General features: G+C 60.1%; 44 protein-coding genes (1 of these 44 running past the window's edge). 23 read left to right on the top strand and 21 right to left on the bottom strand.

Annotation, left to right across the window (positions count from 1 at the left end):
* From ACR9ZJ_RS00745 to ACR9ZJ_RS00725, 5 genes are all read left to right on the top strand, one after another.
* Positions 1 to 2,700, top strand: partial view of an RHS repeat-associated core domain-containing protein gene (locus tag ACR9ZJ_RS00745; protein ID WP_481286521.1) — the 3' portion only. The gene continues 2,046 nt to the left of window position 1, outside the view; the window shows 2,700 of its 4,746 coding nt (coding positions 2,047–4,746); the start codon falls outside the window, past its left edge; its stop codon occupies positions 2,698 to 2,700.
* A complete protein-coding gene (locus tag ACR9ZJ_RS00740) occupies positions 2,697 to 2,888 on the top strand; it encodes a hypothetical protein (RefSeq protein WP_481286520.1) in 192 nt (63 codons plus the stop codon). Before ACR9ZJ_RS00745 ends, ACR9ZJ_RS00740 begins: the two co-directional genes overlap by 4 nt.
* Before the next feature lie 295 nt (positions 2,889 to 3,183).
* Positions 3,184 to 3,759 (top strand): hypothetical protein, encoded by a 576-nt coding sequence (locus tag ACR9ZJ_RS00735; RefSeq protein WP_481286519.1) that lies wholly within the window; start codon positions 3,184 to 3,186, stop codon positions 3,757 to 3,759.
* 1,275 nt (positions 3,760 to 5,034) lie between these two features.
* Positions 5,035 to 5,454: a DUF4288 domain-containing protein gene (locus ACR9ZJ_RS00730; RefSeq protein WP_481286518.1), complete on the top strand. Its 420-nt coding sequence runs from the start codon at positions 5,035 to 5,037 to the stop codon at positions 5,452 to 5,454.
* Positions 5,455 to 6,842: 1,388 nt separating this feature from the next.
* On the top strand, positions 6,843 to 7,052 hold the full coding sequence (locus ACR9ZJ_RS00725) for a hypothetical protein (protein WP_481286517.1): 210 nt from the start codon (positions 6,843 to 6,845) through the stop codon (positions 7,050 to 7,052).
* A 97-nt stretch (positions 7,053 to 7,149) separates the two neighbouring features.
* On the opposite strand, the gene ACR9ZJ_RS00720 is transcribed toward ACR9ZJ_RS00725, so the two are convergent.
* Both ACR9ZJ_RS00720 and ACR9ZJ_RS00715 read right to left on the bottom strand, forming a co-directional pair.
* Positions 7,150 to 7,749 carry an NADPH-dependent F420 reductase gene (locus ACR9ZJ_RS00720; RefSeq protein ID WP_481286516.1) on the bottom strand — a complete coding sequence of 200 codons (600 nt, stop codon included), beginning with the start codon at positions 7,747 to 7,749 and terminating at the stop codon, positions 7,150 to 7,152.
* 72 nt (positions 7,750 to 7,821) lie between these two features.
* The gene (locus ACR9ZJ_RS00715) at positions 7,822 to 8,556 is read right to left on the bottom strand and encodes an SDR family NAD(P)-dependent oxidoreductase (RefSeq protein ID WP_481282186.1); all 735 of its coding nucleotides are present in this window, start codon (positions 8,554 to 8,556) and stop codon (positions 7,822 to 7,824) included.
* Between the two features lie 111 nt (positions 8,557 to 8,667).
* Between ACR9ZJ_RS00715 and ACR9ZJ_RS00710 the strand changes: the two genes are divergently transcribed.
* Positions 8,668 to 9,030: a winged helix-turn-helix transcriptional regulator gene (locus ACR9ZJ_RS00710; protein ID WP_481282187.1), complete on the top strand. Its 363-nt coding sequence runs from the start codon at positions 8,668 to 8,670 to the stop codon at positions 9,028 to 9,030.
* Between the two features lie 80 nt (positions 9,031 to 9,110).
* On the opposite strand, the gene ACR9ZJ_RS00705 is transcribed toward ACR9ZJ_RS00710, so the two are convergent.
* The 4 genes from ACR9ZJ_RS00705 to ACR9ZJ_RS00690 all read right to left on the bottom strand — a co-directional run bounded on the left by ACR9ZJ_RS00705 (position 9,111) and on the right by ACR9ZJ_RS00690 (position 12,663).
* The gene (locus ACR9ZJ_RS00705; protein ID WP_481286515.1) at positions 9,111 to 9,329 is read right to left on the bottom strand and encodes a hypothetical protein; all 219 of its coding nucleotides are present in this window, start codon (positions 9,327 to 9,329) and stop codon (positions 9,111 to 9,113) included.
* Entirely contained in the window at positions 9,326 to 11,242 is a 1,917-nt protein-coding gene (locus ACR9ZJ_RS00700; protein WP_481286514.1) for a M61 family metallopeptidase, read from the bottom strand. The genes ACR9ZJ_RS00705 and ACR9ZJ_RS00700 overlap by 4 nt, the downstream gene beginning before the upstream one ends.
* A gap of 127 nt (positions 11,243 to 11,369) precedes the next feature.
* Positions 11,370 to 11,747 carry a DoxX family protein gene (locus ACR9ZJ_RS00695; protein WP_481286513.1) on the bottom strand — a complete coding sequence of 126 codons (378 nt, stop codon included), beginning with the start codon at positions 11,745 to 11,747 and terminating at the stop codon, positions 11,370 to 11,372.
* Between the two features lie 43 nt (positions 11,748 to 11,790).
* A complete protein-coding gene (locus ACR9ZJ_RS00690) occupies positions 11,791 to 12,663 on the bottom strand; it encodes an NmrA family NAD(P)-binding protein (protein ID WP_481286512.1) in 873 nt (290 codons plus the stop codon).
* Positions 12,664 to 12,792: 129 nt separating this feature from the next.
* Between ACR9ZJ_RS00690 and ACR9ZJ_RS00685 the strand changes: the two genes are divergently transcribed.
* Positions 12,793 to 13,698 carry a LysR family transcriptional regulator gene (locus ACR9ZJ_RS00685; RefSeq protein ID WP_481286511.1) on the top strand — a complete coding sequence of 302 codons (906 nt, stop codon included), beginning with the start codon at positions 12,793 to 12,795 and terminating at the stop codon, positions 13,696 to 13,698.
* A gap of 557 nt (positions 13,699 to 14,255) precedes the next feature.
* Here ACR9ZJ_RS00685 and ACR9ZJ_RS00680 read toward each other — a convergent pair.
* Together ACR9ZJ_RS00680 and ACR9ZJ_RS00675 are read right to left on the bottom strand one after the other, a co-directional pair.
* Positions 14,256 to 16,799, bottom strand: a complete 2,544-nt coding sequence (locus tag ACR9ZJ_RS00680; protein WP_481286510.1) for a S8 family peptidase — start codon at positions 16,797 to 16,799, stop codon at positions 14,256 to 14,258.
* Between the two features lie 46 nt (positions 16,800 to 16,845).
* Positions 16,846 to 17,856: an AAA family ATPase gene (locus ACR9ZJ_RS00675; RefSeq protein WP_481286509.1), complete on the bottom strand. Its 1,011-nt coding sequence runs from the start codon at positions 17,854 to 17,856 to the stop codon at positions 16,846 to 16,848.
* Between the two features lie 553 nt (positions 17,857 to 18,409).
* Here ACR9ZJ_RS00675 and ACR9ZJ_RS00670 point away from each other — a divergent pair.
* On the top strand, positions 18,410 to 20,152 hold the full coding sequence (locus ACR9ZJ_RS00670; RefSeq protein ID WP_481286508.1) for a hypothetical protein: 1,743 nt from the start codon (positions 18,410 to 18,412) through the stop codon (positions 20,150 to 20,152).
* 1,480 nt (positions 20,153 to 21,632) lie between these two features.
* Here the strand turns inward: ACR9ZJ_RS00670 and ACR9ZJ_RS00665 are convergent.
* A complete protein-coding gene (locus tag ACR9ZJ_RS00665; protein WP_481286507.1) occupies positions 21,633 to 22,556 on the bottom strand; it encodes a hypothetical protein in 924 nt (307 codons plus the stop codon).
* An 887-nt stretch (positions 22,557 to 23,443) separates the two neighbouring features.
* Between ACR9ZJ_RS00665 and ACR9ZJ_RS00660 the strand changes: the two genes are divergently transcribed.
* Positions 23,444 to 24,586 carry a radical SAM/SPASM domain-containing protein gene (locus tag ACR9ZJ_RS00660; protein WP_481286506.1) on the top strand — a complete coding sequence of 381 codons (1,143 nt, stop codon included), beginning with the start codon at positions 23,444 to 23,446 and terminating at the stop codon, positions 24,584 to 24,586.
* Positions 24,558 to 24,776, top strand: a complete 219-nt coding sequence (locus tag ACR9ZJ_RS00655; RefSeq protein ID WP_481286505.1) for a hypothetical protein — start codon at positions 24,558 to 24,560, stop codon at positions 24,774 to 24,776. Before ACR9ZJ_RS00660 ends, ACR9ZJ_RS00655 begins: the two co-directional genes overlap by 29 nt.
* 700 nt (positions 24,777 to 25,476) lie before the next feature.
* Here ACR9ZJ_RS00655 and ACR9ZJ_RS00650 read toward each other — a convergent pair.
* Positions 25,477 to 26,994: a recombinase family protein gene (locus ACR9ZJ_RS00650; protein WP_481286504.1), complete on the bottom strand. Its 1,518-nt coding sequence runs from the start codon at positions 26,992 to 26,994 to the stop codon at positions 25,477 to 25,479.
* 108 nt (positions 26,995 to 27,102) lie between these two features.
* A complete protein-coding gene (locus ACR9ZJ_RS00645; RefSeq protein WP_481286503.1) occupies positions 27,103 to 28,995 on the bottom strand; it encodes a recombinase family protein in 1,893 nt (630 codons plus the stop codon).
* Positions 28,996 to 29,154: 159 nt separating this feature from the next.
* Here ACR9ZJ_RS00645 and ACR9ZJ_RS00640 point away from each other — a divergent pair, with 159 nt between their 5' ends.
* On the top strand, positions 29,155 to 29,376 hold the full coding sequence (locus ACR9ZJ_RS00640; RefSeq protein ID WP_481286502.1) for a hypothetical protein: 222 nt from the start codon (positions 29,155 to 29,157) through the stop codon (positions 29,374 to 29,376).
* Between the two features lie 39 nt (positions 29,377 to 29,415).
* Here ACR9ZJ_RS00640 and ACR9ZJ_RS00635 read toward each other — a convergent pair whose 3' ends face one another.
* A complete protein-coding gene (locus ACR9ZJ_RS00635) occupies positions 29,416 to 29,856 on the bottom strand; it encodes an HIRAN domain-containing protein (RefSeq protein WP_481286501.1) in 441 nt (146 codons plus the stop codon).
* Positions 29,857 to 29,991: 135 nt separating this feature from the next.
* Here ACR9ZJ_RS00635 and ACR9ZJ_RS00630 point away from each other — a divergent pair, with 135 nt between their 5' ends.
* Together ACR9ZJ_RS00630 and ACR9ZJ_RS00625 are read left to right on the top strand one after the other, a co-directional pair.
* Entirely contained in the window at positions 29,992 to 30,462 is a 471-nt protein-coding gene (locus tag ACR9ZJ_RS00630; protein ID WP_481286500.1) for a hypothetical protein, read from the top strand.
* A 94-nt stretch (positions 30,463 to 30,556) separates the two neighbouring features.
* Positions 30,557 to 31,261 carry a hypothetical protein gene (locus tag ACR9ZJ_RS00625; RefSeq protein WP_481286499.1) on the top strand — a complete coding sequence of 235 codons (705 nt, stop codon included), beginning with the start codon at positions 30,557 to 30,559 and terminating at the stop codon, positions 31,259 to 31,261.
* A 111-nt stretch (positions 31,262 to 31,372) separates the two neighbouring features.
* On the opposite strand, the gene ACR9ZJ_RS00620 is transcribed toward ACR9ZJ_RS00625, so the two are convergent.
* A complete protein-coding gene (locus ACR9ZJ_RS00620) occupies positions 31,373 to 32,839 on the bottom strand; it encodes a hypothetical protein (RefSeq protein ID WP_481286498.1) in 1,467 nt (488 codons plus the stop codon).
* Between the two features lie 1,351 nt (positions 32,840 to 34,190).
* Between ACR9ZJ_RS00620 and ACR9ZJ_RS00615 the strand changes: the two genes are divergently transcribed.
* The 4 genes from ACR9ZJ_RS00615 to ACR9ZJ_RS00600 all read left to right on the top strand — a co-directional run bounded on the left by ACR9ZJ_RS00615 (position 34,191) and on the right by ACR9ZJ_RS00600 (position 40,334).
* Positions 34,191 to 36,623 (top strand): hypothetical protein, encoded by a 2,433-nt coding sequence (locus tag ACR9ZJ_RS00615; protein WP_481286497.1) that lies wholly within the window; start codon positions 34,191 to 34,193, stop codon positions 36,621 to 36,623.
* On the top strand, positions 36,610 to 37,617 hold the full coding sequence (locus ACR9ZJ_RS00610) for an AAA family ATPase (protein ID WP_481286496.1): 1,008 nt from the start codon (positions 36,610 to 36,612) through the stop codon (positions 37,615 to 37,617). Before ACR9ZJ_RS00615 ends, ACR9ZJ_RS00610 begins: the two co-directional genes overlap by 14 nt.
* Positions 37,614 to 39,029: a TniQ family protein gene (locus ACR9ZJ_RS00605; RefSeq protein ID WP_481286495.1), complete on the top strand. Its 1,416-nt coding sequence runs from the start codon at positions 37,614 to 37,616 to the stop codon at positions 39,027 to 39,029. The genes ACR9ZJ_RS00610 and ACR9ZJ_RS00605 overlap by 4 nt, the downstream gene beginning before the upstream one ends.
* A 153-nt stretch (positions 39,030 to 39,182) precedes the next feature.
* Complete coding sequence (locus ACR9ZJ_RS00600; protein WP_481286494.1) at positions 39,183 to 40,334, top strand: DUF4238 domain-containing protein; 1,152 nt, start codon at positions 39,183 to 39,185, stop codon at positions 40,332 to 40,334.
* Between the two features lie 91 nt (positions 40,335 to 40,425).
* Here ACR9ZJ_RS00600 and ACR9ZJ_RS00595 read toward each other — a convergent pair whose 3' ends face one another.
* Entirely contained in the window at positions 40,426 to 42,777 is a 2,352-nt protein-coding gene (locus ACR9ZJ_RS00595) for a tetratricopeptide repeat protein (protein WP_481286493.1), read from the bottom strand.
* A gap of 760 nt (positions 42,778 to 43,537) precedes the next feature.
* Here ACR9ZJ_RS00595 and ACR9ZJ_RS00590 point away from each other — a divergent pair.
* Genes ACR9ZJ_RS00590 through ACR9ZJ_RS00580 form a run of 3 tightly spaced genes read left to right on the top strand, consistent with a single transcriptional unit; the run spans position 43,538 to position 46,389 of the window.
* Positions 43,538 to 44,551 carry a two-component system sensor histidine kinase NtrB gene (locus ACR9ZJ_RS00590; protein WP_481286492.1) on the top strand — a complete coding sequence of 338 codons (1,014 nt, stop codon included), beginning with the start codon at positions 43,538 to 43,540 and terminating at the stop codon, positions 44,549 to 44,551.
* On the top strand, positions 44,544 to 45,929 hold the full coding sequence (ntrC, locus tag ACR9ZJ_RS00585) for a nitrogen regulation protein NR(I) (RefSeq protein WP_448099212.1): 1,386 nt from the start codon (positions 44,544 to 44,546) through the stop codon (positions 45,927 to 45,929). Before ACR9ZJ_RS00590 ends, ntrC begins: the two co-directional genes overlap by 8 nt.
* Before the next feature lie 4 nt (positions 45,930 to 45,933).
* Positions 45,934 to 46,389, top strand: coding sequence for an N-acetyltransferase family protein (locus ACR9ZJ_RS00580; protein WP_481286491.1), 456 nt, complete (start codon positions 45,934 to 45,936; stop codon positions 46,387 to 46,389).
* Between the two features lie 126 nt (positions 46,390 to 46,515).
* Here the strand turns inward: ACR9ZJ_RS00580 and ACR9ZJ_RS00575 are convergent, their stop codons facing one another.
* Entirely contained in the window at positions 46,516 to 49,005 is a 2,490-nt protein-coding gene (locus tag ACR9ZJ_RS00575; RefSeq protein ID WP_481286490.1) for a sensor domain-containing protein, read from the bottom strand.
* Between the two features lie 81 nt (positions 49,006 to 49,086).
* Complete coding sequence (locus ACR9ZJ_RS00570) at positions 49,087 to 50,214, bottom strand: hypothetical protein (RefSeq protein WP_481286489.1); 1,128 nt, start codon at positions 50,212 to 50,214, stop codon at positions 49,087 to 49,089.
* A 191-nt stretch (positions 50,215 to 50,405) separates the two neighbouring features.
* On the opposite strand from ACR9ZJ_RS00570, the gene ACR9ZJ_RS00565 reads away from it, so the two are divergent.
* Both ACR9ZJ_RS00565 and ACR9ZJ_RS00560 read left to right on the top strand, forming a co-directional pair.
* A complete protein-coding gene (locus ACR9ZJ_RS00565; RefSeq protein WP_481282195.1) occupies positions 50,406 to 51,692 on the top strand; it encodes an acetyl-CoA C-acetyltransferase in 1,287 nt (428 codons plus the stop codon).
* Positions 51,693 to 51,711: 19 nt separating this feature from the next.
* Positions 51,712 to 52,266: an energy transducer TonB gene (locus ACR9ZJ_RS00560; protein WP_481286488.1), complete on the top strand. Its 555-nt coding sequence runs from the start codon at positions 51,712 to 51,714 to the stop codon at positions 52,264 to 52,266.
* A gap of 25 nt (positions 52,267 to 52,291) precedes the next feature.
* Here ACR9ZJ_RS00560 and ACR9ZJ_RS00555 read toward each other — a convergent pair whose 3' ends face one another.
* The 5 genes from ACR9ZJ_RS00555 to ACR9ZJ_RS00535 all read right to left on the bottom strand — a co-directional run bounded on the left by ACR9ZJ_RS00555 (position 52,292) and on the right by ACR9ZJ_RS00535 (position 56,289).
* Positions 52,292 to 54,232, bottom strand: coding sequence for a phospholipase D family protein (locus ACR9ZJ_RS00555; protein ID WP_481286487.1), 1,941 nt, complete (start codon positions 54,230 to 54,232; stop codon positions 52,292 to 52,294).
* A 61-nt stretch (positions 54,233 to 54,293) separates the two neighbouring features.
* Positions 54,294 to 54,848, bottom strand: coding sequence for a YceI family protein (locus tag ACR9ZJ_RS00550; protein WP_481282198.1), 555 nt, complete (start codon positions 54,846 to 54,848; stop codon positions 54,294 to 54,296).
* Positions 54,849 to 54,857: 9 nt separating this feature from the next.
* Positions 54,858 to 55,322: a SixA phosphatase family protein gene (locus ACR9ZJ_RS00545; protein WP_481282199.1), complete on the bottom strand. Its 465-nt coding sequence runs from the start codon at positions 55,320 to 55,322 to the stop codon at positions 54,858 to 54,860.
* A 62-nt stretch (positions 55,323 to 55,384) separates the two neighbouring features.
* Complete coding sequence (locus tag ACR9ZJ_RS00540; RefSeq protein ID WP_306848853.1) at positions 55,385 to 56,017, bottom strand: ParA family protein; 633 nt, start codon at positions 56,015 to 56,017, stop codon at positions 55,385 to 55,387.
* Between the two features lie 74 nt (positions 56,018 to 56,091).
* Entirely contained in the window at positions 56,092 to 56,289 is a 198-nt protein-coding gene (locus ACR9ZJ_RS00535; RefSeq protein WP_426285972.1) for an antitermination protein NusB, read from the bottom strand.
* A 176-nt stretch (positions 56,290 to 56,465) separates the two neighbouring features.
* Between ACR9ZJ_RS00535 and ACR9ZJ_RS00530 the strand changes: the two genes are divergently transcribed.
* Positions 56,466 to 57,500, top strand: a complete 1,035-nt coding sequence (locus ACR9ZJ_RS00530) for a hypothetical protein (RefSeq protein WP_481286486.1) — start codon at positions 56,466 to 56,468, stop codon at positions 57,498 to 57,500.
* Positions 57,501 to 57,671 lie beyond the last annotated feature (171 nt).

Here is a 57,671-nt window from a genome sequence, read left to right as displayed (position 1 = left end):
TACTACATGGACGATACCGCTCAGTGGCGACACGGCGACCTGAAGTCCGTCACCGATGCATTGGGCCACGTCACCCGCATTGCGAAGTACGACGGCGCCGGCCGTCCGACTCGCACCATCGATGCCAATGGTGTCATCACCGACCTCACGTACACCTCGCGCGGCTGGCTACAAAATCGGACCGTACGGGCCAATGCCGATGGTTCGGATGCATCGGGCGATGTCTTGACGAAAATTGCCTACACGACGTACGGCAACGTCGAGAGCATCACCGATCCAAGCGGTGTCGTCACGAATTTCATCTACGACAGCGCCCATCGCCTGACGGACATCAAGGACACCGCGGGAAACCGTATTCACTATGTTCTCGACGCGGCGGGCAATCGCGTGCAAGAGCAGGTGCTCAATCCGTCCGGTGTTGTGGTCAAGGGTGTAACGCGAACATACAACACCTTGGGACGCCTGACCCGACTCGTCGACGGCCTGAACAACGTGATCATGGATGCCAGCGCCCCCGCCGCATACGACGGCAATGGCCATCTCGTACAAAACGTTGACGGCCTAGGCGTACAGACGAAGGCAACGTACGACGGCCTGGATCGACTGATCGTGGCGATTCAGGATGCCAGCGGGAAGACGACTGCTACTCAAAACACGCAGACCGTGACGCAATACGATGCGCTCGATCACATCGAGGGCATCAGCGACCCCGAGGGCCTGGCGACCACGTACGTTCGCAACGCCTTTGGCGATGTCGTGAACCAGGTAAGTCCGGATACGGGGCAATCGTCGGCAGGTTTCGACGAGGCTGGCAACGCCACGGCCAGCACGGATGCCCGTGGCACGACCGTCAGCTACACCTACGACGCATTGAACCGTCGTACCTCGGCGACTTACCCGACGACCGCCGACAACGTGTCGTGGCGTTACGACGAGCCGGACAGTACGACCGGATGCGCGGGCTCCTTCCCGATCGGCCGGCTCACCCGCATCGTGGAATCGGCCATGACAACGACCTATTGCTACGACCGGCGCGGGAACGTTACCCGGAAGAGCCAGACGCTTGGAACACAGACCGACACGACCAGTTACACCTATACCCGCGCGGATCGGCTGGACACCGTGACGTATCCAAATGGTGGCAAGGTGACCTATTCGCGGGACTACCGGGGTCGCACGGTATCGATACTCTTCACGGCCCCTGGGGTGGGCCAGACCGTGGTCAGTAGCGTCACCTATCTGCCATTCGGACCGGTGGCAAGTTACCGCCTGGGGAGCGGGCAGACCGTCACGCGAACTTACGATGCGAACTTTGCGGTCACCGACGTCTCCAGCCCGGCGCTCGATCTGCACTTCGCACGCGACGTCATGGGCAACCTCGTGTCGCTCGGTGCCACCCCTGGCGCCATTCCGGCAACGGAAACCTACACTTATGATCCGCTCTACCGCCTGACCTCGGTGAATGACGCGGGTGGCACGGCGATCGAGGCCTATACGTACAACAGGACCGGCGATCGACTGAGCAAGGCGGCGCCAGGACAAGCCACCGGCGCTTACGGCTATCAGACAGGCACCCATTGGCTCACGAGCGTAGGAACCGATTCCCGTACCTACGATGCCAATGGAAACACGACCGGAAGCACGATCGCCGGCGAGGCACTCGGCTACGGTTACAACGGCCGCAATCGCATGACGGCGGTCCAGCGCAATGGCGCTACGGTAGGCACGTACGTCTACAATGCGCTCGGACAGCGAGTGTCCAAGACGGTAACAACGCCTGCCGCTAGTACCACGCGGTTCGTCTATGACGAAAATAGTCAGCTATTGGCCGAGTATGGGGCCACGAACCGGAATATTGTCTGGCTGGACAACTTGCCTATTGCAACGGTCGACATCGCCGGCGGAATTGCGACTTTCGGATATATCCACGCGGATGCACTAGGTACGCCCCGTGTAGTCAGCGATGCAAAAGGCGTGGCGATCTGGACGTTGGCGTTTCAGGGAAATCCGTTTGGCGAGATGTTGCCGGCGTCTCTGGCGGGTTACACGTTGAATCTTCGTTTTCCCGGTCAGTACTTCGATGCCGAAAGCGGGCTGAATTACAATGTCAACAGAAATTACGAGCCTGCGACGGGTCGGTATACACAGAGCGATCCGCTGGGGCTCGACGGTGGTACTTCAACCTACCTTTACGCAGCCGGATCGCCACTGACGTCGTCCGATCCAAGCGGCCTGGTTACATGGCACGGCAAGGCGTTCAATGCTAACGCATCCGCAGGAGTGGGAGCAGGCGTATTGCTATACGACCTCGCGTCAGACTGTATCGGGGGGACGAAGGGTCATGCTCTGGTCCGTGTAGTGGGCCCAGCAGTCGGTCTGAATATAAAGGGTACGTTGCCAGTCGGGGTTACGAGCTCTGACGTATCGTTTGATGATCGACTTTCGTACGTCGATCCGGGTGTGCTTGCCGGGTGGTTCAGCACTTGGAGCGTCGGCGGAGCGCTGGGTCGCGGATTCAGCTGCAGCATGACCCAACTGGGTGGCAACGGTAGATACTTAACTCGGCCGGAGAACGCAGGAGCCTGGTCCGAACCATCTTGCTCAGCCGAGCGAGGACTTGAATTAGGCGCTGGCGGAATGGCGGGTTCTGCTACCTTGGTTCAAAGCTCAATTATTAACTGCGCATGCGACGACAAATGAAATTTCTGAGAATACTGAAGGTTTTTTTTGCGGCAAATGCCATCGTGCTTATCGCGATGGTCGTGCTGTATATGATGGCGTCCATTGCGTGGGACATGGAGCGTGCCGAGGCGCTTTGGCAAATGTGGCTTCCTTACGTGCTGCTGTGGCCGGCCTCTCTATACGTGAGCATGAGATATCTGCGTTAGGCCATTTTGGCGATACGAAAGGAATTAATTTATATGATCACATGGTCTTTCGAAAACATGTGAAGGATCGGATGGGCTGCGAAACGGGAGCTTCTTTGCAGCAAAACGCGGGCGTGTGATTTATAAAGGAAGCTACGAGCAGGAAAGAATCATGGCTCGTGAGGTGGCTAGACAGCAATGGAACTGTGGTGAAGCATGGACAAAGCACACATCCGAAGCCCGATAGCGCCTATCCCATATGCTCAGAACCTTGCTCCCCACACCCAGTCAACAGCGTTCTATCATCAGTGCCGTGATGGAGGATATCGAACGCCGTCCGTTCGGACACCCGTTATCGATTACGGAAGAGTTCCAGTCATCAGTCGAGCTTTTGGTCCATGAAGCAATAAGTCGCCCCGTCAACGAAGATATTTCCCGTGGAATACCGGAATCCCCCGCTGTGCCGTCGCTTGACGGTCGGGTTACGCTTATGGAGGGAGCCATGGCCGTGGGCAGCGCGCTTGCCGCAAGCCTAGGTATGGCGATCGAAAAAAGTGACTGCTTGAGGTTTCTTGTTCCCCATGCCTACGCCCTTCCGAGCGAGGTTGCATCGTTACAGGACCGTTATGGTGAGAATGTGGTTACGTTCTCCGACAATGTTTATGTAATGTTTGATCCCAGGTGCGCCGACCCTGAGATCATTCGACGCGCCTTGACACGCATGATCGGTGGCTACTCTGTGGCATGGCTTTTCGACGACGGAGGAGTGCTCGTCCACCCTGTCGTTGCTGTAGTTCCAATCTTTGATGGGGATGGCTTTGCATTGATCGCACGATCGCGAACATCCATCAGAGCGTTCCTCCCCGACATCCCGATTCCCTTGTCGCACTGACGGGATCAACTCTCGAGACTAAGAGTCTTCATTGGGTGGTTTCTTGGTTCCCGCACGCGGCCATGACTATCCCGAACTCCTATTTGAGTGATCCATTGAAATGAAAACTCTGATCTCGGTTGCTGCAACTGGATTTTTGCTTGTTGTCGGATGAACGAACTCGCAGGATGACAAAATTGCACTTGATGGCCAGCAGGGCTTCTTTTGCTGCTCTCCCGGCAAGGTTGTCTATGAGGCGTGGGGGTCACATGGTGTTTCGAAACATGTGAAGGACCGGATGGACTGCGAAACGGGAGCTTCTTTGCGGCAGAACGTGGGCATGTAATTTATGTAGGAAGCTACGAGGCAGGAAAAAATCATGGCTCGTGGGAGTGGCTAGACAGCAATGGAAATGTGGTGAAACGTGGACAAGACAACGCGTCCGATGAGTCTCAGCAGCAGTCGGCCCCAGATTAAATCCGCCGATCGGTACCTGAGGAGATGTGCTTGGAGGCAGTTGGTGAAGCGGTACAAGATGGACAAGTGCGGGAAGCTCCCGATCATTCCGAAGCCAGAAGAAGGCGATGGGTCTTGGAGTGTTCGGTCGGTTTTTCTGTTTTCGATTCCAATCGTGGTGCTGATCGTTTTCATCTATAGCGTTTTCCGCTATGACTAACGAATAGCAATGGTAGGTTTCTGTGTGTCGACTGCGGTAGGAAGGGTGGTGATCGAGTGTTCTGTGCATCAGGACAATGGGTGGAAGCCAATAGTCATAACACCCACTCGGACTTCTGCGATCGCAGAAAAATGGTGATGATCAGCTTTCCTGAGAGATGCATTGATGCTCTCAACAAGGAGGTCGCTTCGCGTAGGTTGAAGACCGCCGAGCTTGAGTTGGTGCATGGAAGGCATGAAGCTTATGAGTACGCTAAGATCGTCCAACGAGAGTTGTTATTCGAGCTCTACGTGTACGCAGACGAAGCCGGTTGCAAGTTTTAACGAACGCGACTGGATGATATTTGAGAAGTGGGACTACTCAGACGATAAAGAGCTGATCCGCGACTTTGTCGTCTACGTGATAAAGGTTCTTACTGCTGGTCCGGGCATCAAAGAGGAACATCACGGATGGATTGGTCCTTTGATGAAGCCTCAAACCGATTAGGTGCTAGTGTTTGTCCGGGATTTGGACGGCTCTGCTGTTGCAGCATGTATTCCGCGTTCCTGCATAAGTAGGCGACGCCGCTGCACGATCGTGTAAACGGACATCTCTTGACATGTGTATCGTGTGCAATGTGAATGCCGATGAATATGGGTGGACCAAAAGGATTGATCGCTGTGCGCCATTCGCCTGAACTAAGGTTTGCCGCGAAGCTCTTGTTTCAGTTTCGGTATGAAGATGACGCGCCTGGCGGATTCCGAAACGTCGAGGAACGCATCGTCCTGTTTCTCGGGCGAGACGCCGCAACGGTCTATGCAGCGGCACAGCGCAGAGGAAAGCGTGCTAGCTACAGTTATCTCAACGATGGCGGAGGACGTGTTTACTTTGAGTTCGTGGGAATTACAGATCTCATGAACCTCGGTCCAGAAACGGAGGATGATGAGGTCTGGTATGACATCCGACGTATGAAGGACCCGATGCAACGGAGGCGAGATTTGATTCCTGACAAGCAATCCCTTGATGCCTTCAAGCTTGAGCGTGCCTCCGAAATTCAGTGAACCTCAGTAGGGGGCAGTCGTGAAGATTGAAATTCACGCTTGAACCAGGCCGTAAGTGAGATTGCGCATGAAGAATATCGATTGGCTAGCGATTAGAAATGAGCGTCGATTCCTGGGCTTTCGCATGGGGATGACAGGCGTAGCAGTCGGCGCAATTGCTTTCCTCATCGGACTGTGTGGGTTTGTGTGGCTTGGCGCGTCAGTGTTCGCGGTGGGTTTCTCGATAGCATTGACGGGCTTTGTGATTCATATGTCTCATGTGGGTCGCCGCCGATAGGTGGAATCGCTCATGTGCGGCGTGCTTCGACATCAATGGTTTCGGCTGTGTGAAGAATGAAAGTTTTTGCATTTCTCCTGATTGGTGTGCTCATTCATTTCGGTCTGACTTTCGCAATCGTCGTCAGTAGACTGAGTTGTGGTGTACAAGCGCAATGCGTTGGTTTTTTCAATGAGGTAGCGGGAGCCATTCTGTCCTTTCCCTTGGGTCTGATAGTTTGGGGGATGAGATACATAGGTATCGATTCTGCCGTTGTGACGGATTCTTTTTTGGGTGGCAACATTTTTGCGCTTTGCTTATTGAATTCGATTATGGCGGTTGTCTTCGTTTGGTATGTGCTTATCAAGCCAGTTATTCGGATGCGCAAATACGCACGCAGTCGCTGACTCAGTCGGACTTCGTAGTTCATATGTCTCGTGTGGGTCGCCGCTGATAGTTGGAGTCGTTCATGCGATGAGCGGCGTGGGATTGGATGGTCGGCCGGCATTGAGGTTGTAGACCGCTGGACATGAATGACCTTGTCGCTAATTTTAGAAGAATGCCTTTGCTTCTAAGGATACTGACACTACTTGCGTTGATGTCAGTAGTGCTTGTAGCGGCGACGGTCGTTCCAGGCGGTGCCGTTGTCGGTCAGAAGAAGATTGGAGCAGGGGACTGGTGGGCCAATGGCAGCGGACTAGTATTCGCCGTAGCCGCGTGCCTTTTCTTCAGCGCAGGAATCTTGCTACTTAAAGCTCGGCGGCCTGGGCGACCGGCCTACATATCAGGTGTCGCGGGATTCTACGTTGCAGGCTATCTTATCGAGCGAATCAACGGCGTGAGCTACTCTCGCGACGACTATTTCTATGATGTTCTCTCTGCGGCTTTGCAAATTGCAGCCTTGAGCGCCTATCTCTTCCTGAGCCGACGGGTGAAGAACTTCTTGGCTACGTCCTACGATGCCGAGTCGGGGACGCAGAGCGCCGGGAGTCCTGCGTCGCGGCAAGCTATCGATAGAGATTCGCGCTGTCGCTAACATGCCCGCTTTCGAGAACCGTCTGCTCGACACAGGGGTTTATTGCGCCAGGGACAACAAGTCTGACCCGAAGGCAATGTGCAAGTGAGGTTAACGGTGAAAAAAATCGACTGGACGAGCATCTTGCATGAGCCTCAGTACATCGGCTTTCGTATCACCATGATTGGAGTGGCTGTGGGGTTCATCGCGTTTGCTATTGCGATCTGTGGATTCATGAATCTGGGCATCTCGGTGTTAGTCGTTGGTTTTTCGACGGCGCTTACCGGCATTGTGGTCAACTTCTCTCACATAAATCGCCGAAGGTAAGTCTTGAACCGGATAGCATTCGGCTATCCGAACCAATGTGTCATGCCGATGGCGCGCTTTGGTGACAGGATCACATCGAGCCGGCGATCACGACTCATCAGTCGAACTTGACCAAGTCCTTGAAGATCAGTTGACCCCAGCTATTTCCGCGCGCCTGCACAAGCAGGCCACCTTTCGAAAGCCCACCAAGTTTGATCGGCGAGAAACCGAGGTTTTCCGCCAGCGCAGCGATCTCGGCTGCTGCACCGTCATCGTCGCTCGCCAGGAACACGACTCTTCTCCCGCCATGTACGGCCGGACCTTGGGCTAGGACGGCGGCGCCCAAATGATTGAAGCCCTTGACCAGTCTTCCACCAGTGAAAGCCCGAGCGACGAACTTGGAAGAAGGCTGTCCTCGGAGTTCCTCGGGTGGCACGCCGTAGGCATTGGTCACATCGACGATGGTCTTCCCCTGCCAGTTGGGCAGCGCTTTTGCGACATCCTGGTGCGCCTCGAAACGAACGGCCAAGAAGACAATGTCCGCCTCGACCGCTTCCGACAGCTTCTTGGGGATGATCGTCGGCCCGATCGCGGCCGCATCGGCCGCGAAGCTTTTGGGATCGCGCGTGGTTGCAACGGATACGTGGATGCCGTTACGGGCAAACGCCTTGGCAAGAGCCTGGCCGATCTTGCCGAAGCCGATAATTGCGTAGCTCATATGGTTTCCCTTGGTTCAGCACGCCCGGCGGACTCCAGATGTCGAGCGGAGTGTCCGGCCGGACGTCGCGCGTCAGAGTTGCGCCAAGCCGCCGTCGACGGCGACCTCGCTGGCGGTCATGAAGCTGCTGTCCGATGACGCGAGAAACGCGGCCACCGCGCCGATCTCCGCTGGATCGGCCATGCGTTGGAGCGGAGTCATCGAGGCGAAGACCTTCTGGCCCTCCTCGCCCAGCGCTTCCTTCGCGAGGTCGGTCGCCGTCGCTCCGGGCGACAGCACGTTGACCCGTATGCCGGTGCCCTTGAGGTCTTCCGCCCAGGTCCGCGCGAGGTTGCGCACGGCCGCCTTGCTCGCACTGTAGGCGCTCATGCCCGGCGCGCCCGTGGTGCCGGCACTCGATCCGGTCAGGATGATCGAACCACCTTCGCCCATCAGCGGCAGCGCCTTCTGGACCGTGAAGATCGTGCCCTTCACGTTGGTGTCGAAGGTTTCATCGATGTGCTCGGCGGTGATCTTGCCCAGCGGAAGCTGGCTCCCCGCCCCGGCATTGGCGACGACGATGTCGAGGGTTCCGCGCTCGGCCTTCACCGCCGCGTAGAGTCGGTCGAGATCGGCAAGGTCGGAGACCGAGCCCATGACCGCGCGGGCGTTGGGCCCGAGATCGGCCACGGCGGCGTCGAGTGCTTCCTGTCGGCGGCCGAAGATGAAGACGAAGGCGCCTTCTTCGATGAAGCGCTTTGCCGCGGCGCGGCCGATGCCTGTAGCGCCGCCGGTGATCACGGCGGTCTTTCCTTTCAGTCGGGTCATGAGGTGCATCCTTCATTGGGTGTCTGGGGAAGCAGGGAACTGCTTGCTTGAGACAAAAGATGCAGGCCTGATAACCTGACGACAAGTATGCACTTTTTGGTAAGTATCAAAATGACGACGCCTTCGGAAATCTGCGACACCGGCTGCGGGCTCAACGCCACGCTTCGCATCCTCTCGGGGAAGTGGAAACCGCTGGCTCTGTTTTTCCTGCGCGACGGCCCGAAGCGCTACGGCGAACTCAAGCGGCTGATCCAGGGCGTCAGCGACAAGGTGCTGATCCAGCAATTGAAGGATCTGGAGGCCGACCAGGTGCTGGTGCGCACCGACTACAAGGAAGTACCACCACGGGTGGATTACGCGCTGACTCCGCTCGGTCGTAGCCTGGCCGAGGCGATCGTTCCGTTGTGCACCTGGGGAACCGAGAATGCGGCGGAAATGGCGCGCATCTTCGCCAAGCAGGATGCTTTGCCATGACCAGACCCCCATCGAGTTGATGTCGGTGACCAGGTCGGTCGTGGCGCCAGGTGTCGCGCAGCCGGTGGCCGAAGGCAAGATCAAGTCATTCGACCGACCGTTGGCGGATTTCCATCCGGCGTCAGGGTCGAAAGAAGAACATCACCATTCGCATGCGGAACCATACGCTCGGCATGCAAAACGTCGCGAATAGCACCATTGAAATCTATCCCGCGCCCGACGCCATCCAACTCGCGCTTGCGGCGAAGATCGTCGCTGTGCGACGGCTCGATGCCGAGGGTTCCCATCACTTGCGTCATCGAGCGCCGAGCAACGCGGACAATCGGTCGGGTATGCCTGTGATGCGCTCGAGATGGGGATAGCGCAGGTGCCCTTGATAGTCGAGGTCGACGACGCGCTTGTTTCCACCGATGTCGACACGGATGCTTAATGATTTCGATGAGGCCGATTCGACTGCGGCCAAGAGGAGGCCAGTCGAAAAGGGTTGCCCACCTATCTCGAGCACTCGTGCGCCAGGGGATAAACCTGCCCGGAATGCCGGACTGTCCCACCGAACCGCCTGAACCGTTCCATCCGGCCTGATTTGCAGGCCGATCGAATAATCGAGATTGATGGCGCCAGCTTCTTCCTCACCCTGGCGAAACGTTTCAGTGGGGGTGTCTTTATAGACAAGCTTCCAGCCCGCACGAGCCAGGCCGGCGACCGCTTCGTCCGCGCTGTGGCTGTGAAGATGCTGATCGAGGAATGCCGCCCAATCATTCGGCGCAATCTTGTCCAGCGCGGCGCAGACATCCTGGTAGGTGTACGTTCGCGTGGATTGCGTGCTGTCCTTGACGAAAAAGATGCGCGCGAAGTCGTCGATGCCTCGTTCCTCATGGCTCAGTTGGCGTAAACGTGCATCCACGTCCAGCCACAGCAATACGCCTTCGGTGTAATAGTCCTCGCGGCGCTGCCAGTCAGGCAACGAGATACGGTGCTTTGCCATGAAGATCGCGTCATTCGTGCTGTCTTGCAGGTCTTTCCAGCGCCGGCCGGTGCGGTTGGCGACAATGGCCGCGTCCATGGCGAGCTTGTCCAGGGTCTGCTGTCGATCACGCAAGCCGGCGCGCGCAGCCAGCACGCGTCCCCAGAATTCGCTTTGCCCTTCATACACCCATAGCAGCGACCCACCCACTGGTTGGTTGAAGGTGGGCGACCACAAGTCAGCCGGTTGACGCCACCGGCCGTTCCACGCATGGACGAACTCGTGCGCGATCAGGTCGAGGTTATTCAGCTGCTCCGCCGTATGGGTGAAGTATGCGGCGGGGAGATTGTTTTCTCCTTCTTCGAGATGTTCGACGCCACCACCGCCGCCGTCGGGTGACAAGACATCGCTCAGGGTGACGATGGCGTCATAGTGACGGTACGGCGCGGTGCCGAAGGTCTTGATGCCCTGGCCGACGAGTGCCCTGATGCGGTCGACTTCAGGTCGAGTGACAGCGAGGTCTTCCTTTGCATCCGCCAGAAGGTCCAGCGCCACCGGCTGGGCCGCGCTCCCGCCCACCATGATCCGGCGCGTGTAGCGCCCGGCATAGACGGGCGCGTCGACCAACTGCTCCAGCGTTACGGGTTGGAAGCCAAGCGTTCTGTCGTCGATGGCGTGGAAAGCCAATGCCGTGAAAGCCGTCAGTCCAGGGGGCATTGCCAGCTTCGCGACCACGGGGATATCCCGCACGTACCAACCGGCGGGATAAAGCAGCACGCGGTGCCAGGGAATCATCACCATGTCCGGCCGTAACAGGTGGGCCTGGGCCGGAGCAAGGAATTGGAAGTCCAGCGTGATCGATCTCGCACCCTTGGGCACGTCGACGTGGAAGGCGTGCATGTTCACGGTATCGCGCCGCCACTCCACCGCCTCCCCATCGAGAAATACGGCAAGGCCCGCCAACTCCGCAACGGTGGCGGTGGGCGCATGACTGGCCGTTTCCCATTCGGGGTAGAGCAACACGGTATCGCCCGGTGCCTGGACGGGAATCGTCTCGTGAACGGAGAAGACCTGGTGATCGGTATCGGTGGCGTCGACGGCCAATTCGATCGTGCCGAGGAACGGCTTGTCCACCGGGAAGGGTAGTGCTGGCGGGCCCGGTGCGGTGGTCGGCCCCGATCCGACCTGCGCGACCGCGACTCCCGTTGCCAAGGCAGACAGCGCCAGGAGCGCCAGGCCAGCGAACAAGGGAAGCGGCCTCATTTGCTTGAGAAGATCATGAGGTTGGACCGTATCAGCAGGATGATATCGACATGTGTTCTTCTTCCATTCGCCGCATGGGTCCATTGTCGCCGCTCTACCGATCCGACGTGGATCAACGATCGCGCTCGATGACCGGGGGGGTCGCGGTCCGCATACGCCAGCTTGTCCAGCCAACCACGAGTGACAATGTCGCCACGACAAGTGGCGGCACGGCGTGCCCATATTCGCCGTGGCTAATGACAGTCGCGAGGGCGGCAAGCATGACGGCGCAGCCGAGAGCCGAGCCCCACAGGCGGCTCCGCTCGCGAAAAAGCAGGATGGCGGCACCAAGTTCCAGCGACCCGGTCACGAAGTGGAACCAGCGTGGGTATCCCCATTTCAGGTATTCCTCGTAGATGGATCCCGGGGCCAGGAGGTTGCTGAGTGAACCCACGACGAAGAATGCGGCGAGAGCGAGGGGTAAGACGTTGCGCCAGGAGATCTTGGACATTTACCTAACCTATGAAAGTCGCGTCGATGCCGTATCCGTCGCCCTATGCCGCCGTGGCCGTCCGGGCCGCAGCGAAGACATCGCGGGCTGAGGTCACGCCCGGGACGTGCTCCGTACCCTCGACTCCGAGGTCCGTTCCCCCGGCGTTGACGAAGTCATACATGGTCTCGGCCAGGCCAGACTGGCCCTTCGGAATGCCGAACTGCTCGAATGTATCTGCCCAGCCGGCCCGCGGTACGGAAACGGCCTCGACGGCGATGTTCATCACGTCACCCAACTGCGCCGCGACCTCGTCCGCGCTCACCATCGAGCCGAGTTCGACGATCCGATGCCCGGACCAGGCCGGCCCGCTCAGGAGCGTCGCGATTTCGGCGCCGATATCGTTGGTCGCGACCATGGCTGACTTCCTGTTCGTCGGATGGTGGAAGACGGGCAGCGTGCCGCCCTGGGCGACGTGCAAGCCGTAAAGGAAGTTTTCGAGGAACTCGCCGGCCCGGACATAGGCGATCGGCAATTTCAGATCGCTGAAGCCCCGTTCCAGAAGCGATAGAGCCGTGATCAGCCCCATCCCGCTGGTTGCGTTCGCGCCCATCGACGAAAGGGCGACAACTCGCGGCACCGGCGCCCTGGTGAGCGCGTCGACATAGTTCGCGATGACGGCCTTGGCTTCCTTGAAGTCCAGCGAGGGAGTCCAGATGGGAGGCAGCATGACGAACGCGCCCTCGACACCTTCGAGTGCCCGCTCGATGGAGGCCGCGTCATTCCAGTCGCCATCGACCAATTCGACGCCTTGGTCAACCCAGTTCGCCGCCTTTGCGCGGTCGCGGACAAGCGCACGTACTTTCTTGCCCTGCGCCAGCAGATGCCTTGCCGTGGCGCCGCCGACCTTTCCCGTGATTCCCATTACCAAAAACATGTGCGTACTCCGATATTGGTTCGATAACCCACGGTATCTCGTGCGCTATCATTCGGATATGAGGTACATTCGGAACGGGCCGTGTAGATGAGCTTAACAATCGCTCGAACCCATCTGGACGGGCTTGTCATGTTCTTGACCGTGGCGGAATGCCGTGGCTTCCGTGCCGCGGCACGGCACCTCGGGGTCACGCCGTCCGCGGTCAGTCAGGCGATACGCGGTCTGGAGGAGCGGATTGGCGCGCCTCTCTTCTTCCGCACGACACGAAGCGTCAGGCTGACCGAAGCGGGCGAACGCCTGCTTGCCCACGCACGTCCCGCGGTCGACATGCTCACGGCAGGATTGGACGCCGCGAGTGGGTTGGGTGGCGAGATCACCGGCCGGCTACGCATCAATATGCCGAGACCGATCTTGCCGCTGCTGGTGAATCGCTTGCTGCCCGACTTTCTCGACGCCCATCCGAACGTCGAACTCGAACTGGTGGGTGAGGATCGTCCGATAGACATCGTCGAGGAAGGTTTCGACGCGGGAATACGTCTTGGAAACTTCGTCCAGATCGATATGGTCGCGGTCTGGCTGACGCCACCGGAGCGGTTCGTCGTCGTTGGCGCCCCGGCGTTATTCCGCAAGCATGGCCGACCGGCGTCTCCGTACGATTTGCAGAACTTCCCTTGCATACTGCTCCGTCAGTCCGTCCGCGCCCTCGATCACTGGCAATTCGTCGTCGATGGCGAGCGCATCACGGTGGGGATTGAGGGGCCTTTCGTGAGCAACGACATCGAAGCCTGCATTCGCTCGGCAACGAGAGGCGTCGGGCTCTTCCAATTGCCGCGTTCGCTGGTGATGTCGCATCTTGAAAGGGGAGATCTTCAGGCCGTGCTCGAACCGTATTGCGAAGAGGTTCCCGGTTTTTCCCTTTACTACCCAAGCCGGCATCAGTCACTGCCGAAACTTCGCGCCTTCGTGGATTTCGCCACCGCTCGCATGCGCAGGGAGTTCAGGTCGAGCGATTACCTGCCGAATCCGGTGTCCTAGTCGTGTTGTCTGATCGACATGTAGTGGGCCGGGCTTTCGAACCGCTTTGTTGGTCCACTTTTAGACGGGAGCTACGAGTGAATACCATACATATGACGGATTCTCATAGTCGGTACAGGCAAATTCCCATAGTCGATGCATGCCCATGCGGAAGCGGATCGGCTGGTACGCTGCAGATGTCACCAACAGGACCCGACAGGCTGATGGTGCAGCGAGGTCAAGGGAGGGCGCAGCCACGGCCGAGGCCGGTGGCGCGGCATGGGGCGACGCGACTGAGACGGAGGCCGAAGCGGTCGTTGACCTAGCCAGCAGCAGGAGGCAGGACCTGGGAGCCGGCGCCGGGACGAGGTGACAGGGGAGGGGCGCCTCCCCCGGAGGCGACGTCGCGTAGGTGCGTTGCACCGGAGGAAAGAGGGCGCAAGGTCCCTCCTCAGAATCCGTCATTGACGATCTATGAGAATCCGGACGAGATCACCCCGGAAGCGCTCACTGTAGACGGCGTAGCTACTGTCTCCATGATCGGTCCTAATGCGGACGGCTAGCATGTTACGCACGACTCAACCAAGGCCGATTTCAATCTCCTTCGTCGCAACGAGGTTTGCTACTTCTGCGTGCAGATCGATTGCCAGGCCCGAAGCGGAAATTGAAATGACAAGCGAATAGCGAGCCTCATCTTCCATGCGCTGCTGGCCGATATGGGACTTCCACCAGCCGCCGACTGGGTAGACCGCGATCGCATCGTGGCCGGCCAAGTCGATCGCATGGCCGCGCCAGAGGTCACAGTGAAGGGATCCTGCCTGTATGGCCCTGGATCCGAGCAGCCAAAAGTCAGACTCGCCTTCGCTGCCGGATTCATCGCGCTCTTGGGCTGCATTGACGCGTGCCCGAAAAGCGGCATCCGTTTCGGTACGCTTCTTCATCGCGAATCGCAGCCCGAAAGAGCGATAGGTGCTGGGGCGGGTCGCGGCCTTCCCGGTGAGGTTGGGTTCAATAAAGTAGGAGAGTGTCACCTTCATGGTGACGACCTCGTTCTCCAGTTGTTCTAAGGCTTGCCTTGGCCAAGGTAAATCGTAGAAGTGCATCTCGTTGTACACGGCGGAGCGGCCATCCGCGCCGACGGCGAACGGTTGAATCGCTGCCTGAGCGATCATGCTCATATCGTTGCGAGCTGACGACATCGCTCGCTCAATATCGGGGACGCCGTAGCCGACTTCACGGAGAATTTTCTGCTTTTGGCTCTTCGTTCCCGTTTTCCAGTGCGCGCCCCTACCGATCAATTGTTTGCGAATGGGCTGCGGCCATACTGCGGAATCTACGGTCAATGCTCGCACAGTTTCGGGCCATAGATCGGGATGGGCCGCATGCAGGCGACCGATAAAGTGTCCTGCCACACCGACCGCCGCGCTCGTCGCCCAGAACGGAACGAGGGGCTCGTTAGTCACATCCGAGCCTGGTGCGAGCAGCGAAACAGCCGGGTGCCATGCGCAGAAGCCAGTGTTGTCTGACACCATGTTGCCGGCTTCGAACAGCACTTCCGGTTTAATCGGGGTCAAGTCGTCGGGTAGTGTCTGGGAGCCTCGACTGTATGGGCTGCGATGATTAGCCGGCACTACCGGCTGATAAGCCGGGGGCGGGGTGGGCATGTGCTCTTTGCGCGTAAAACCACCAATGGTCAGGGCGTTCCAGCTCTGCGATGGATCTTCGATGGGCCGTGACGTCATGACGTCCACCAACATGCCTCCGGCGACATTTCCCGTAGCAACGAGGAGCAGACGTTTTGGTGATTGCGTAGCAGGGACGTCCTCAACCACGTCACCGGGCATGGAGCCTGCTGCAATCTGATCGAGTGCGCCGCTCCAGCTGGATGGCCGGGCAGGCGAAAAGTCGCTAGCCGAAGTGGCGAGGCAAAAGGATCGCTTGACGCCCGGTTGCTCGGCCTCAACCAGTGCCACAGCGCCTTGGGTCACGACACCGTAGCTCGGAGGTTTTGTCGCGGGAAATCCATGAGGCGGAAGCAACTTCATGGATTCCACTCCATGGCTGAGGATCACGGGGCCTGTCGTGCTCATGTGAGACTCGAGGTCGCCGTAGAGGGCCAGTCCCGCAATCGCTGTTCCGTGGCCACCATCGGGATAATTGTCGTCGGTTCCCCAAGCAGTGTCATAAGCCCATGCGCCTCGGAGACCTGGTTGTATGAGAGGGTGGGCGCCGGCCACACCGGTGTCTAGCGCGCATACAACCGGAGCATCGTGGGGCGGCGTCACCACACGCTCAACCAGTTCCGCCACCCAGTCGGTCGGTTCCGTGCCCCCCGTCGAATGACTTAGGAAGGGTTCAATACTGCCAGTGGCAGGACGAATCTCGGTGACTGCACCAGGCAAGCGCTCTGCAAACGCGGCAATGTTTCGTACAGAGGCGTGGATAAAGACAACGGTGGTCTCAGGGAAGACGAGTTGGTCGGAGTGCACGTCCAAGCTGGCGTCTCGCGCGAGTGCCGCAATGCGCGCCGCGCGGTCGGGGCTACCAGGAAGCCAGAGTTCCCACCAGGCAATGGTGGTATCGCTGAGATCGTGAGGGCCCACAAACAGAGAGGCAACGGGCGCCGCGGCAATTGTTTCGATGACCTCGAAACGCTCGAGATCGGTCCTGGCGGCCCCGCCGGGGTCATCACCGTAGGCGACAATGCGCTGCTGAAGAAATGCGCGTGCATCGTCGGGCACGAATAGGACAGCGCTTTCTGAGCCGTCGTCTCGGCGATCCGTCCGAAGCACAGAAATCTGCTGGGTCTGGAAATCCAGGTTCGTCGGGACCTTCACCGCCTTCGACCGAGATCCTGCCGCAGGCGGTAACGTCGCAAGTTCGACCATTGTGCCCGGCTTTAGCCCATCCACATGAAGGCGGGGGTCATCCGCGCGTGCGGGGATATTGCCCAACGCCCGGGTTAGCTGGCTAAGTAACGCGTTGGCGTGAGCGGCGTAATCGTCGCGAAGCGGCCTGCGCCGCATCTGTCGCTTAGGGAACTCGTATTGCGCCCCCTCCCGAAACGCATTGATTGAAAGGTGCTGACGATCTCGCACCCCAAATTCTTCGGGTTCCGTCATGCCAGGCTAATTCCGAACAACCATGTCCCCTTCACGCCGGTACCTCCTAGTTGTGTGTATGACGGCGGAACCTATTCCTCAACGACTGGCGATTTTCAAGCGCTTGCTTCAAAGCGGTAGCTGAAACCTTGGGCGCTCCTTCGAGGATGGCATCCTTAACCACCGCGTCAGCGGCGCGCACAAGCTCGCCTTGGCTTAGCCCATCGAGCGCGGGCGTGATCGAAGACCAGCGGCGTGTAGTTGGCTGTAACTTACCTAGCCGACGTTCAATGATAGCAAGTGCCGCAGCGCGGTCGGGGAGTTCGTACCCGATCACCTCGTCGAATCGACGCGCCAGGGCTTCGTCCAATATCTCCACGTGGTTCGTAGCTGCAAGAACGAGGCTGTCTGTGCTGTTCGGCTCTTCCATGAAGGCCAGCACAGAGTTAAGTACGCGCCGAATCTCGCCGACGTCATTCTGGTCACCGCGGCGCGCGCCGATCGCGTCGAACTCGTCAAAGAGATAGACGCCGCGCGTCTGCGCTAACTGATCGAAGATCAACCGAAGTTTTCCGGCGGTTTCTCCCAAGAATCGGCTGAATAGCGATTCTAGTCGAACCGTGAACAACGGTAGGTTCAACTCGCCAGCTAGTGCGGTGGCGGTCATGGTCTTGCCGGTGCCCGGGGGACCGACCAGAAGCATATGCGTGTTCGGCTTCTGTCCATGGTCGCGAAGTATGGCTCGCTGCTTTTGCTGATTGACCGCGTTGGCTAATCGGTCACGTACTTCATCAGAAAGCACCATGCTCGAGAGGGTGACCTTGGGATACGCGCTCTCGATCAGTCCCTGCAGCTCACCTCGCGGGCGAGCTAGCGGAATCGGCGTTTGGCCGCCGGCGGGTCGGCTGGTCCGATGCTGGTCCCGTGCCCTTTGCACCAGGCGCTTAAGTTTCTCCGCCTCGTCAACATGCCCTTGGCGTGCCTCTTGGGCAGCCGCTTGGAGAACGATAGACAGGAACTGCTCTTCATCGCCCTCAATATGCGAATTCAGGAGCGCAATCAGATGCTTATTGGACATGGCGCCTCCTTCGTTTCTCCGGTTGTGCAACACCATTTGCTGCCACACTGAGCGTGGGATGAGATACTCGCAACACTAATTAAACGTCCTCATCCCTACTAGGTCATATTAACCGGAATGACGGCGGGCATCGTAGGGACTGGGCCGCTCAGTGGCTGAGACGGGACCGGTCAGTGCCTGAGCAGGGCGTCGGCGCGCGATGAAGCGTAGCGACTGACATTGAGCCCGCAACGGCCCTTGATCCGCAACGAACGATCGAGCTATTCCACACAACGGTGGACCGGCTCGGCTATATGGACACACGATAGCGATCAATTGGTCGGAATGAGGGGGCAAAGCAACCGCAGCGATTTCTCGCCGTCCTCATGTGTCGCCCCCCGCTAGTTAGTGCCGACCATAACCCGAGGTTGCCGGATCATTTTGCTGCCTGAACTCGGTGGGTGTCGACAACCAGGCGCAGGGTCACTTCGTATACATTTTGATCCTTTGGCATTCCTTCGCTGTTCTCTAACATGCACGACGAAAGCATTGAGCCCGCTATGGAAGACATTTCGTGACCAAACCAAACTCCGGCAAGAGCGTGGACGCCAACATTGAAGGAGATAGCGTCGCATTACCTAGTGCTGCGCCAGCAGAGGATCACGGCTTAGCGGAAGTGCCATCCGAACCCTCCCAAAGTCCTAACTTGGTTGATGCGGCGCCACTAAAAGGAACTCTCGGGCTCGGTATGTCACTGGCTCTCAAGTCCGGCGTTTTGGGCTCGTCAGCGATAAGCGCTTTGAAAAGTTCCGTCGACAGCAGTCCGCTCGTCGCATCGCTGGCTCACAAGTCCAGTTTCGCGAATCTCTTCCCAATGACTGCGCTTAAGGACATCTTCAACCATAGCTCGATCAGCGCATCGTTGGCACTGAAGTCAAGCCTACCGGACTTCTCCGCCATAACTGCACTGAGGGACACGTTCAACAACAGCTCAATCGGTGCGTCATTAGCACTGAAGTCGAGCCTCCCGGACTTCTCCGCCATAACTGCCCTGAGGGACACTCTCAACGACAGCTCGATCGGCGCTTCACTGGCTCTAAAGTCAAGCCTTCCGAGCTTCTCTGCCTTGACCGCACTGAATGATTCCTTTAACAAGGAATCCCTGGGTGCATCTTTAATGCTTAAGTCTAGTCTTGCGAACTTCCACGCTATGGCTGCCTTGAGCGATTCCTTCAACAAAGAACCCTTCGGCGCTGCGCTAGCTCTCACCTCCGATATCAAAGACTTCTCGGCAACCGCAGCCGTACAGAAGTCGTTAATCAGCGGTCTTACAAATTCGCCGAGCTACTCCGCTTTCTCCACGATACGCACATCGCTCAAAGACATCATAGAAAGTAACCAGAAGTACAAGTTGCCTCAAGTGACTGAGGTGCAGAATGCGTTCAAGGCATATCAATCTGACCACGCTGCTTTCTTGAAGAGCAGCGAGCTAAGCGATTACGTTCTAGACCGGGTGAGTGCGTCGATGGAGCGCATGCATATTCCGACACTGGATGTCATCAAGTCGAGCCAGTCGATCAAAGGTGTTCTCGAAGTCCATCGCATAGCTTCAATCATTGACCGTTTTTCGGCTTATGGGGCGAGGACCGAAGCCGTCTTGCGAACTGAGCTTGGCGACTGGCGCGACGTTCAAGAATGGTCGCCGAGACTCTTTGAAAAGGAGAATGATCGAACTAGCTTCTATGCAAATATTGGTTTAGATCAGTCACTCACGTCATTCGAGCCAGCGGCTTTTGAGGAGCTAGCGGAGAGCGCTGGTCTTCGCTTCGAGGCTAAGTCTCTCGCCCAATTGTTCGGCGAGCCTGTCCCAGTTGATGGGAACGAGGAAGATGACCTAGCTCGCTCTATCGAAGCGTGCGGCTATCTGATTCGCTTCGAGCGGTTTATCCGAAGAGCCATAGACCAAGCGATGTCTGAAGAATTCGGTGACGACTGGCCGCGAAGACAGCTGCCGAATGGACTCCACGATAAGTGGATCGACAAGAAAGCAAAAGCGGAGCGGGAGGGTTGCCCTCAGCTACGCCTAATCGAGTATGCCGACTTCACGGACTATATGCTGGTGATAGGTAAGGCGGACAACTGGAAGAAAGTCTTCGTTTCCATATTCAAAACCACTTCGGAAAGCATTCGCGAATCCCTACAGAGGCTTCAACCAGTTCGCGTCAGCGCGATGCATTCGAGACGTGTCACAAACGACGACATGCTTTTTCTCTACGTAGAGATTAAGCGGATCACGAGCGCATTCAGGAAAAATTAGACTAGTGATAATGGTGCGTATCTCAAATGAAAGGGGCGGACATGACAGATAGCGAGCGGAAAAATTCTTATCCTTCCAAATTGGTGCAACAGCTTTGCTGTTTCTCGCTGTATGGCAACCCTGGCCTTGGGAGTGATATCTACGTGGCGCGATAACCCTACTTCCGCCGTGACATATCTCGGGGCAGACATGCTGATGCTCCTGGCCTCGATGTTCGATAAGTTTGAGTCCTTCAAAGGATTCGGGGTCGAGGAGAAGGTCAGAATTTTAGATAGGAAGTTGAGCTGATGAGACCCTGGAAAGAGCCCGGAGGCTCATCTAATCGCGATTGGGCTCGCAAAGATGTCACCGAGCGATTCCCATAGTCGGTACCGCTGCCGCAACTATGGGAATCCGTCGTCCACTCATGGACGGATTCCCATAGTCGGTACAGGCAAATTCCCATAGTTGATTCGCTCCCCCCGCAGGAAGCGAAAAGCGATCGACACGCCCGTCGCCTCCCGACGGGAATCCGGGAGGCCACACGGCGCAGGTAGGTCGCAAGGTCAGGAAGAACGGCACGGCTGCGGCCCGAAAATCGCTGCGTCGCGCGGCGGCCGAGTTGCGATCCTCACTCACCAGCGGCGACCCGACCGAACAGGTCGATCAGGCCTGGTGCGAAGCGCACGGTTGGGCGATTGGGAACGCATATGTCGTCCGAGATGACGCCCGCGCGATCTCCATGGGCGATGACCTCGACTTGATGCTGCCCAACGTTATCGCTGGATGTCGCGACATTGTTGAGCTCAAGCGTCCCGATAACGACCGCATGCCTAAGAGGGATCATCGGCGGAATGTACACGCGGTAAGCCGGATTCTATCCGGCTCGACACCTACTTGCGGCGCTCCGAATTCGGGAATCCAAATGGCGGCTCCGGCCGATTTAGTGGCTCGTACAGGTATCCCACGACGAGCGCGTAGATGCCCCGGCTCGCGATCTCCAAGTGATGGGTCCCGAACCGCTCTGGATCGATGAGGTCGGTGATATGCGCGATCCCTCGGTTGGCAAACACCATGATGCTAAGAAGGGACTATTCGGCTTCGTCGGGGTCGCCTTTGTAGGCATCGATAGCTTGCGCCCTTGTTACGGGTGGCAAGTCGAAGTCCGAGAGTCGCCGGTCGGTATCCCTCGGGGCCTTTCTTTCGAACAGCACACCGTCTTTCTCGCCAAGGCGAGGAACTCCAGCAGGCGCGTCCATGGACAATGCCTGCCTCCAGCCACGCATTAGTAATGCCGGCCGCGCTCCCTTGGACCGCGACCTTGCCATTGACTTCGAGCGAGAAGCCCCCGGCAAGCCAGGTGAAACCTTGGCATCGTGCCTCACTCAGTCAATCGATCAACGCAGGCCAAGCTCCGTAGTCTATGAACTCTCGGCCTGGAGCAAATGAGACATGCTTCAGAGCGAACATCTAACGTCGAGCGCAACAACGAACGGTCAGGTCAGTATGCAACGATAAATTTCTGATCTGCGGAGTTGTTTCCCGGCATGAGATTGGTCGATGCCGTCGAAAAGATCATGCGGACAGGGTCGGAGGATATAAATAGTGGAGTGCAATCGCGATTGCCCGGAACTCCCCCAGGGTTCTTATCGACAACTACTGTCACTCTGGTGAACCGATCCCGTACATAGCAGTGCTCACCACGAATCTCCATCGAGGTTAAGTCTGTCGCATTGCTTCGAAAGAAAACGTAGCGTCCATCTCGTGTCGATACGGTATTAAGCCCTGTACCGTTGAACAAGTTCACTCCTACCCAAGAGGTCCCGTTGCCAGGCTTTCCGCGCCGACCCACGGAGACGAGTTCGACTTCGCCGCTAGTAAGGTTTTTTACAAACACGTCGGATGCGTCGTTGTAATCACTAGAGACGAGGGCATCCGAATCACTGCTAAACACAAGTTGCTTTCCGTCCCCCGTGATCGCGCCTCGCGATTTGGCGTTTAATGGATTTCCAACAGGATCCGTAGAAATAACTTGGCGCGTCCCGGCTCTCAGGTCAAGCAGGATGACGTCCAGGACGTCCGTGATTTCGCCCACTGGAAACATGTAGCTCACGAAGTTGCCGTCAGAAGAAATAGTGATGCCGGCTCGCATATAATCTGGAGTCGAGAGTGGCGTCACCTCCAGCTTTATGCCTTCCCTTACGACCATGGACGATTGCATTACCCATGGACCAGTTGTACTGCCGTTGCACCACGATGAGTAACGCGCAACTGCGCGTGTGGCATCGTTGTTGATTGCTACGTTATAGCTCTCAATGCCGGTGACATTGTCCTTCTCACCATTCGGGCATCCGCTCATCAGGCGTTGGACTTTGGATACCCTGTCATATACGTATAACCGGCGAGGCTGCTGCTTAACGGACATGTCTCGACTTGTGTATGCTACAAACGCTCCACTATCGGAAACCCCTACGCAATATGAACTGGCGTCTAACTCGTTGCCGCCACTTCCGTGTGACGCGAGTTCAAGTTGCCCAGTGACGGAGTCCAGAAGAAAGCAGTCCTTTAGCTTGTCGGGCGGGCCACCCAATGTCATTGCCCAGAAGCGCCCATCCTTGGATATAGCCAACGGAGTACCGGGAGACGTCACTCGGGAGAGGCTCAGTGTTTGAAGGTCAACAGCATGCGCGGTGGCGCACGCTGACAGAAAAAGCAATGAAAGAGTACGCATTCCCCAACCTCGCCCGAGTGTCGTCGCCAGACGCATCCAGCCAAATAAATTATGCATCACGTACCGCACGTTCAATCGAGAAGCAGATGACAACGCGTGGCGAAAGACATCGACGCGGATCGTCTTGCTTATACCTAAGCCTGATCATCCTTCTGCCAGTTCCAAGCGCTGTCAATATGGCGAAAGATGTAAGTGCGAATACTTAGGAACGAAGGGGTAGTAGCGGAACCTTGGCTTAGCGCTGAAAGCGTCCCGTGCGGATATGCGAAGTTCTTATCTGAACGTGCAGAGCTTGGTTCGGACGTAGCAATTGTGACGATGGGGCGCTCATCTTGCGTGCTAGGGTCCCTATCACCTTTTGGACAGCGATGTAACGCGCGTGCTACATAGACCGAACAGCGGATTGGAAACCACCAGGGTCGAACGTATAACCGGAGTGTCACGCGCCGCGCACTCCTTAATCCTGTTGATGCCTCGAATTTCTATCGCAACCTTAAGGTCTCGTAAGTTGCCTGGCATGGAGCGAGGTATCCCTTGGATCTGACCTCTATCAGCATTGCATGAAGCGAAGGGAGTGTGGCGTGGAAAGCGAGCTGAAAAGTTGGGGCGCGCCAGAGGTTCACGACTGGGAGGGCAAGGAGCGAGACGTTCTTGTGCTGAACTACACTCTGCGGTGCGCGCTTGCGTGTGATTTTTGCTGCTACGGATGCAACCCACGACGTAGTGAGAAGATGCCGTTCGATCTGGCTCTGAGGTTAATTCGCGAAGCAGGCGATATGCCCGTCTTTTCGTCCGTGGCATTCACTGGCGGCGAGCCAATGCTCTACGAGGAGGAGATCATAGCGCTGGCGAAGGAGCTGAAGGCACTGGGGCTATCCTTCACGATCGCTACAGCATGTCACTGGGCTGACGACTATGGTCACACAAGGGACCTCCTCGGTGAGCTTGCAGAGTGCGGCTTGATTCGCCTGAATATCAGTCACGATCCAAGCCATGCGAAGTTCGTGCCGAAGGATTCCATTCTTACCGCGGCGCACGTAGCAAGTGAGTTAAAGATCGCAGCCCACGTCGTTGGAACATTCGCCGATTCTGGGCACTCGCTCGAGGCATTCCTTCCTGAGATATCTGGTCTTGAAGGCGTTCGTTTGCATACGAAGTACGTTGCCAAGGTAGGGATGGCAAAGAAATGGGAAATCACCCAAAGCCTCTATGGGCTTCAGCTGACCGAGGATGATCTCTGCTGCTACCGACGAGTTCACCACGACATCGTGGTTTGGCACGACGGCTCGGTTTACCCATGCTGCTCCACGTTCAATCGGGCCACGCCAGGAATATCACTTGGCAATGCGCACATTGAAACCTTGCAGCAGATATGGGAGAAAGTCGAAGGGTCCCTGATGTTTCGGATCATGAAAAGGCAGGGATTTGGAGAACTATATCGTCTAATCAAATCCAGAAACCGAGCGCTATTTGATCGGTTACCGAGTGCCTCATGCTCAGTTGGTCCATGTAGCCTTTGCAACGCAATTTTCAGCGACCGCGATCTATATCCGGAGATCCTCGCGCTCATGTCTGAGTACGAAATTGAAAAGTCCTCGCGTGCCCTGACTGCTGTCGCCTCGTTGCTAGGCGAAGACCTTGCGAAGGCATCTCTGGGTGAACTGCTCCAGACCACCAGAACTCACGGAGAGTCTCATGGCAACCATGAAAGATCTGAAGGCTGAGTTGGAAACGAATGCTGCGGCCAGGGCTCGATTCCTAGCCGACGTATTAGCTCTTCTGGAGCGGAACGGCGTTGATGTCAACGATCCAGAAGTGATGAAGTCACTAGACCTGAACCTGGACTTGAATGATGGCCCGAAGTTCCTTAAGGGGCTAAACGCAAGCACGGTCGTTGTAACCATAGTCACATAAAGCTTTACGAGGCCTGGCCTGGAAGCGTGAGGCGCGCGGGGCGAAGGTTGGCGCCTCATGAGCTTGTCCGTTAGCTAGCTCTCGCCGAATGTTGCGCGTTGAGCAAGTTGAGATCGAGGCCGAGCTCAGCTTGCCTGTGATGCGGCTCGCCATCCACCTGATCTTTCGTGTGTCCCTGCTATCGGTAATGAGAGCGATAGTGCGACGGACGACGCGATGGTCAATGGGGAATGACTCGTCTACACCGCGGCCGCGTGCTCATCTTTCACTCTGCAATCAAGCGATAGCGGTCACGGCAGTGCCTGAGCCGGCCAGGATGCCCAGCTTTCCGGCAGCTGCAACGACGGCGTGTGGCGATCTCAATCGCAAGCCCTGTGTAAAGCTGCGAGTTCACTTGGATGGTGGCAAGACAGCCAACGCGTCAGGTCGCCGTCGGACAGCATCCTCGCGACCAATGCGGCAAGCACCACACCTTCGAGAACGGCCAGGCCATCAGCCGTCCCACTCTCCGGAAGACGCGTGGAGCGTCCAAGGGCAATCCGGCGCAATCCATGTCGGGTAAACAAAGGGGCGGCTCGGGTATCCGCAAGGACAGCAGTCAGCGCCCTTGTCACTGCATGGAAACGGGCCTCCGCCTTGGCCGCCTCAGTAGCCAATAGCAGCGCTTCATGCTGTCGAATCCATGCCCGCTCTGTGTGACTTACCCACACAGCTGCGATTCCAGCCGGGACAAGCGGGCGAGATCCCGAAGGATGGCTAGGGACAGGTACCGGCAACTCTCAAGCATCGGTTTGTTTCGGGTGTAGAAGCAATTGGGAAACTGAGGGAACAAGACCTTGGGAAGGACAAAATAGTCCATCGGACCTGGCTCACCGTAAACCGAACGAGCGAAGACCACGATGTCCGTATCTTCGGCTTTCCGGTGGTTGAACCACTGCTGCATCTTGCCGACAGGTCTCGACCCGTGAACGACGACAAATGACACTGTCCAAGCGCCGTCAATCTTCAACCGCCAACCCTTCCTCTCAACGGTCGAGCCAGCGTCCTCCAGCAGTTCGACTGCAAAAGCAGTCAGGCTTTCCCGCCATAACGTGAGCCATTCGCGGATGTCGGCATATCGAAAATTCCTTAGCGGTTTGAAGCCAACCAGTCGATACAGTGCAGTGAGCCCACCGAATCGGCGGGCCATGACATGGCTCGACAGCAGGTAAGGGTCCGCATCAATCAGTGGCGCGGTCAGGCGCCCTTGTTCTTGGTAAAGGCAACGGACGCGGTCGAGCAATGCGACATTTGTCGCGTGTTGGCGCATCGAGACGCGGCGGATCCTAACTGCGTTGAACAGCTCGGTGGAAACGAGCGGCTCGTAGGCGTCATTCTTCCGAACCCATTCCGTCTCCGGATTCTGAGTTATCCGCCCGGCAAGTTTCTTGCTCGACTTGCAGTAAACGGCGTGGCCTGCATACTTTTCAGTGTCGAGAATCGTCCGCACCGTGGCATAAGCCCAGCATTTTCCCCGATGGGTCAGAATGCCCTTCCGATTGAGCTGACGGGCAATCTCGCTGCAGCCGTTTCCCTCAAGGTACTGCTCGAATATCCAGCGAACCGTCCGTACTTCCTCAGGCGGGCCCGGCACCAGAATGATTCTGTCCGACGCCAGGCTCTTGCGATCACCATCGGCAAGCAGAAACTTCGCCTCACCATCAGCGCTGACGAGAAGCCGGCGCAAGCCATAGCCTGCAATCGCACCCTGTCGAAATCCCATCCTCGCAAGACGGCGTTGCCCTGCCGAAACCTTGGCGGAAAGCTCCCGGCTGTACTCGGCAGCCATGGCTCTCTTGATACCTTTAAACACGAGCGAGAACGGACTCTGGTCGTTTTCAAAGGACTCGCTGACGTACAAAACCTGGACCCCTGCCCGCCAGCACATGAACTCATAGAAAGCACCTTCGTCGGTGTTCTGGAACCGGCCCCACCGGGTAACGTCGAGCACCAGTACCGCTTCAAAGGCTGTCCGCCCCGATCGGATGTCTTCCATGAGGGCAGTCAAGCCCGGGCGATGCTCTATCGTCAGGCCACTGCGGCCTTCGTCCCGATACTCGCGGACAATTGACATGGCGTGCTCGGCCGCATATGCATCAATCGCTGCTTTCTGATTCGCGAGGGAGTACTGCTGCATGTCCGTCGACATACGGATATAGGCGGCGACAAAGACCGGCATAACACTGGAACCGGGCGCTGGTCGGGTAGACACGGGCATGGCACCGTATGGTCTTCAGCGGCAGACCTACCGACTGTAGGCCGACTTCAGTCAGACGGAAACCCTGTCTCAGCCGTGAAACAGTTCTCCATGGACCCCGTCGAGCTCGGCGGCGGCCTGGAACACGGCCAGCGCTGCCGGATGGTGGCGCGCGAGCCATCCCACGAGCGGCGCGAGCGCCATAAGGGATGCCACCTGGCCGCGAAGCGCGACCATGCCTAAGACCAGCTCACCGCAGGGTGCTGGTTCACTCGCCGTGGTGACGCCCTCGTGTCCTTGGAAGCGTTGCCAGCACGGCGGCAATTGCCCAGGAAACGAACGCAAGGCCTCGGTGGCTCTTAGCACCGAGGTCATGTGCCGGCGGCATGCTGCCACGGTTCCAGCGATCGCGCCCGACCGGTCATTCGTGTCGTCGTTGGTGTTTACAGTGGGAGGCGGAGCGTGGGGGTGCGCCAACTGCGCCAGGACCGACAGGGATGGAAAGGTGTAGGCAACGACGTCCGGAAAGCCATTTGATGACAATTCCTTGGGATGTGCCCCAAGGATGACCCGAGGCGCGACAACAAAATCCTCGATGGCGTTGCCATCTCCCGACATACGAGCAAATACCACGACGTCAGCGTCCACGGGGTGCTGCCGGACATACCAGCGGATGCGGCCTCGATAGAACGATGCCTGCACGATCGTGACTGACACCGTCCAGGCGTCATCGACACGCAACTGCATGTCCTCGTTCGCCACCATTGCTTCGTTGGAGATGAGCAGGTCCGCCACCTGCGTCATGAGTTGGCCCCGCAAGCCCCGCAGGCGATACCTCACATCCACGTGGCTCAGGTTCTTGTCGGCAACGAAACCCAACCGGTCGTAAATCTGGCGCAATCCACCGAACCGTCGCACCAAGGCTGGGATGGAGAGCGCACCGGGTTCGTTTTGGATGAGCAAGGTGCTCAAGCGGCCTTCCCGAGCAAGGATGCGTTTGAGCGGCAGGAGAGCATCTTCATCAGTCAAGGGCCTGCCTCTCAGCCGGAATCGCTCCTTTGCCTTGGCAAACGTGCGGGGAGACACGACGGGCTCAAAGGAGGCGTTCCGGCGAATCCATTGATTCTCAGGATTGGGATCCCGGCGCTTCCGAAGCTTGCTCGTGGTCCTGCCAAAGATGTTGTCGCCAACATATTTCTCATTCGACAGCACCACGTGCACATGATGGCGTCCCCACAATTTTCCCTCCGCGTTGAGTACACCCCTGAAATTGAGCTCTTTGGCAATTTTTGCCTCCCCGACGCCGGCAAGAAAGTCTCGATACATTCCATGGACGATCGCGACCTCGGAGGCTGGACCCGGCACAAGAATTACACGGTCGGTGAAATGTGCCTTGTGCTGGCCTCGCGCCAAGATGCCTAGATGTTGACCTTGGGCATCTACCCGCATGCGCCGAAGTCCGTAACCCGCCGCTCCGCCCTGGCGGTAACCCAGACTGATGAGTCGACACTGGCCGGCAAACACCTTCGCGGACAGCTCTCGGCTGTACTCCGCCGCCATCGCTCGTTTCAAACCCTTTAGTACCGACGACAGGGGTGACCCATCGTTGGAGAACGGCTCGGCCACGTAGATGACGCGCACGCCGGCTAGGTGGCAGACAAATTCGTGGTAAGCGGCTTCATCGGCATTTTGGAACCTCCCCCACCGACTTACATCGAAGACGAGCACCGCCTCGAAATCATGGCTGCCTGCACGGACATGGCGCAAAAGCTCTTGGAGTGCGTGTCTGCCGTCCAGGCGCAGACCGCTGCGCCCTTCGTCCCGGTAGCTTCGTACCACGGCCATGAGGTGCTCGGCCGCGTACTGCTCGATGGCGGCCGACTGATTAAGCGTCGAATACTGCTGGTGCTCGCTCGACATGCGCACATATTCGGCCACCCGAATGGGCGCTTTCGCCGTGCTTTGGTCTTTCACGCGTGACATGGCGTCAACCGAGCCCGAATGGGCCGCTTTCGCCACCGTACGCCCCCGGTGTCCTGGCGGCAATGTGCCGTTTCAGGTCTCCGTCGATATACTCCCGGTATGGACTCCCGTGAGAACTACATCCTAGATGTTGCAGTCCTCGTTCGAGAAGCGGCTGCCATGAACGATGCTGCGCTGGCCCTAGATCTCGACGAGGCAAGGTTTCGGGCACAGTTGATTGCAGCCAAGGCCGATGACGCTGGATACGTCGACCTAGCGCTCGCTGCCGCTCACCTTGTTGTCATTCTTGGCCCGATCGGAACGACACCCTCGCCAGGCTATGGGGCAGGCATGCTCAGGGTTGCCGATGAACTCGACGCACTTGGGTTTGACCCGCTGTAGCACGGCGGCAGACGGCACAGCTTGACGGTCCACTAGACCCTAGAATCTGAGCCAAACGCCGAGGTCCTTGCCCGAGCCGGCATCCGCTACAAATGCATCGCACGTCGTCGGGGTCCGCCGCTTTCGCCACCTCCGTGCATCAGCGCGAGGGAGATAACCAATCGTGTGCCCCGAAACGTCGACCCGGACCGCCTGGTCGTCGTAGGGATTATCGTCTTCCGGCACGAGGCGGGCCCGGTGGAAAGGCTTCTCTGAGCTCGCGCGGATAGACCGGAGGGCGGGTTGATAATTCGACTCTCCCACCACTTCCTGGCTGTATTCCCCGTGCCCCCGTGCAGTGGCTTTGGGCTTGGTCCGCGCCCTCGGCGTCGCAATAGCCTTGGCTACAGCGTTTGCAAGGGCGTGTTTTGCCCGCCTCTTCGGCTTGCCAGCCGCGCCCTTGAGCAGCCCCTTGATGAAAGCTTCGAAGATGCCTGCCATAACGCCTCCGTCTGACGGATGGCCCGTCTTCGGGCAACTCTAACGGAAGCCCGATCGCAGGGCATAGCTGCTCAGCCCTACCGGCGCGCATGGACGTACTACTATGCTTTATCGCACACAGGGAGGGGGATCCCAATGCTGCAGTGGAAGAGGCTGATCTTGTCTATGGCACTGGTAGGAATGGCAGCGCCGACTTGGGCCCGGGATGAACCGATAGTCCCTGACTTGGTGAACGGGGATTTTGGGCCTTACCCGGAAGGGTATGAGCAGCTCATCAAGTCCTGGGCGGAAACCGCGCTCAAGGATTCAGAGTCGGCCCGCTTTGTTCGAGTGACGAAGCCCAGAAAAGAATGGGTGGTGGCGCAGCTCCGGCCATCGTACGGATGGTCGACCTGCGCGACCATCAATGCCAAGAATAGCTATGGCGCCTACACCGGCGTCCAGACCTGGTGGTTCTTTATTCAGAACGACAAGGTGGTACGCAGTCAGAACACGAGCGAAACCAAACAGGTGATGGGACTCGCGATTTCAGGCACGCTTATCTCCCGGGGGCACGACGTGAACTGCGAAGAGGGCGAGTCCCCCCCGACAGATACAACCGTGTGACTTGCTAAGTCGCTCGTCGTCGGGTTGGAATTCAGCTAAGTACCCGCATTCGGCAAGGCCGACGGCCTGCCTCCCTCTGAAAGGTCATCTTCTCGTGCGCGATCTGCAAGTCTGGTTCGATGTGTCTGCCGCAGCCGCCATGGTGATCTTTGTTTACCTTGAACTGTGGGCCGGCTGCATGAGCCCCGAGGCGTTTGCGAAGCGCCTGCGATGGATGGCCATGTGCCGAGGTATCTCCCGCATGGCGTTGCTGGGTGTCGGCGTCGCGATCCTTATTGCGATGGTGGTGATCGCGAAGTTCCACTGGCCGTACGCCGTTCGCGGGTGGGTGCCTGAGCTGGAGAGCGGGTTCACCTTCGCGTTCCTAGTGGGCAGCATTTTGGCGCGACTCACTGCGCCTCGGCTCGAACGCAACGGACGTGTGATCACCCTGCAGCGCGACGCACGGCGGATCCTGAGTATCCACATGCGGCCGGCGGGCATACGCAAGACGTTTAATCAGACCTATGCGGCCAAGCCGAATCACATCTACCTGGTCACGGGCTTCCTGACTGAATACCGGGATGCCCTGCGTGCGCTTGGGTGGCACGAAGTTGAGGTCCTGTCGCCTGACATCTCCGCAAAGCTGGTGGGCCGCGAGAATTTCGTCCGCTATCTCACGAAGCAGCTACCGGGTTGGCGGGTCGCATTCGTCGGCGGTCGCCGCATGCGACTTCTCCGTCGCATGGCCTACCTAACCGCGCAGCGTAAGAGGACGTCTGACGGGTGCGAGCGCGGGGTCATCCTAAGCCTGACCTGACTCCCTCAGGAGGACCGAATCACCACCCTCACTTCGGACTACGGCAGTGCGGGTCCGGCGGGCAAGTAGCGGATGCCCATCAAAAGCTCATCCTTATTTCATCCAGAGGATTTACTTCGCGTTAGATCCCGAAGGCTTGTTGGTTCGGCTGGCGTCGATAACGACAAAGTCATCAGCTTCTTTGATGTCAAGTTCCTTCATGATCTTTTTGAGCTTGACGTGCTCTTCGTCCGTAAAGTGGAGGACAACCTTAATGGCCTTCTTCGTCTGGTTTGCGTCCTTGTAGACTTCGACCTGCTTGGCTAGGTTTTGCTTCAGTTTTGAGTTGCTTGCCAGCTTGAACTCTACGAGCGTGCTGTCCTTCGAGCCACGAGATATCTTGTAATCTACTGGGCCGCGACCGTTGTTTACCTCGGCGTTCACGTCGTCAGTAGACGCAAACCATGTAAGACGGAACATCAGTTGGAGGTCAACCTCGCGCTGCACGGGCTTGCCCTTGATGTAGAAGATTCTGTATCCATCGTTCTTCTCGATGACTAGCTTTAGGAATTGCACGCGCTTGCTTGCCTCTTCGAAGGTATCGGAGGGGGTCTTGTAGAAGTTGCCATCTTCCACCAAGTTCTCTATGAGATTTGAGACTTGGATAATGAACTGCGATTCGGTTTCCTTTAGCTTTTCCTCGCTCACGGCGACGGCTTTATCCCCGTTGTCCTCCTTATAACGGATGTAGTGATCGATGATCTGGGGAAAGGCTCGAATGGCCCGAATCGCGGCCTCATTCATATCCTTCTTTTTGGGATCTTCAGGTATCTGGCGAAGAAAGTAGTCATTGATTTGTGCGCGAAGCACTTCGTTGGGTACCGCGTCGAGGATATCTTCGAAGTCGGCCACGATGTCATGGCGATTTATCCATGCCTCGTCTTTGGTGAGGATGTCTCTCGGGGTCAGGAGTACGTAGTCACCATCGATGTATGGAAGTTTGTACCGCTTCGGCATCCAGCGTCGAAAGTCATAGTTAAACGTCGCGTGCGGAACATCGACTTCTTTGATGCGATTGGGTGCTAAATGCTTCTCTGCGAAGGCTTGGGTGTATTCGCAAAGGTAGCTCTTGATGAGGTTTGTGGTGAAGTCGCTGATTGAATCCTTGCCGACTCCCTCTTTGATGAGGCACAGCTTTTCAAGGTGACTTCCCCTCGTGACTTTCTCGTCGCCGAAGTCGCTGAAAATGGTAGCCAAGTTGTCGTTCATGGCAACGGCAAATTTTTGACCTAGGCCCGACCCGCTGTTGCCAATCATGCTGTAGCCGAGCCAGTTTTGCTTCACTTCCTTGAATGCGAAGAGATGCTTAACGTGACCGCCGCTGATTGTTCCGACCTGCGATAGCCCCCGGAGAAAACGAATGTACTCAATGATCGCGTCGTGTAGACCTTGGTATTCTTGTTTGTCGCTGTTGAAGAGGAGGAAGGGATCGATGAACAGAGGGAGATCGTTAATGAGCGATACGTTGAAAGCCCCATACTCTCTAAGTGTCTCGGGGGAGACCGAAAAGTAGTCTGAAAAGTAGACTTTTATCGCCATGGTATTTCCCCTGTGGGTTCCTCTACGACATCTACTGACGATGGCGGGAGGAGGTGGCGGTGATGAATGCGCTCGACTAATACGTAATGTGTGAACTTTCTTAGGCCAAGCCGCGCATGAGTTACCGGCGTTCCCAGTGCAGACACCAGGCGGCACTTCCCTTGTCGATCGCGTTCCCGATCTTGCCCATCCTTCCTCCCTATAGTTCAGCAGCGACATTCCGCGGCAGTGTAGCGGCACCATGTCCACTAGGAGAACGTTTCAATCGCCATGCCGACGCGCTCGTAAATGAGGCTCGACCTTGGGCGCCGCTCTCCGACAAGCGCGTGACTTGGAAGAAGTTGAGGGATAGGCTGGAAGGCACCATGCGACAAAGAGGCAAAAACGCATGTCCGCATATTTAGAGCACCTAGCCGTAGCGAGCGTGACCGAACTTGATACGCCCGTTCGGCGGGCTGTGGCGGCGGCTGTGGCGAGGCACTTCTCGGCGGGACGTCCAGTGACCGGGGTACTTCCCGACGGGACCCTCGTATGGCGTTTCGCAGATGGAACATGCGTTCCCTTGACCCCGCACGCAGACGCTCCGCCCGAGACAGACAGTCCGTCCCCACTGGATAGCTGACCAGCTGGTCTGGCCGCGTCGCGCCAAACGGCTGCCCAGCCTTGAAGCCGCTCGGCAAGAGGGTGGCACGCCACTACACGTCGGATATGCCATGGGCGCTGCTCGATGTCAGCGAGAAGTTTGCTATATATATAGCAAACAATAAGTTACGTTGACACCGCGCGCCGCTGGTGAGACGTTAGCTGAGACGGTCGTAGTCAGTCGTCGAGGATCGCCTCGGTCGCCGACTAGCCCGGACGGAAGCCGACGAGGTGACGCATGAACCCTTGGAACGATCCCCGCGGGCTCGACCGGTACTTGCCAAGCGAGCCTCTGCTCACTGGCGCGCAAACGGCGAAGATCCTGGGATTCCCGTCGACGGAGGCGTTGTATAAAGCGCGCCAAACCGGGCGATTGTCGATCCAGCTCTTTCAGTTGCCCGGCCGTCGCGGCTGGTTTGCCTCGACTGAGGCCGTGAGGGACTGGCTAGCCGCCAACATCCCAGCCCCACCTAGACTGGCGTAACTCAACTTCTGCCTTAGAGCCAGGAGGTGTTAACCGACCGCCCATCGAAAAAATCGACGCGCGGAAACGACAAACCCCCGAGCGCCAACTCAGGGGTTTGTTAAACCGACTACGTTTTACTTCTGAGTCGAGTCTCCGCCGCCGTTCCTTTGCTGTCAAGGCTGATATGGGCTTGGCACGGGCGCCCATGCTCAAAGGGTGCTCGCCAAGGTCCCGGGAGCGCACATGAAATCCGTCCAATCAAATGGCATCCAGTCCTCGGACTGGTACGGGGCGATGCTGCACGCATGCAACATCGAGGAGCAGAGTCGGTCGGCGATAACAGCGATCGTGGAAGGCTCCGACAAGCGGCTGGTGGGGAAGAGCTCGCTGCTCAACGTGATCGTGAAGTTGCAGTCGTTGAAAAATGGGCAGCCACGTCTTGTCGAGAGCCACACCTGTGAGCTGTTGTACGCGTACGAATTGGAGATGGATCCATCCGTCATAGCGTATGCATGCCAGCCGCCTTGCAAGGGGGTCGTTCGCACGGATGCGCGAGGCCGCAGACACGTATCGTCTGCCCATCTCGACTTCATAGTCTTCCGGCACGACTCGATCACCCTGGTCGAATGCAAGAAGGTTTCATGGCTCGAGTCGAGAGGCGTGGCGCGTGGTTGGGTGTTCGATAATGGAGCGTGGCATCACCCGCCCTACGAAGCTTTTGCACGGAAGCTGGGGTTGCACTTCGCTGCATGGACGCCACCGGTCCCTGCCGGGACGTACCAGAGCAACCTCGAGCTGTGCTATGCGGCGTTGATGGATGAGCCCGATGGCAACGATCCGAGTATCGATGCGGCCCTACGTCGGGCGCTACACAGAAGAGATATGACGATCGCGGAGTTACAAGCCAATGTCCCCAGCTTCTGCCCCAGGCATGCTCTTCTCAGTATGGCGAGAGGTGTGGCGTTCGGGCCGATGGCCTCGGTATCGCTCTCGAATACGGACAGTTTTCTTCTCAGCACGGACCACGCCAGAGCAACAAGTGCGGATAACTGCAATCTTGCAACGATGTTATCCGAGTACCGGGATATGTCCGCGGCCACCGAACTCTCACTGGCCAGTCAGACAGATATATCGCGCGCAACAGCGCGCCTCGAGTGGCTATCCCGGATCGAACGCGGCGAGCTTCCGGAAACACGTCACTCAAAAAGTCTAAAGCGGAAGATCGAAGCTGCTTCGGGACGTGGCATTGGCCGCCTGGAGGCCGTTCTTACTAACTACCATCGGTCCGGAAACCGAACATCGCGCCTACCCGAAGAGTCGCAGGCGGAGATGGCATTGCTGATCGCCGAATGTTGGATGTCCGGATCCATCCAACGTCAGATCGACCTGTATTACGAACTAACTCATCGATGCTCCGCAAAGGGGATCCTGTGTCCAAGCAAGAAGAAGCTGTGGCGTGCACTCCAGGACATATCTAAGGCTAAAGTTGCACTGGCAACCGGAGGAAAGCGCGCCTTCCACGCAGCCCGCAACGCCAGCGACCCCTGGGAGCGTTCGCTATCGCCGATGGCCTTTGGCCAGGTCGTTCATGTCGACTCCACGGACATGGATATCCGACACGCGCCAGACCTTCTCAGCGGCATCCCGGAAGGAAAGGCCAAGGTGTACGTTGCGGTCGACGGTGCCACGGGTAAGCCCGTAGCCCATGCGCTTATCTTTGGTCCGGCGCGTACTGACGGTCTGGCCCTTCTTCATCGCGACTATATCCGCCGCCACGGGCGCTGCCCGGTGATGTATCACTTTGACCGCGGAGCGGAGAATAAGAGCCACTGGGTAGACGCGCTTTGTCGGGGACACACACACATCAGATGGTCACCTGCGGGCGGGAGCCAGTTCAACAGTGTTGTGGAGTCAACGGTCAAACAGATAAATCACCAGGTATCCCACCGGCTTACGGGAAATACGCTCCCCGATCGCGCGGGTAGATCCGTGGACGGCAGGTTCAAGTCCCGCCAGAACGCGTTTACGTCGTTTGCCGGAATATGCGAATTGCTGGAGACCTTTCTCTACAAGGACCTCCCGGCGATGGTCGGCGCAGATGGCATAACGGCCAACGAACGCTACGACACAGCGGTGCGGCGATGGGGTCTGTTTGGCAGGCCTTGCACGTTGGATGGTGACTTAATGTGGGAAACCGCCGTACCGATCAAGCAAGGCCGAAAGGTGATAAAGAACCGAGGAATACGCACCGAGGATGGATTCTACGTTAGCGCTGAGGTCACTCGACGTCTAGGGAAGTCGGAACGGGTGAGCGACATACGTTCAGATCCCGAAGATCTGTCATTTATATACGTCGCGTTCGATAGGGCAATCGAGAAGGCGTTCCACAGCAAAGTGCAGTCCTTCGCTCAGATGACGCAACGACAGCGCCTGTTCGAATTGCTGTGGTCACCTGTAGACCGTGCCAATAAGCGGTTCGAGGGAAGGCGCACTGGCGCCGCACGCCATGAACGAAATCGGGAGCTCAATGCGGCCACGACCTCCGCTCGCGTGGCTCTGTTGTCACGAACGACGAACCGAGATCCGGAACGAGAACGGCCGACGGCCCGACGCGTAGCTCCCGTTCCCGAATGGGCATCGCTCCAAGATTTCGGGGAACATTATGAGGATGCTTGATCACCCCTCGTACATCGCTGCCCGAAGGTCCCTGTGCGCAGCGCTGGACGGAGCACCGCCGGGAAGCATGATCTTTCTCATAGGGCCTTCAGGAGTGGGCAAGACAGAGCTGCGGCACTCGGTGATGAGAGAGATCTTCGGAAACCCATCGTCATGGGGCCGGGGCCGGCTGCCGATCACGGAAGCGTATGCGACGTTGCCCCATCTGGGGTTCTACAGTAGTCGGGCTTTGGCCCTTGAGCTATTACGGCAGCTCAACACGCCCGACCTTAACTGGCTTTCTCCGAACGAGGGGATGGCCACGAACGCAAGCAACCTACCCGCCAGTACGCGAGACGCCGAGGCTTGGGATTTTATTAGATCGAGGTCGGCTTCCGAGGACCGATGCTGGGAGTCGGTCATGCGCACCGCGCGGGCGCGCGGGTGTGGCACCGTATCGATTGAGCACGCGACAGCGATGCTGGCGACTCGGCAGAACAAGGCGCCGGCCGATCACATCCAAAACCTTGTCAGTCTTGCAGAGGCACACCGGGTACGGTTCTTGCTCACCGGCGTGGCGCGAGTTACGGAGCTTTGGGACGTACACCACGATCTTCGCCGCAGGGTACTTCCTATTTGGTTCCTTCCGTACAACGACCGCCGACGACCAGGTGATCGAATCAACTTTCTACGCTTGCTTAGGTCGATCGCGAATCGATGCAGTTTCATCGATGCCGACATCGTAGGTTCCATGCCTGATGATCTCATGGCCGCCACCGCCGGGATATGCGGTGAGGTTATCCAACTGTTCCAGAGGGCTCGGCTGCTCGCCATCGGCGATGGCGTCGACGTTGTGCGTCGGAAGGATCTAGAGCGCGCGATATATAACGAGAAGGACCTGCTTACGCTGTGGAACCAAGTCGAGGAATTCGAGGACGTCGCCTCCGCAGGTGATCCGGGGCGGTACTCACATCGAATCACCGCATCGGGGCAGAAGCGCGAGATAGCGCGATGACCTTATTTCCAGACTGGAGCATCATGCCGCCCCTAGATCTGTTTGGCCTGGGGACGGCGGAAGTGGAATCGGCGGAGCACTACCTGAGCCGGTTAAGTTGGGTAACAGGGTGCATGATCAGGCCGTTACTCGTCTTATCAGCCCCCGAGGCGCTCAAGGACCGCGTCAAGACGGGGCCCGTCTTTACTCTGCTGTGTGTTCCTAGCGAAAACGCGTCGGAGCTCGTGCGCGGGCTTGAGGGATTGACGGGCAATACCACGATTCATTGCGGTACATTTGCCAATCTCAGGCACATCCTGATGAAGACCGCGCTTGGGCGGTGTGGCTCGCTGCGTCGTTGGTGTCCCTCCTGCTACGCGACTTGGGACGACGACCTGTCGTATGAGCCACTTCGATGGAGGGTGGCCTCAGTCACAACGTGTTCCATTCACGGTGTCAGGCTCGAAAGTGCCTGTCGCCACTGTGGGCGCCCGCAGTACAAGGTTAGCTACGACACGAGGCGTGTCTGCGGCTCTTGTTCCAGGCCGCTTGGCCATCTCAAGGGATCTACGAACATGGACGGTTACGAAGCCTGGGTCCAGGACAGGATCGGTGATCTCATCACTCTATGCGCTGACCCGGAGCAAGGCGCAATCCCGTTGAGCGCATATAGTGGATTCTGTGCGGCCTCGCTCGAAGCGCATGGAGCTTCCTCGCACGATGTAGCCCTTTCGGGACACTGGGCGACGCGGATATACCTGGCTGACGTCCTTACTGGGAAGCCAACATCCATTGCTCACCTCATTGACTCGTGTGCCTTGCAGCATGTCACTCCCCGGGACGTGCTCCTTCGGCCGCTTGAAGCCGCAGCCGAGCCCTTGCGGCTGACCACGGAAGAACACCAATTCGTGGGAGTACCCGGCGAGCGGTATGGTGAAGTCGTCAGGAGGTTCGAGAAGCTGGTCGGGTTCTTGCTGAATTCGCAGAAGTCAGCCTATTTACCGAAACCGAGAGTTCTCTTCAGGTTTTGTAAGGTAGGCAGGAACGTCCTCGTCGAACATGCACCGCAGGCCTATTATGACTACCTTGTCGAGCGTAGGGCTCGTTTCGGACAGGCGGCGCGAACGCATATCGACAGAGCGTATAGTTTGATGGTCTCAAGAACGTCCGCTCTACGGGCATCTCCCTCCAGTGTTGCTCGAGCCAAGTTGGTCGAGCGTGCAATCGCGGCGTCGGGCGTGTCCCAGGAACAGGCGGCGGCTGCACTGTTGGGTGCCCAGGTTTGGATAGCCGCGGTAAAGTGCGTCCAAGGGGCACGCAGGGTGGCACCAACCAGGCTAAAGAAGGCCTTAGCCATGACTGTCATCGATCGATCAAGCGTGAATCACGCTGTTGCTGGCTCGGACCAGGTGAGTATCGAAGGATCGCCGTAGAACGGCACACGCTTCGAAGCTACTTCTACGTTTGGACGGTATCAGCTGACCAGATCGCTGTACGCAATGTCTGATTCATCTGGACGTGACCGACCTATTCGCTAGTATCGGAACCGAGGGCTCGGTGCCACTGGCGACGTAACTAGGGTAACCATGGAATTCAGGACGAACAATCATTACGTACCTGTCTGGTATCAGCGTCGGTTCCTAGGCGCCGGAGAATCAAAACTGTTCGTGTTAGACAAAGCGCCGGACGCGATTCGAACGGCTATGGGCGTTAAATATCACAACGCGCTGCGCAAGGCGGGGCCAGCGTCGGCGTTTTGCCTTGATCACCTCTACACGCTGATAGAGGGTAAGGCGTACACCGATGTTATCGAGGCAAAGTTCTTCGAGAACATTGATGCGCGTGGAAGCCGTGCGATCACATTCTTTGACAACTATGAGCTGAAAGACGGAGTTCGCGAAGCGCTGGAAGTGATATCAAGGTACATTGCTGCACAGTTCTTTCGGACGCTGAAGGGTCTTCACTTCCTTCAGGTGATCACTGGTTCGGTGACGCACCAAGAGGCGCTCCGTAAACTTCCATGGCTCTATCGACAGCTTGAGACCATGTGGCTCGCTTCTGTGTGGGAGATCATCTGCGCGGACGATAGCGAGACAAAGTTCATCATAAGCGACTGCCCAGTCACGGCATATAACCGTGGCGTGTATCCTGGCTCGCGTGAGATCGTTAAGCGCGGGACGCCATCCCCGACGCATGTCGGCACACAAACGTTCTTCCCGATATCGCCGACACGTTGCCTCGTGATGACGCATATCCAGTACGTCAGAAATCCTAAAGCCCAACCCCTGCGCACAATCGAGAATCCTAGATACTTTCAAAACTGGATTTTCGATCTACGCAAGATACAACGGGGTCGCCAGGTTGACGAAAAGTACGTGCAGTCTGTGAACTATGTTCTAAAAGTGATGGCCCACAGATATGTCGCTTCAAGCAACCCGGATTGGCTTTATCCAGAGACCGCCGTAGGCACAACGACGTGGCCGAACATAGGTGGTCGTGACTTTCTAATGCCCGATCCACGGCTCGTCTCTTTTACGACTGGCGTATTCGCTCAGTTTGAAAGCGGCGGTGGAATGGCGCATAACGAATATGGACACGCACAGGCAAACGATCCGCGTGCTATTGCTTTGCGAGCGAAGGAATGGGCCACATTTCAAGCGTCAAAAAGGGCATGGAACGATCGCGACCGTCGCGAGGGTCGCGATCCACCCGACGTATGCGCGTGGGAGCGCGCGTAACGCCGCGCGCACGTCTAATATAGATCGATGAGCTGATATCAATCTTGATGGAGCGGTTCTCCCCGCGCCGCCCGCCTGACTCAGTGATCTTCTATGCGACGCCGACGGATGGACGACGGGAGGTCGCCGTGCTGACCGGGCGCGATTCTATCTCGCACCACGCGGCGAAATCTGAGACAAACTGCAGATCCTCTCCAGCACACGCCCGGCTAAGCCGCTGAATGGTGACGGAAGCTTTGGAAAGTTTGCCGCGAATGTAAGTATCCTTCAACGCAAGGGGCAACTCTTCAAATTCTGCTTGCATCTCGCGAAGCGACATGACGCTCTTTCCGTACTCCAGGGACTGGCAGTAGTCGTCGGCCTCGCGGTAATGCACTTGGATTCGCGTGTCGTAATAAGTCTTCCGCAAGTGCTCGCCCATGGTGTCTAGCTTGTCCCGCAGTTCGGCGAGAAGGCGATGAACTTCGGCAAACCGGTGCTGAAACATGTAGCCGCGCGCTAGGCTGACCGCGACATCAACTGAGGCGGGGTCCAGCTCCCGCGCGATCTCGAACTGCTCGACGGCGTCGTCCACAGATTCCTCGACCTGCAAGATGAACTTGCCAAACCAGTAGTGCAGCTGCGGTGTCTTTGACGATAGGGCGATAGCCAGCTCATAGCTTTCCCGCGCCTCGGGAATGTTGCCGCTTCGTTGATGGAAGAAGGCGAGCACGCGGGCAACTTCGAAATAGTCGGGTGCGAGCCGTCGCGCCTCATCCAAAAGCTCGTAGGCGACGTCGAAACGTCCCTCCTGGATCTCCCGGATGGCATCGCGGAGGCTTTTGACGAGCACGCGATCGGACTTGGAGCGTACTTTTATATTGCTGAATGCGTACCGGTTGAGACCGCTCGGTGCGTTGAGCGATTCCATCATTGCATTCAATTTATTGCGATTGGTTCTGATCTTCGACTGGAACGCGTTCGTGGGACGGTGTTGCTTATTGAGGTACGCGCGCGCTAGTTCGGCTAACTGGTAGGTCGTCTTCATTGCGCCGGCCAATGCCTTCGACGACTCATTCAACATATTCGTAGTCATTAACTCCTGAAGCGCCTTCTGTATCCGAAGCGCCTCAAGCCCAGATAGGTACGAAAGCTCGGCGATGTCCTTCCAGCCGGGCGCACACTGCATCGTAGAGGTTAGCTCACGCGCATCGCTAGATAGGAATTCGTACACATTGCTCATGCAGAATTCAAGGAAGAGCGACGAGTTCTGCAAGACCGTTTCTGGTGACAAGCCCGTCTGCAGGGCGCTGACGAACCACTTGATGTAGCCGGGGCTCAAATGCATACGGTTGGCGTAGCGGCGCAAAGTCGGTTCGTCCTGTTCGGACAGTGCGCTTACGCCACGCAGACGACCGAGCATACGCAACAGCTGCGAGGCATACTTTTCCTCGATGCCGTTGAGCTTGATAGGGTATTCGTACGCGCCTAGGCCAATGCGGGAGGTGATGATTATTTTGCTACCTTCAGGAAGCGCGCCGACGAACTGGCGAATCGTGTCATCCATGATGGTTTCGAGGTTGTCGATGAACAATGCAATCTTGAACGTCGAAAGGTATTCGATCACCTCGCCAACAAGATTCGGGCCGTCGCCTCCGCCGAGCTGTGCGGAAATCTCGCTAACCACACCCATTGAGGTGGTAATCGCACCGCGGATGTCGCGAATTTCGTTGACTGTGATCTGCATGGTCTTTGACGTGACCCAGATCACCGCGTCGAAGGGGCAGCTTTCTTCTTCGAGAAGTTCGTACGCGACCTTCAGGGCGAGCGCGCTCTTGCCAACGCCACCCTCGCCAACGATCGATATCACGGGGAAACTCCCCAGACATAGGCGTTTAATCTGTTTCACGATCGCATCGCGGCCGATAAGGCCGGTCTCGTCGAAATCGGGGAGCGGTAGATTGTGCGAGATATGGTCCGCCGCCTCTGCACTGGGGATGCTCAATCCCAGTACGAAGCTCGGGTCGTTATCCATCCGGGTCAGGGTTTCGCGCAGGCTAGACCACTCCGGGTTTGGCCCGGCCGCGATTTCCTGGCACACGGAGGAAACGCGCGGCAAATCGTCGAAATTCAATGGGCGAATATGCATAACGCGATTGCGGATCGGCACCAGAGATTCCAGTTCGCGCGTCCGCCGTTTGACCTCATCGGCGAAGGACCCGCGGAAGCTGCTGGCGTGGGCATTGATAGTCTGGTAGGTATCGCCCAGGTCGAAGTAGTCGACCAAGTCCTTTAACTGCTGCTCGTCGTATTCGAACCCGACGTCTTTCTCCAGTCGTGTCTTGGCGCGGGTTACCAATGGTGCGTCAAAGGCATCTGCCGCGTAATCACGGTCGCCGAGGGTTGTCTTAATTGCATCGCGCAAGTCTTCCTCGAGCGCGCTGAGCATGGCGTAGATCGTCATGCGGGAAAGGTTGTAAGCCACAATTGTTCCCTGTTGAGTGATGCGTAGTTCGCAACAGGAGAGGCCTTTCCAGACCGTCGCGCGCTCCCTGCTCGCACATGGTATGCGGCAGCCATGGGTATGGTCCAGAGGCTGTCAAGGTAGCTCCGCGTTTCAAAGCTCCGGTGGACGGCGTGTGCTATTAAGTTGCCAAATTCGCATATGCTTTTAGGTAAAGATAATTTCCGTGCCGCCGATAACGCGCGCCGCATTTGTGCCGGGGCGCGCAGTCGCAAAGCGCGATGTGCGTCAACGAGACGCCGTTCAAGAGGCCTTCGTCCGCCCATATCCCGCGGTATACGCCGGTGGCTGTGGAGCCGGTCAGGGGAGGCGTGAGCTAGGCCTAGCCACATAGTGATAGCTCTGTACCGGTTGCCGAGACAGTGATCGGGCATGCCACATCGGGCAGGAGCGTACTTAGATGGAAGCTGTAGCCATCAGGTAGAAGTTGTGGCCTCCAGCTTTGGAGAGGGTCAGCGCGGAGACTGGAGCCGTATCGTGGGCATCCGTCTGTCGGGAAAACGCGGCAGGCCGACGCTTAAGTTTTCGCCGGATGTTCCGACATGACCGAAAAGCCAAGCGTTGACCAGTCAATAGCGCCTCTACGCACCACAAATAGGATTCCCATAGTTCGGCCAATTGTCCCAACTATGGGAATCCGTCCACTCAGCTCCGAATCCGTCCCATTGCCCCAGCCCCCCTAACTCCCTACATTGGTGCAATGCATGCACCCAACCAGGCGGAACTGCTGACCCTGCTGTCCACCGGCCTAGCCATCGTAGGCACGGACGGCCGTGTCCAATGGCTCAACCCCGCCCTCGGCGAGGTCCTGGACGTGGGCCCGAGAACCGCCGTAGGCCAGGAACTAACGGCCCTGATGCGCGAGCCCGGCCTCGCCTCGCAACTCACCCGCACCCTCTCCGAACGCCGCGCCTTCAATCTTCGCGGTGTCACCTTCGGCGTGGCGCGGGGCCGCGAGGTCACCGCCGACCTGACCATGCAGCCGATCGACGAGGACCGGATCCTGGTCGAGGTTCACGCCCTCGCTCCCGACCTGACCCCGGGCGGTACGCCCCTCTCGGCAACCCTGCGCGGCTTCGCCCACGAGGTGAAGAACCCCCTCGCAGGCTTGCGTGGCGCGGCCCAACTGCTAGAACGCCGCGTGGTGGAGGATGACCTGCGCCAACTCGCCAGCATGGTGATCGGCGAGGCCGACCGGCTGGCGGCTCTGGCCGACGGCTTGCTGCGCCATCGCGGCGCCGCGCGAATCGGCCCGGTGAACGTGCACGAGTTACTCGAACGGCTCGAAGGTCTCGTCGGCGCCGAAGCGGATGCCCCGCGTCTTCGCCACGACTACGACCCCAGCTTGCCGGACAGCCTCGGCGATACCGACCGCCTGCTCCAGGTACTGCTCAACCTGACCCGCAACGCCGGGGAAGCCGGGGCGGAGACGATCACGCTGCGCACGCGCGTGGAACATGGCGCGCGCCTGGGCGAGCGGACGGTGCGCGCGGCCTTGCGTGTCGACGTGGTCGACGACGGTCGTGGCGTGCCGGACGAGTTGCGCGATTCACTCTTCCAGCCCCTCGTGTCGGGACGGCCGGACGGCACGGGCCTCGGCCTCGCGCTCTCGCGCGAAATCGCCCTCGAACACGGCGGCGACCTGCGCTACACCAGCCGTCCCGGCGAGACGGTCTTCTCGCTGTACCTTCCGATGGAGCGGCCGCATGACTGAAATCTGGATCGCCGACGACGACCGTGGCGTGCGCTTCGTGCTCGCCGAAGCCTTGCGCGACGCCGGGCACACCGTGCGCGAATTCAGTGCCGGCGACGCGGTGCGCGCGGCGCTGGCCGAGGGCAAGCCGGGCCTGCTGGTCACCGACGTGCGCATGCCGGGCGAAGATGGCCTGCGCCTGCTCGAAGACCTGACCCGGCGCAACATCGGTCCGGTGATCGTGATGAGTGCCTATACCGACGTGGCGACGACGGCAGCGGCGTACCGTGCGGGCGCGGCCGACTATCTCGCCAAGCCCTTCGACCTCGACCGCGCGGTCGAGGCGGTGGAGCGCACGCTCGCCATCGCGCACGAGGAAGTGATCGTACCGGTGCCGAGCGGGAATGCGCATGCCTTGATGGGCGAAAGCCCGGCGATGCGCGAGGTGTTCCGCCTGATCGGCCGCGTGGCGGCGAGCGACCTCAACGTATTGATCACCGGCGAAACGGGCACGGGCAAGGAACTGGTGGCGCGTGCGCTACACGAGGAAAGCGCGCGGCGCGGCAAGCCCTACGTGGCCTTGAACACGGCGGCCATCCCGGCCGAACTCCTGGAGAGCGAACTGTTCGGTCATGAGGCCGGCGCCTTCACGGGGGCGACGCGCCGTCACGCCGGTCGCTTCGAGCAGGCCGATGGCGGCACCTTGTTCCTCGACGAGATCGGCGACATGCCGTTGGCGTTGCAGACGCGGTTGTTGCGCGTCCTGGCGGGTGGCGAGTTCTACCGCGTCGGCGGACGCGAGTTGATGCACGGCAACGTGCGCATCATCGCGGCCACGCATCAGGACCTGGAGGCGCGCGTCGCCGCCGGCCTCTTCCGTGCGGACCTGAAACATCGTCTCGACGTGGTGCGCATCGCCTTGCCGTCGTTGCGCCAGCGGCGCGGCGACATCCCTCTGCTGGCGCGGCATTTCCTCGCGCAGGCCTCGGCGGAGTTGAAGCTTCCGCCGAAGCGTTTCTCGCGTGGCGCGATGAAGCTGATCGAGCAGCGCGATTACCCGGGCAACGTGCGCGAACTGGAGAACCTTTGCCGGAGACTCGCGGTGATCGCCCCGGGTCCGGAAATCCAGGCGGGCGATCTCGGCGGACTGCCCGCGCGCGAAACGCGCAGCGCGGAGTGGACGGATGCCTTGCGCATCTGGGCGCAGGATGCGCTGGCGCAGGGCGAGGTGGACGTGCATGCGCGTGCGCGCGATGCCCTGGACAAGACCTTGCTGCAAGTGGCGCTGATCGCCAACGATGGCCACCGGCAACATGCGGCGGCGGCGCTTGGCGTCGGCCGCAATACCCTTACACGCAAACTCGGTGCGTCGCGCAAGCGCCGTCCTTCGAACGGATAGCCCCATGACCCTCGAAATTCGCCGTGCCGCGCCGGACGACGCCGACGCCATCGCCCGTTGGAACATCGCCATGGCGTGGGAAACGGAGGAGAAGCGCCTCGATCCCGAGACCATCGGCCGTGGCGTGCGAGCGGTGTTCGATGAGCCACGGCGGGGGTTCTACCTGATTGCCGAACTGGACGGCGTCGCCGTGGGCTGTCTGCTCGTCACCTATGAGTGGAGCGACTGGCGGTGTGGCGATTTCTGGTGGGTGCAGAGTGTCTACGTGGCGCCCGAGGCGCGGCGCGCCGGGGTGTTCCGCGGGATGTACGCGCATGTGAAGGCGATGGCCGAGGGCGCGGGTGCGGTCGGGCTTCGGTTGTACGTGGAACTGGAGAACGAACGGGCGCAGGCGACGTATGCGGGGTTGGGAATGGAGCGTTGTCATTACTTCATGTATGAGGCGGCGCTGAGGGCTTGAGGCGGTGCCGCATGTATGACGCGGCGCTGGGGCCTTGAATCGCCGACAGGGTCGGCTCCCACCAGAGCCGCTCCGCCCGCCACGGTACGCAAGCCTTTGTGGGAGCCGCTTCAGCGGCGATGCCCCTCAATCCACCGGCACGCGCGGATCACCCGTATCCACGGCCGAGATGCGCTCCTCGAAATCGCGCACCGTCATCGCCTTGCCGAACAGGAAGCCCTGCATCTGCGAGCAGCCGACCGAGTCGAGGAAGCTGGCCTGTTCCATGCTCTCCACGCCCTCGGCGAGCACCTGTTTGTTCATGCCCTTGCCCATGGTGACGATCGCGCTCACGATGGCGGCGCTGTCGTTGTCCCAGGCGACATCGCGGATGAAGGCGCGGTCGATCTTCAGCGTGTCGATCGGGAAATGCTTCAGGTAGGACAGGCTGCAATAGCCCGTGCCGAAATCGTCCAGGCTCAACGAGACACCCAGCGACTTGATCTTGCGTAGCAGGTCGGCGATGTGGTCGCCACCTTCCATTACCGTGCGCTCTGTCAGTTCCAACTCCAGCAGCGTGGGATGCAGGCCGGTTTCCGTGAGGATGCCGCGCAGGGATTCGAAGAAGCGCGTGTGCTGGAACTGCAAAGCGGAGACATTCACGGATACCGACAGGGGGCGGTACAGGCGCGTCCATGTTTCGGCCTGGCCGCATGCCTCGCGCAGCGCCCATTCACCGATGGGAACGATCAGGCCGCAGTCTTCGGCCACCGGGATGAACTGTTCCGGCGTATAGACATCCTCGCCGTCCACCTGCCAACGCAACAGCGCCTCCGCGCCGACGATCGTGCCGAGGCCGACATCGACCTTGGGCTGGTAGTAGAGGCTGAGTTCGTTCCGCGCCAGCGCCTTGCGCAGCTCCACCTCGATGCGCACGCGCGCGCTGTTGCGCTCGTTCATGCGCGGATTGAAGAAGCGGTAGCCGTTGCGGCCTTGCATCTTCGCCTCGTACATCGCGGTGTCGGCGTTGCGCAGGAGCGACTCGGCGTCGATCGCGTCGTCGGGGTACACGCTGATGCCGATGCTGAAACTGATCGTCAACGCGGAGGTATCCACGCCGACGGCCTGGCTGCAGGCGGCCAGCACCTTTTCCGCCACGGCGCTCGCATCGGAGGGACCTTCGATCTGCGGCAGCAGCACCACGAATTCGTCGCCGCCCAGGCGGCTCACGGTGTCGTCGGTGCGCACGGAGGCGCGGATGCGCCGGGCGATCTCCTGGAGCAGGACATCGCCCGCGGCGTGGCCCATCGTGTCGTTGATCTGCTTGAAGTGGTCGACATCGACGAAGAGCAGCGCGGCACGCTGGTGGCGCCGTGCCGCCACGGTCACGGCGAACTCCATGCGCGAGGTGAGGAGGGCGCGGTTGGGCAGGCCGGTGAGGGTGTCGTGGTGGGCGAGGTGGGCCATCTTCAGCGCGAGCGCGCGGGTCTCGCTCACGTCATGGAACACCACCACGCCACCGATCACGTTGCCGGCGTGGTCGTGGATCGGAGCCGCGGAATCCTCGATGGGGCTGTCGAAGCCGTTGCGATGAACCAGGATCGCATCGGTAGTGAGCCCGACGATGCTGTTCTTGTCCACCGCCATGATCAGCGGGTTGGGTATCGGCCGCCGGGTGAGGGGGTCGCGCAGCTGGAAGATGTCGTCCATCGGCCGGCCCACGGCCTCGTGGCTGGACCACCCGGTCATCGCCTCGGCGATGGGATTGAGCGAGGTGACGACCAGGTTCGGGTCGGTGGTGATCACCGCGTCGCCGATCGATTTCAGCGTGACCTCGGCCAGCTCGCGTTCGCGGAACAGGGCTTCCTCGAAGGCCTTGCGCTCGCTGATGTCCTGCACTTGCGAGATGAAGTACAGCGCCTCGCCATGCTCGTCGCGCACGAGGGACACGCTGAGTTGCGCATGCACGACGTGTCCGTCGCGATGCAGGTAGCGCTTCTCCATGTGGTACGACAGGCTCTCGCCCGCGAGCAGCTTCCCGACCAGCGCGAGATCGGCGGCGAGGTCGTCGGGGTGGGTGAGCTCCTGGAACGAGCGCGTCATCAGCTCGTCTTCGTCGTAGCCCAGCATGTCGCACAGCGCGTCGTTCACCTGCAACCAGCGTCCGTCGGGAAGTACCAGCGCCATGCCGATGGCGGCGTAGCGGAACGCCTGGAAAAAGCGCCGCTCGCTTTCCTTCAGCCGCGCCTCGAGTTCGCGACGGCTGGAGATATCGGCAAGCAGGATGGCCACGCCACGCACCTTGCCCAGCGCGTCGATGTCGGGCGAGAAGGTGGCCTGCGCATGGCGGCTGCCATCCTCGTGGGCGATGGCGCGATCGGCCACGATGGGTGCCCCGGCGAGGGCCGCGCACAGGTCCGGTTCGATGCTTGCGTGGAGATCGGGCGAGATCAGTTCGTCGATGCGCCGGCCGACCACGTCGTCTTCCTGGATGTTCATCCAGGCGAGGTAGGCGGGGCTGGCATAGCGGTAGCACAGGGATGTATCGACGTAGGCGATCATCGCCGGCGCGCGTTCCAGCAGGTACGCGGACCAGTCCGAGGGTGAAGCGTTCGCGGGAAGGGCGGAAGCGGGCATGCGGTCGCCGTCAGGACGTCGACCCACTCTAATCCGTCACCCTGGCCCGCGTATATCGAACGATTCGGGAAAACGCGGGTTTCAGTGCAGGCTCGGCGAGGGTGCCGACAGCGCGCCATTCGCGTCGAGGAGCACGCGGCCGAGGGCATGGACCTCGTGCTCCGTGGCATAGCGTCCGGCCAGGGTGTCCAGCAGCGGCGCCAGCGCATCGGGCGCCAGCGGGTAGCCGTGGGCCAGGATCCGTGCCTTGCCCGCGGCCGGTTGGGCCACCGTGAGCGCGGCCATGCCCAGGCCGGGCGCCTCGTGCGCGTAGATCGCGGGCGAAGGCAGGGCGGGATCGGCCTCGGCGACCGGCTCGACCAGGTAGCCGGCGGTCTGCGCGGGCTGGCCCTGGAGGTGCAGGGGCACGTGGTGCGCGGCGAGCAGCGCGGCGTACTGGCGAAGTTCGAACAGGGTGCCGGCGAACTCGTGGGCGGGGTTTTCCCGCTGGGCCCCGGCGCGGGCGAACCAGGCGGCCGGACCGGGAATGCCGACCCGGCCCTCGGCGTAATGCAGCGGAAGGCCGCGCGAGCCCAGCGCGGTCTCTTCCTTGTAGGGGGTGAGCAGGGCGGCTTCCAGCATCGTCCACAACGGGGCCAGGTTCACATGTTCGTATTGCACGCAGGTGAGCGCCAGCAGGTCGTCGCGGCTGAGATAGCGCGCGTGTTCGAGGCGCATGCCCAGCGTGCGCATGAGGAAGTCGGCGGTCGCCGCGCCGGCTTCGCCGCGCCCGACCAGTTCCACTTCCATGCGCGCCGTGAGTTCCGCGGCCAGGTCTTCCGGCGCCAGCAGCATCCATGGCACCAGGCGCATCGGCCCGCCGGCATAGCGGGTATCGGGCACCAGCGGCTGGGCCGGCATGTGTCCCTCATGGGTGCCGAAGGCCACCACGCCGCCCGCGGTGGTCACGCGGGGAATGCGCCGGGCCAGTTCTTCCAGCGTGGCGAACACGGGGAAACCGGGCCTGAGCAGTTCGACGCCGTCGAACAGGGCGCCGGCCAGGGCGAAGCGCGAGGCTTCCACGCCGGGCAGCAGTGTGCGCAGGTCGTCGGCCACCAGGGTCGCCAGCGCCTGCGCCTCGTCCCGGGTCAGTTCCAGCCGGGCGGGCACTTCGCCCGCGGCCAGTTCCAGCGCCAGGACGGCGGGGCAGGCGATCAACGACTCGTTCACGGCGGGTTTTTCCGAACGGCAAAGGAACGCGATTCTATCATCGGGGCACGTCGGGCTTTCGCCGGGCGGGGATGCGGGTTAGCCTTGCCGATACGCGTTCGTCGGCGATCGTCGGCGTCCGCGATCCCTTCGTCTTCGCATTTCGGCTTGCCCCCGTGGGCATCCCCATCGGTCTGGATCGTTTCTCAAGCATGGATAAGACGCAAAAGCGTGTGGGTGTGGTCGGCGGCGTCCGCATTCCCTTCTGCCGCAACAACACCGCCTACGCCGATGTCGGCAACTTCGGGATGTCGGTCAAGGTGCTGGGCTCCCTGGTGGAGAAGTTCGGCCTTCACGGCGTGGAACTGGGCGAGGTCGCGATGGGAGCGGTCATCCGCCACTCCTCGGACTGGAACCTGGCCCGCGAGGCCCTGCTTTCGTCGGGGCTGGCGCCCACCACGCCCGGCATCACCACGGCACGCGCCTGTGGCACCTCGCTCGACAATGCCATCCTCATCGCCAACAAGATCGCCACGGGCCAGATCGACGCCGGTATCGCCGGCGGCTCGGACACCACCAGCGATGTGCCGATCGTCTACGGCCAGAAGTTGCGCAAGCGGCTGCTGGCACTGAACCGGGCGAAGACGCTGAAGGAGAAGTTCCAGGTCGCCACGCGCGGATTCTCCCTGAAGGAACTGAAACCGTCGTTTCCGGGCGTGGCCGAGCCGCGTACCGGCAAGTCGATGGGCGACCACTGCGAGTTGATGGCCAAGGAGTGGAAGATCGGCCGCGTCGAGCAGGATGAACTGGCCCTCGCCAGCCACAAGAAGCTGGGCGCCGCGTACGAGGCGGGCTTCTTCGACGACCTGGTGGTGCCGTTCCGGGGACTGAAACGCGATGGCTTCCTGCGTGCCGATTCCACGCTCGAGAAGCTCGCTTCGCTGAAGCCGGCCTTCGACAAGACCAGCGGCCAGGGCACGCTCACCGCGGGTAACTCCACGGGCTTGTCCGACGGCGCGGCAGCCGTGCTGCTGGCCAGCGACGAATGGGCCGCCGCGCGCGGCCTGCGGATCCAGGCCTACCTCACGCACGCCCAGGTGTCCGCCGTGGATTTCGTCCATGGCGAAGGCCTGCTGATGGCGCCGACCGTGGCCGTGCCGCGCATGCTCAAGCAGGCCGGACTCACGCTGCAGGACTTCGACTTCTACGAAATCCACGAGGCTTTCGCCGCGCAGGTGCTCTGCACGCTGCGTGCATGGGAGAGCGAGGACTATTGCCGGAACCGGCTGGGTCTGGAAGCCCCGCTGGGATCGATCGACCCGGCGAAACTCAACGTCAACGGTTCCAGTCTCGCCGCCGGTCACCCGTTCGCGGCGACCGGTGCGCGCATCGTCGCGACCCTGGCGAAGATGCTGGAGCAGAAGGGGTCGGGTCGCGGCCTGATCTCCATCTGCACGGCCGGTGGCATGGGCGTCACCGCCATCCTCGAACGGCCCTGATGCCCTCCGCGCAAGACTCATGCTCACACTACGCAGCAGTACATCGCTCAGTGCCCTGGCCCTCGTCATGGGTATCGCCGGCACCAGCTGGCTCACGGCGCTGACTTACGAACGCGCGCCCATGACACGCCGCCTGGCCGAGGTGACCCTGCCGACGGCCGCGCCCGCCCTGGTCTCGAAGACGGTGTCCCGTATCGCGCCGTCGCCGGCGGTGGCGGATGCGGCGTCGCGTTCGCGCCATGCCGTCGCGCGGGTTCCCGGGCCGCGGGTCGCGCCGGTGCAAACGACGGCTCCGACCCCCGCGACGGAGCCCCTCGTGCCCGTCTATATGCCATCGCCGCGCTACCCGATGTCCGCCCTGCGCGCAGGGCGGGAAGGCAAGGTGGTGCTGAGCGTCACGGTCACGCCCGAAGGCGATGTCACCAGCGTCACCGTCGGGCATTCCAGCGGGGATATCGAGTTGGACCGTGCGGCCGAAGATGCCGTGCGCGGCTGGCGCTTCGCCGCCGCCGACCGTCCGTCGCGCTACACCGCCGACCTGCCGGTCAACTTCGAGTTGACCCGGACGTATTGAGCGAGGGTGGCCAGCGGTTCGCCGTTCAGAGGATGCCGGCCGCGGACGAACCGAAGGCCGTGATCATTCGCGTGTAGATCAACTTCAGCGAAACATCCACTTCCGGGAAGTCGCCCACCGGTTCGTAGCATTCGAAGAATCGCGGATCGCTCCAGCGCATGGGGATGCAGCCGGGCTTGAGTTCATAGCTGGTGGCATAGCGGAACGGCCAGAGGTCGAAGAACGGCAACCGCTCGGAGACATCGCCGATGAATTCATTGACCGACGACAACACCGGGATCGACTTCTGCCGCGGCGCGATCACCCAGGCGTTGCCGGGCCGGGTGTCCTGCATGATCGAATCGCGCAGGCGGTCGGCGAAGCGCTTGTCGTAGACGATGACGCCCGACTCGGTGTTGTAGTGGTCCGAGCGTGGGTCGAGGTTGTGCGTGCCGACCATGGCGAAGGTGTCGTCGACCACGATCGACTTTGCGTGCAGGCCGAAGCGGACGCCAGCCGTCAGCAGTGGCGCCGGGCGGCTGCGCGCGCCGCGTCCCGAACGGCTGCCGAAGCCGAGGAAGCCCGCCGCTTCCGACGGTGGTCCCGGTCGACCGGCCGAGGCGCCTTGGGACGAACCGCGCCCACGCCCGCCCTTGCCGGTCGCCTGTGCGGCCAGCGGCGGCGTGGCCACTTCGGTCGAGCGGCCTTCCAGTTCGTCGATATCGCTGTCCGCCGGGTGCGGCTTGAGTTCGTAGATCTCGAAGCCGTAGTCAGTCAGGTAACGCTTGCGATGCTTGTAGGACATCGCATACACGGCGAAGGCATCCGTGGAGGCCAGCGAGTTCGTGGAGACCACGACGCGCGGCGGCTCTTCCCGCTGGCGTAGTCCGCTGAAGACCTTCTGCGCGGGTTTGCTCATCACCAGGTAGGGCGTCTGCAGCACGATCTCGCTCTTGGCTCCGCGCAGCAGGCCCATGATGTGGCGGGTCAGCGCGCGCACCTCGCGGCGCTTCGGTTCGTCGGTCTTGCCCGGCAGGTCGGAGAGATACTCCACGCGGTTCAGGCGCAGGGAGGCCCGGCTGAGGTGTTCCTCGATCCAGGCGGGGTCCTCGGCATCGGCGACGATCTGCGCGACGCGGTCGGGACGCTCGTAGGTGGGGACGTTCCAGTGCCGGGGATCGTCGGTGTCGGCCAGGAGTTCGCGATTCACGTCGCGCAAGTGGGTCAGCTGCGCGGAACGCTTGTGCGTCCAGAACTGTTCGAAGCTCGCGCCCATCGCCTTCGCGGTGGGGCCGCCCACCATGACGTCGCGATCGATGTAGTCGAAGGTCTCGTCCCAGTCGAAGTAGCGGTCCTCGTAGTTCCGGCCACCGGTGATACCGATGAGATCGTCGACCACCAGCAGCTTGTTGTGCATGCGCTGGTTGAACTTGTAGAAGCAGCAGAGGATGCCCGCCGCGAACTCCAGCGGAGGCGTGCGGGCGCTGTGGAAGGTCGGGTTGTAAAGGCGGATCTCCAGGCGGTCGCTGGCGCGGGCCAGCCCCGCGAGCAGGCCGGGGTCGCGGAACGAGAACAGCTGGTCGGCCAGGATGCGCACATGCACGCCACGGCGGGCGGCCTGGACCAGCTCGTCGAGGACCAGCTTGCCCGCGTCGTCCTGCTCCCAGATGTAGGTCTGCACGTCGATCGACTTCCGCGCGGCGCGGATCAGGTTGATGCGCGCCGCCAGGGCGCTCTCGCCATCTTCCAGAAGTGTCGCCACGTGCACGGGACGCGAAGGCGTCGAGGCGGCGTTCGCCTCGATGGCGGCATCGACGAGTGGGGAGGGCGTGGCGCAATGGGTGGTGTCGGCCGGGTCGCAGCTGTCTTGCCGGTCGACGGTGAGGGTCACCACCGCGTCGGCCTTCTGGATGCGCGCGCGCGACAGGGAACAGCCACTCGTGGCGAGGACGGCGGCAAGGAGCAGGATCGTGGGAAGGCGGCGCATGGCGCAGATCATAGGCGAGCCTCGACAACGCCACGTGAGCCGGCCGCCCCGGCCCCCTTGCCTATGGGGGCGTCAGCACGATGGCCATGCCCAGGTTCACGCGGTCCGACAGCGCGCCGCGCCGCCCGCGCATGTCGAAATCGGTGCGGTCGATGATGCCCTGGAGTTGCAGTACGCACCCGGCGAGTGCCTCCGGTGGACAGCGGTTGGCCTGCAGGCGGAAGGTCACCGGCTGGGTCACGCCGCGCATGGTGAGCTTGCCTTGCACGTCGCCGCCCTCGCTCAGCAGTTGCAGGGCGGTGGGCTCCGACTCGAAATGGATGCGTGGATGGTGCTTCGCATCGAAGAATTCCGGCGCAAGGACCCAGCGCCGCAAGCGGGCCGAGTCCATGCGGATGCTTTCGGTGTCGATATCGGCGTTGACCACGGCGGTCCGCGCCGCGCGATCGATGACCAGATCGCCGCGGATGCCGTCGAAGCTACCCGACACAGTGCTCACCCAGAGCAGGCGGACGCTGAACTCGGCGCGTGAACGCATGGGGTCGATGCGCAGGTCGGCGGCGGACAACGGCGCCGCCGACAGGAGCATGGCGATCGCCGGCAACAGGTGGCGCATTCGACAGGCTCAGTTCGGAGGTGACCAGAATGTCTCGAGCTTGGCCTTGCCCGGTTCCAGGGAACCGTCGAAGCGAAGGCGAGCCATGCCGGCGGGCGGCATGCCGCGGTAGTCCTCGGAACGTCCTTCGACGAGGAAGGCGACGAGTTGTTCGATGCCGGGGTTATGGCCGACCAGGACCACCCGCTCCGCATCCTTGTGTTGGTCGAGCAGGTCGAAAAGGTCGCCGGGGGTGGCGTCGTAGATGGCCGGTTCGTAGGAGGGTTCCACCTGGCCCAGGGCCAGCGCCGCGGTTTCCTTCGTGCGCTCGGAGGGTGAGCAGAGGATGCGGTCGTAGCTGATGTGGTGCGACGACAACCATTCGCCCGCCGCGCGGGCTTCGTTCTTGCCGTGTTCGGTCAGTCGTCGCTCGCGGTCGTCCTTGCCTTCGCCGGGTTCCGCTTCCGCGTGACGCAACAGGATGAGTTCTCGCATGGGTACCGTCCTCCGCTGTGCCACCGCAAGGTGGCGTGATCGATGACGCGGCCCCGGTCGGCTCAGGTGCTGCGCTTTATCCAGCGTAGCAGTTTCGCCCAGTCTTCCTGATGCCCGCGTACATTTTCCGAGTGGTAGTCGAAGATGCCCTTACCGAGCGCCGTGAGCAATACGTACGCTTGGGAGTCGCGAAGTTCCGCGACGACAGGAAAGGGGGCACGTTCGCCCAGTTCGGCGATGGCGGCCTGGCTGGCGTTTGTCCACGGCTTCAGGCGATTGCCTACGAGACCGACGGGCAATTTCCCACGCTTCACCCGGTTGATGCCTCGCAGCATCGTAAGGAAGTCGAGGGTCGCATCCAGGTCGAAATGGGAGGGCAGGACGGGCACGATGATGACATCGGCGCGTTCGAGATAGGGTTCGAGGTCTTTTTCGCCCACGCCGGCGGGGGTGTCCACGATGACCCGCTGCACGTCGCCCGGCAGGCGGTCGAAAGCCCTGCGGCTGCCTTCGATGGCGGTAATGCCTGGCGCGTTCTCAGGACGGCGACCGACCCAGCGCAAGCTGGAGTGCTGACGGTCCGCGTCGATGACGGCCGTCTGCTTTCCGGTCTGGGCCCAGTGTGTCGCGAGCTGGGTGACCAGCGTCGTCTTGCCGCAACCACCCTTGCTGCTTGCCACGAGCGTCGTAAGCATCCGCGAGCACCTGCCTTGGGAGGACTCCTAGCCTACACATCCCGGGCCACCGGTGGTAGGCGCGGCCGTACGCCTCAGAACATCTTGGCGCGTACCTTCGGCAGGATCACGAGGATCAGCGTGGCCAGGGGGCCGAGGAACAGGGAAAGCACCCACCAGAGCAAGCCGCTGCGGTTCTTGCCCTGGGCAAGGCCGGCGTTGATCAGCGTCAGGGTGCCCCAGCCGACGAAGAAACCAGCGCGTTCGCTGGCGAAAAGGGCGAATTGATCCATTCTAAACTCCTGTTCTGTCGCAGGATTGGGTCGCGCGGTCACGTGGACCAAGGGCCGGCGTTCCCCCCGCGCGGTTTCCGATAGTAACAACCTTGTCGCGAATGGCATCGTCCGGGCGCAGCTTCCGTTCATGGTGGGGCCGTATGCTTGACGTTTTATTTCACGGAGATGGGCCCATGCGGGGATGCCGCGTCCTGACCCTGGCCCTAGCGGGCCTGCTTTCCCTGCCCGTCATGGCGGCCACGCCGTGGCCCGGCGCAACGAAGGGTCCCGCCAAGGGGCCGGTCGTGCAGAAGGACCAGACCAAGGCGTTGTTGCAGTTCCAGAAGGACCTTGCCAGCGTCCTTGCGCTGCGCACCGAGGCCGAGCCGTTGCTGGGTGCCGCCCTGCTGGCCCGTCCGCTGGCGAATCCCCCCGAGGTATTGACCTACCACGCCCTGCTTGAGCGCGCGTCGCGCAATGCCGACGCCGGTCCGCAGGTGGCCTGGGCCCGCCTGGCCGACTGCGATGCGAAGGCTGGTACCTGCCCCAATACCGACGCGCTGGGCGTGTTGGAGAAACAGGCGCCGGACAACGCGGCCGTATGGCTGTTGAAACTGGGCATGGATGAACATGCGGGTGCCGGCGACGCCGTGCGCGCCGACCTCACCCGTGCCGCCAACGCCAAGCTCTACGACGATTACCTCGGCGCCAGCCTCAAGGCATTGGCCAATTCGGTGAGCCAGCTCCCGCCGCCAGCCGATACCTATAACCCGCTGCAAGGCGCGGGGGCTGCCGGCGTGCAGATGGTGATCGTCTTCGGTCTCGCCAGTGCGCAACCCTTGCCCGGATTCCAGGCGACGGCCAAGTACTGCGAGGACAACAAGTCCGACGCGGGCGTGGTGGGCGATTGCCTGAAGCTGGCCAAGGTGCTGGAGTGGGGCAGCAGCCCGCTCGGCCGTTCGCTGGGCCTGCACCTGCGCGAGACGCTGTCGCCCGACGCGGCCGACCAGCAGGCGGCGAAGAACGCCCGGCTCAACCTGGTCTGGCAGATGCAGCGTTTCGCCCAACTCAACATTCAGGCGCAGGGCGACAAGGCCACCGCGCAGAAGCTGCTGGCGCTGGCCCGCAGTGGCGGCACGGAGATGAGCGTGATCCTGGCTTCACTGCGCGCCTACGGAATGCCGCCGGAGGCGCCCGCCGGCTGGGAGCCGGCCAAGGTAGAGAAGTAAGAAGGGCCGAACCCGGCCCTGCTTCGGTGGGGGGCCAACCCCGTATTCGGTGAGAGCCGACCGTCGGTGGGGGGCCCCCCCGGAGGCGCAGGGTGGTTTGCAAAAAAAAGCCCCCGGGCGCCGGGGAGCCCGCCAAGGGCGGGGCCCCCCGAGGGGTTCCCCACAACCCCC

The sequence above is a fragment of the Luteibacter sp. KNZ12-1A genome (assembly GCF_056755675.1).
The sequence above is the reverse complement of the archived record's forward strand: the minus strand, read 5'-3'. Positions and strand labels throughout refer to the sequence as shown.

What these genes read in the sequence shown, in the direction of transcription:
- ACR9ZJ_RS00735 (WP_481286519.1), top strand. Translation starts at nt 3,184, where the DNA reads ATGGAGGATATCGAACGCCGTCCGTTCGGACACCCGTTATCGATTACG.
- ACR9ZJ_RS00645 (WP_481286503.1), bottom strand. Translation starts at nt 28,995, where the DNA reads ATGTCACGCGTGAAAGACCAAAGCACGGCGAAAGCGCCCATTCGGGTG.
- ACR9ZJ_RS00650 (WP_481286504.1), bottom strand. Translation starts at nt 26,994, where the DNA reads ATGCCGGTCTTTGTCGCCGCCTATATCCGTATGTCGACGGACATGCAG.
- ACR9ZJ_RS00550 (WP_481282198.1), bottom strand. Translation starts at nt 54,848, where the DNA reads ATGCGCCACCTGTTGCCGGCGATCGCCATGCTCCTGTCGGCGGCGCCG.
- ACR9ZJ_RS00720 (WP_481286516.1), bottom strand. Translation starts at nt 7,749, where the DNA reads ATGAGCTACGCAATTATCGGCTTCGGCAAGATCGGCCAGGCTCTTGCC.
- ACR9ZJ_RS00530 (WP_481286486.1), top strand. Translation starts at nt 56,466, where the DNA reads ATGCGGGGATGCCGCGTCCTGACCCTGGCCCTAGCGGGCCTGCTTTCC.
- ACR9ZJ_RS00715 (WP_481282186.1), bottom strand. Translation starts at nt 8,556, where the DNA reads ATGACCCGACTGAAAGGAAAGACCGCCGTGATCACCGGCGGCGCTACA.
- ACR9ZJ_RS00580 (WP_481286491.1), top strand. Translation starts at nt 45,934, where the DNA reads ATGACCCTCGAAATTCGCCGTGCCGCGCCGGACGACGCCGACGCCATC.
- ntrC (WP_448099212.1), top strand. Translation starts at nt 44,544, where the DNA reads ATGACTGAAATCTGGATCGCCGACGACGACCGTGGCGTGCGCTTCGTG.
- ACR9ZJ_RS00705 (WP_481286515.1), bottom strand. Translation starts at nt 9,329, where the DNA reads ATGACGCAAGTGATGGGAACCCTCGGCATCGAGCCGTCGCACAGCGAC.
- ACR9ZJ_RS00740 (WP_481286520.1), top strand. Translation starts at nt 2,697, where the DNA reads ATGAAATTTCTGAGAATACTGAAGGTTTTTTTTGCGGCAAATGCCATC.
- ACR9ZJ_RS00675 (WP_481286509.1), bottom strand. Translation starts at nt 17,856, where the DNA reads ATGTCCAATAAGCATCTGATTGCGCTCCTGAATTCGCATATTGAGGGC.
- ACR9ZJ_RS00545 (WP_481282199.1), bottom strand. Translation starts at nt 55,322, where the DNA reads ATGCGAGAACTCATCCTGTTGCGTCACGCGGAAGCGGAACCCGGCGAA.
- ACR9ZJ_RS00640 (WP_481286502.1), top strand. Translation starts at nt 29,155, where the DNA reads ATGAACGATGCTGCGCTGGCCCTAGATCTCGACGAGGCAAGGTTTCGG.
- ACR9ZJ_RS00535 (WP_426285972.1), bottom strand. Translation starts at nt 56,289, where the DNA reads ATGGATCAATTCGCCCTTTTCGCCAGCGAACGCGCTGGTTTCTTCGTC.
- ACR9ZJ_RS00635 (WP_481286501.1), bottom strand. Translation starts at nt 29,856, where the DNA reads ATGGCAGGCATCTTCGAAGCTTTCATCAAGGGGCTGCTCAAGGGCGCG.
- ACR9ZJ_RS00655 (WP_481286505.1), top strand. Translation starts at nt 24,558, where the DNA reads ATGGCAACCATGAAAGATCTGAAGGCTGAGTTGGAAACGAATGCTGCG.
- ACR9ZJ_RS00630 (WP_481286500.1), top strand. Translation starts at nt 29,992, where the DNA reads ATGCTGCAGTGGAAGAGGCTGATCTTGTCTATGGCACTGGTAGGAATG.
- ACR9ZJ_RS00590 (WP_481286492.1), top strand. Translation starts at nt 43,538, where the DNA reads ATGCATGCACCCAACCAGGCGGAACTGCTGACCCTGCTGTCCACCGGC.
- ACR9ZJ_RS00555 (WP_481286487.1), bottom strand. Translation starts at nt 54,232, where the DNA reads ATGCGCCGCCTTCCCACGATCCTGCTCCTTGCCGCCGTCCTCGCCACG.
- ACR9ZJ_RS00595 (WP_481286493.1), bottom strand. Translation starts at nt 42,777, where the DNA reads ATGACGATCTACGCCATGCTCAGCGCGCTCGAGGAAGACTTGCGCGAT.
- ACR9ZJ_RS00615 (WP_481286497.1), top strand. Translation starts at nt 34,191, where the DNA reads ATGAAATCCGTCCAATCAAATGGCATCCAGTCCTCGGACTGGTACGGG.
- ACR9ZJ_RS00610 (WP_481286496.1), top strand. Translation starts at nt 36,610, where the DNA reads ATGAGGATGCTTGATCACCCCTCGTACATCGCTGCCCGAAGGTCCCTG.
- ACR9ZJ_RS00605 (WP_481286495.1), top strand. Translation starts at nt 37,614, where the DNA reads ATGACCTTATTTCCAGACTGGAGCATCATGCCGCCCCTAGATCTGTTT.
- ACR9ZJ_RS00600 (WP_481286494.1), top strand. Translation starts at nt 39,183, where the DNA reads ATGGAATTCAGGACGAACAATCATTACGTACCTGTCTGGTATCAGCGT.
- ACR9ZJ_RS00680 (WP_481286510.1), bottom strand. Translation starts at nt 16,799, where the DNA reads ATGACGGAACCCGAAGAATTTGGGGTGCGAGATCGTCAGCACCTTTCA.
- ACR9ZJ_RS00710 (WP_481282187.1), top strand. Translation starts at nt 8,668, where the DNA reads ATGACGACGCCTTCGGAAATCTGCGACACCGGCTGCGGGCTCAACGCC.
- ACR9ZJ_RS00565 (WP_481282195.1), top strand. Translation starts at nt 50,406, where the DNA reads ATGGATAAGACGCAAAAGCGTGTGGGTGTGGTCGGCGGCGTCCGCATT.
- ACR9ZJ_RS00695 (WP_481286513.1), bottom strand. Translation starts at nt 11,747, where the DNA reads ATGTCCAAGATCTCCTGGCGCAACGTCTTACCCCTCGCTCTCGCCGCA.
- ACR9ZJ_RS00620 (WP_481286498.1), bottom strand. Translation starts at nt 32,839, where the DNA reads ATGGCGATAAAAGTCTACTTTTCAGACTACTTTTCGGTCTCCCCCGAG.
- ACR9ZJ_RS00730 (WP_481286518.1), top strand. Translation starts at nt 5,035, where the DNA reads ATGCCGATGAATATGGGTGGACCAAAAGGATTGATCGCTGTGCGCCAT.
- ACR9ZJ_RS00685 (WP_481286511.1), top strand. Translation starts at nt 12,793, where the DNA reads ATGTTCTTGACCGTGGCGGAATGCCGTGGCTTCCGTGCCGCGGCACGG.
- ACR9ZJ_RS00665 (WP_481286507.1), bottom strand. Translation starts at nt 22,556, where the DNA reads ATGTCCGTTAAGCAGCAGCCTCGCCGGTTATACGTATATGACAGGGTA.
- ACR9ZJ_RS00575 (WP_481286490.1), bottom strand. Translation starts at nt 49,005, where the DNA reads ATGCCCGCTTCCGCCCTTCCCGCGAACGCTTCACCCTCGGACTGGTCC.
- ACR9ZJ_RS00540 (WP_306848853.1), bottom strand. Translation starts at nt 56,017, where the DNA reads ATGCTTACGACGCTCGTGGCAAGCAGCAAGGGTGGTTGCGGCAAGACG.
- ACR9ZJ_RS00560 (WP_481286488.1), top strand. Translation starts at nt 51,712, where the DNA reads ATGCTCACACTACGCAGCAGTACATCGCTCAGTGCCCTGGCCCTCGTC.
- ACR9ZJ_RS00690 (WP_481286512.1), bottom strand. Translation starts at nt 12,663, where the DNA reads ATGTTTTTGGTAATGGGAATCACGGGAAAGGTCGGCGGCGCCACGGCA.